This is a genomic window from Cellulomonas sp. ICMP 17802, from assembly GCF_041295535.1.
Lineage (GTDB): Bacteria > Actinomycetota > Actinomycetes > Actinomycetales > Cellulomonadaceae > Cellulomonas.
The window spans coordinates 169,546-214,308 of the sequence record NZ_JBGFQZ010000003.1 but is presented as its reverse complement, the minus strand read 5'-3'; the positions used below and the strand labels follow the sequence as shown (position 1 = coordinate 214,308).

Below are 44,763 nucleotides of genomic sequence, written 5' to 3'. Positions count from 1 at the left end.
GCCCCCCCCCCCCCCCCCCCCCCCCCCCCCCCCCCCCCCCCCCCCCCCCCCCCCCCCCGAGGGGGTTCAGGGCTGTCGGCCTAGAACTCGCCTTCCCACGTCTTCTGGGCGGCGGCGAGCGCCTCCTCCATGGACTGCTGGCCGTCGAGCGCCTTCTGGAACTGCTCGCCGAAGTCGCGCATCAGCTGCTCGGCCACCGGCAGACCGGTGAACTCGTTGGCGGGGTAGCCCGACTTGTAGATGTCGAAGGCCGTGCTGAACAGCTCGTCATCCTTGACGAAGTCCGGGACGGACGCGGTGTTGCCCGGGAACGCGTTGGCCATCGTCGACAGCTCGCTGTTGACGTCCTCGCTCATGAGGAAAGAGACCAGCTTGAAGGCCTCGGCCTTGTGCTCGGAGTTGTCGGCGATGCCGATGCCCCACGAGGCGTACGGGATGCCGCGCTTGCCGGTGTACCCGTCCTCGGCAGGGATCGCCGAGATGCTGAACTTGAGGTCCGGGTTGGACTCGCGCAGGTCCGTCACGTGGGCGAGCGAGTCGATCATCATGCCGACCCGGCCGTTGGTGAACTCCTCGACCTTGTCCTGCTCCTTCATGGTGAACGATCCCGGCGCGATGACGCCGTCGTCCCACAGGCCCTGGATGTAGTCGGTCGCGCTGGTGACGGCGTCGTTGTCCGTGAGGGCGGGCTTGCCGTCCTTGAGCATCGAGCCGCCGGAGGCCCACACCCACGACATGACGTCGTTCTGGATGCCGTTGGGGGCCTCGAGCGAGAGCGGGAGCACCCAACCGTGCACGTTGTCGCCGAGCGCCGTGATCTTCTTGGCCGCGTCCGCGAACTCCGTGCGGTTGGTGGGGGGCGCCGTGACGCCGGCCTGGCTCAGCAGCGCGTCGTTGGTGAACATCGGGTAGACGAAGTTCACCACCGGGATCATGTAGGTCTTGCTGTCGACCTGGACCTGGCTGGCCAGCTGCGAGTCGTCGTAGCCCGCGTCCTTCATGACCGCCGTCAGGTCCGTGATCGCGCCCTGCTTGGCGAAGTCGCTGACCCAGGCACCGTCGAGCCCGACCACGTCCGACATGGTCCCGGACGCGGCGCCCGCCACGACCTGCTCCTTGGTCGAGGCGTACGGCCCCGACAGGAGCTTGACCTTGATGCCGGGGTTCTCGGCCTCGAACTTGTCCATCAGCTCGCGGAAGGCCCCGTCGGGAAGCTCGGGTTCCCACCACTGCGAGAACTCGAGGGTGACGTCACCGCCACCACCCGACGCGCTGTCCGAGCTCGACCCGCTGCCGCCGGAGCACGCCGCGAGCGCGAGCGCTGCGACACCGGTGAGTGCAATGAAGCGTCCTACGTGAGCGCCCTTGCTCATGACTCTCCCATCCTCGGAATCTGCCGCTTCGTGCGACTGTCTGCGCACTTCTGCGTGTTTCCGCCAACGTAGACCCGCACATCTGCATCGTCAACCCGTACTTGCGGTTCGCAACCAGTCCGTGACCTGACGCGCTCAGGCGAGCTCGGGCGACTGGCGGGGGATATTCCGCCCCTGAACAGGGAAGATGACCGCTTCCTCCCCCATCGGGACGCCTACGGCCGAAACTTCCGGTCGTCGCGGTTTCTCGCACAAACCCGCATCGGTGTGCTTCAGTACTCCCATGTCCGCGTCCACCGACGGCATCTCCCGCCGACTGCCCGCCGGCCGCAAGGCCGACCTGGCGGCCTACGTCGCCGAGCAGGGCCAGGTCACGGTCGCGCACCTGGCCGAGCGGTTCGACGTCTCGCCGGACACCATCCGCCGTGACCTCGACGCGCTCGACGCCGACGGCGTGCTCATCCGCACGCACGGCGGCGCGATCAGCCCGCAGGCCGTCCCCCGCCCCGACACCGGGCTGGACGTCCGGCTGCGGTTGCAGACGACGGCGAAGGACCAGATCGGGGCGCTGGCGGCCGGGCTGGTGCGGGACGGGGCCGCGCTCATGATCAACGCGGGCACCACGACGCTCGCGGTCGCACGCCACCTGTCCGAGCACCGCGACCTCACCGTCGCGACGAACTCGCTGCGCATGCCGACCGAGATCAACCCGCTCGCGTTCCGTGACCTCTACGTGTTCGGCGGCGTGGTCCGGCTCAGCGCCCAGGGCACCATCGGTACCGTGGCCTTCCCCACCGAGAGCGGCGCGGACCGCGACATCCGGTGCGACCTCGCCCTCATCGGCGTCGGAGCGGTGAGCGTGGATGCCGGCTACTCCACCAGCAACCTCGGCGAGGCGGTGATGATGAGCGAGATGATGGACCGGTCGGCCCGCGTCGCGGTGCTCGCCGACTCGACCAAGTTCGGGCGGCGGCTGTTCGCGCGGATCGCCGACCTGGGCCGCGCGGACTACCTGGTCACCGACGCCCCGCCACCGCCCGACCTCGCCGCGGCGCTGGACGCCGCGGGCGTGGAGGTGCTGGTACCGCCCGAGGCCGCCTGACCGCCGCTGGGCCCACGCCCTTCCGGCCTCCGGCCACCACCTGCGACGATGGTCGGTCCGGCACCCAGCCGGCCCGGTCGCGGTATCCCGGAGGTGCGCCCGGGCTCCTTGCCTGACGAGCACCCGCTCGTCCGAGCTCCGGAGATGGTCGTGACGTCGAACCCGGCCCCGTCGCCCCCGCCGACTGCCGCGCGCGCCGGTAGCGAGACCATGGACCTCTACAAGCTCGCCGTCGAGATGGCGGACCGGGTCTCGGCCCGGCGCGGCGTCGCCAACAGCTTCTTCGTGGCCCTGCAGAGCGCGATCCTGTCGTCGCTGGGCTTCCTGTCCGCCCGCGCGGCGGATCCGTGGATCCTGGTCGCCGTCTGCCTGTCCGGAGCGGTCACCTCGGCGACGTGGTTCCTGCTGCTGCGCAGCTACCGCACCCTCAACCGGGCGAAGTTCACGGTGATCACGCGCCTCGAGACCGAGCTGGCGCACCAGATCTTCGCCGAGGAGTGGACCGCGCTGCGCAGCGACCCCATCCAGCACTGGCGGGCCCGGTACGCCGAGCTCGGCACCGTCGAGCGCGTCGTCCCGGTCGTGTTCCTGGTGATCAACGTCGTGCTCGCCGTCAACCTGGCGTCGTCATGAGCGTCCGCGTGGTGTTCGACGTGCCGGCCCGGGGGTCCTCCCGCAGCGCGTCGGCGTCCGCGGCGAGCCTGACGGGCGTGCTGCTCATGGGGGTCGGGATCGCCGGGGTGTGCGGCGTCGTCGCGGTGGTGGTCGTGCTGGGCGCCGTCGTCGGGCTGGGGTTCGCGGCGAGCCTGGTGGACGGCCTCGACCCCGACGGCCGGTGGGCGCCGGGCTGGGTCCGGTCGGCGCAGCCCGTGGACCCGCAGACGCTGGTGGAGCCCGCCGTCCGGCTGGGTCTCGGGCTCGCGGCATCGCTCGCCGTGCTGTGGCTCGGGCTCGTGCTGCTGCGTCGCCGGCGGCACGCCGTGCTCTTCCTGCGCCGGTTCGGGTACGACGACGCCACCCGCGTCGTGACCGCCGCGCTCGCCGTCCTCGGTCGGTCGTGGCGCGTGGTCACGCTCGACGACTCGGACGTGCGGGCCGTCGGCGCCCGCCGGTCGGGCGTGACGATGTTCTCGCGGTCGGCCGCGCGGCGCGCCGGGAAGGTCGCCGGCCCGGTCACGGGCGTCGCGGTCGTGGTCTCGGTCATCGTCGTCGGGCACGCGGCCGACACGTCGTCGGACGCGACCGCCCTGCTGCCCGCCGGCCTGCTGGACGCCTCGCCGCTGCGCATCGAGTCGGGCACCCAGCTGGCGACGGCGACGCTGCTGGCGCTCATGGCGGTCTCGCTCCTGGTCGCGGTGCTGCGCCGGGTCCTGTTCCCCGCCGTCCTGTTCTCGCAGCGCGTCGAGCGCAGCGTCCAGGCCGCCGAGGGCGCGGCGCGGCAGTCCGTGCAGGACGCGGGCGACGTCGCGACGGTCGGGACGTTGGTGGAACGCATGACCCGCCGCGTGTTCAGCCCGCAGCTCATGGTGGTGGCCTCGACCAACGCGCTGTGGCGCAGCACCGTGAGCCGCCTCCTCGCGGCCACCGAGGTCACCCTGGTCGACGTCTCCCGCCCCACCGAGAGCCTGCTGTGGGAGATCCAGGAGCTGTCCGCGAACGACGACGGCCGGTGCGTGTACATCGGTCACGTCGACCGCCTCGCGCGCTTCCTGCCGGACGTCAGCCGCACGGCTCCGCCCAGCTGGCAGGTCCCGAGCTATGAGGTGCTCGCGGCGACCCCGGCGTCCGTCATCGGGCGGATCGAGCAGGCGCTCGACGGTCACGACGTGCTGGCGTACAGCAGCGACCCCGCCACGGTGGGCCGGTTCTCCCGGTCCCTCGAGCGGCACCTCTGGCAGTCGCTGACCGGTCCGGCACCGGTGGCCCGCACGCGTCGGCGCGCGGGTGCGACGGCGTCATGACGCGCGGCGAAGCACCTGCTCGGCGTGCTTGAGGATCGGCCCGTCCACCAGCCTGCCCTGCCAGCGGAACGCCCCGTGCTGCCCGACCGCGGCGGCGAGCACCCCGCGCGCCCACGCGATCTCGGCGTCTGCCGGCCGGTAGGCGGCCCGGATCACGGGCACCTGCGACGGGTGGATGCACGCCGTCGCGGCGAACCCGCTGGCCACGGCGTCGGTGGCCTCGGCGGCCAGCCCGTCGACGTCGCCGATGTCCAGGTGCACCGCGTCGATCGCCGCCTTGCCGTGCGCGCCCGCCGCGAGCAGCACGGCGGACCGCGCGTGCGCCGCCACGTCGCGGTACGCGCCCGACGGCCCGCGGCTGGAGGTCCCGCCCAGCGACGCGACCAGGTCCTCGGCGCCCCACATCAGGGCGACGACGTTCGGCTCCGCGGCGATCGACGCCACGTCCACCACACCCGCCGCGGTCTCGACCAGGGCGACGACGTCGTAGCCGGCGAGCAGGCGGACGTCGGCGGCGGACGACGTCTTGGCCAGCATGACCGTCCGGTACGGGGTCTGCGCCAGCGCGCGCAGGTCGTCGTCGAGGTCCGGGGCCGGGTTCAGCCGGACTATCGTCCGGGCGGGGTCCAGCGGGTGCGCCGCGAGCAGTGCCCGCGCGGACGGCTTGGCGTCGGGCGACACCGCGTCCTCGAGGTCGAGGATCACGGCGTCGGCCCGCTCGGCCGCCTTGGCGTAGCGCTCGGGCCGGTCGGCGGGGCAGAAGAGCAGCGTCGGGCCCATCGCGAAGCCCGTCACGGCGCGGCGTCCCGGCACCAGAAGAGGACCGACCGCGTGGCCACGGCGACCACGACGTCGTCCTGGTTGCGCCCGGTGTGCTCGAGCGTCACCACGCCCTGCCCGGGCCGCGACTGCGAGAGCCGCTTGTCCCGCACGACCGTCGACGCGTACAGGGTGTCCCCGTGGAACAGCGGGTGCGGGAACCGCACGTCGGTGAACCCCAGGTTGGCGACGATGGTGCCCTGCGTCAGCTGCGCGACCGAGCTGCCGACGAGCACGGCCAGGGTCATCATCGAGTTCACCAGCCGCTGCCCGAACGGCTGCTCGGCCGACCACGCGGCGTCCAGGTGCAGCGCCTGCGGGTTCATGGTGAGCGTGCTGAACAGGACGTTGTCGGCCTCGGTCATCGTGCGGCCCGGTCGGTGCACGTAGCGGACGTCGAGCTCGAGCTCCTCGTAGTACAGCCCGCGCTGCTCGACGTCCCGGGTCACCGCGACGCCCCCGAGAAGCCCAGCTCCCGCGCGATCACCATGAGCTGCACCTGCGTGGTCCCCTCCCCGATCTCGAGGATCTTCGAGTCGCGGTAGTGCCGGGCCACGGGGTTCTCGTTCATGACGCCGTACCCGCCGAAGATCTGCGTCGCGTCGCGCGCGTTGTCCATGGCCGCCTCGCTGCCGATCAGCTTGGCCAGGCTGGCCTCGAGCTTGAACGGCTGCCCGGCCACCAGGCGGTGCGCGGCGTCGAGCCAGGCCAGCCGGGCGGCGTGCACGCGCGACTCCATGCGGGCGATGGTGAACGCGATGTGCTGGTTCTCGCCGATCGGGTGGCCGAACACGTTGCGGCTCTTGGCGTACCGCATGGCCTCCTCGAGGCACCCCTGCGCGGCCCCGGTGCACAGGGCGGCGAACGCGACGCGGCCCTCGTCGAGGGTCTGGATGAACTGCGCGAACCCGCGGCCGCGCTCCCCGAGCAGGTTCGCCTCCGGCACGCGGACGTCCTCGAACCGCAGCGGGTGGGTGTCGGACGTGTGCCAGCCGACCTTGTCGTAGGCGGGCAGCACCGTCAGGCCCGGCGTCTCGCGCGGGACGAGGATCGCGGTGAGCTCCTTCTTCACCGAGCCGTCCTCGCGCACGCTCTGGCCCGTCACCGCGGTGATCGTGATCAGCCTGGTGATCCTGCTGCCGGAGTTGGTGATGAACTGCTTGGTGCCGTCGATCACCCACTCGCCGTCCTCGAGGCGGGCCGTGGTCTTGGTCCCGGCGGCGTCGGACCCGGCGTCGGCCTCCGTCAGCCCGAAGGCCGCCAGCGCCTTGCCCTGCGCGAGCATCGGGATCCACTCCTGCTTCTGCGCCTCGGTGCCGCTGCGCCACACCGGCATGGCCCCCAGGCCGACCCCGGCCTCGAGCGTCACGGCGATGGACTGGTCCACGCGGGCCAGCTGCTCGACCGCCAGGCACAGGTCGACGTAGTCGCGGCCCTGCCCGCCGTACTCGGTGGGGAACGGCAGCCCGAACAGCCCCATCTCGCCCATCTGCGCGAGGATCTCGTACGGCAGCTCGCGCTTGGTGTCGTACTCGTACGCGGCGGGCCCGACGACGGTGTCGGCGAAGTCGCGCACCTCGTCGCGGAGCTTCTGCTGCTCGGGGGTGAGGTCGTAGGTCATGCCGGGGTCCCTTCGTCGGGGTGGCCGCTGATGGTGGCCACCACGTGGTCGAGTGCCACCCGGTCGGTCGGTCGGACCGTGAGGGTGACGATGCCGTCGCTGGGGGCGACGACCCGGTGCTCCATCTTCATCGCCTCGATGGTGAGGAGGATCTGGCCGGCGACCACGCGGTCCCCGGTCTGGGCGTCGACCGACACGACGATGCCGGGCATGGGCGAGCGCACCACGGGGTCGGCCGGGCCGGTGCCGCGGGTCAGCGCCGCGAGCTCGTCGGCGAGGCGCTCGACCCGGCTGCGGAAGCGCAGCGCGACGCCCGAGCCGCGGTCGCCCACCCAGGTCACGGACCCCTCCGGCACGAGGCGCAGCGGGTGCGCGACGCCGTCCAGCTCGAGCTCGACCGCGGAGGGTCCGCGCCGCACGAGCGACGCCCGGACCGGTGCGTCGTCCCCGACCGTCACCGTGGCGTCGTCGGCCGGGCCGAGCACGCTCACCTCCACGTCGCCGACCTCGTAGCGCACCGGTCGGGGGTCGCCCAGGCGCCAGCCGTCCGAGCCCCAGGGGCCCCGCGGGGTGGCGTGGCGCGACAGCGCCGCGGCGACGACCGCGACCGCGCCCGGTCCGTCGTCGGCGAGCGTCGGGATGAGCCGCCCCAGCAGCCCGGTGTCGAGCCGGCCGGCCCGCACGTCCGGGTCGGCCAGCACCGCGCGCAGGAAGGCGACATTGGTGCGGACGCCGAGCACGGTGGTGCGCGCGAGCGCCCGGTCCAGGCGCGCGAGCGCGGTCGCGCGGTCGGGCCCCCACGCGACGACCTTGGCGAGCATCGGGTCGTACGCGGACCCGATCTCCAGCCCCTCGCGCAGCGAGCTGTCCACCCGCACGCCCTCGCCGGAGGGCTCGTCGAGCAGGAGCACGGTGCCCGAGGATGGCAGGAAGTCGTGCGACGGGTCTTCGGCGTAGACGCGCGCCTCGACCGCGTGGCCGCGCAGCACGACGTCGTCCTGGGCGATCGTCAGCCGCTCGCCGCACGCGATCCGCAGCTGCCACTCGACCAGGTCGAGCCCGGTGACCAGCTCGGTGACCGGGTGCTCCACCTGCAGCCGCGTGTTCATCTCCATGAAGAAGAACTCCGTCGGCGCCTCGTCGGACACCAGGAACTCGACGGTCCCGGCGCCCACGTAGCCGACGCTCCGGGCGACCTCGCAGGCCGCCTCGCCGATCCGGGCCCGGGTGGGCGGGTCGAGCAGCGGCGACGGCGCCTCCTCGACGACCTTCTGGTGCCGGCGCTGCAGGGAGCACTCGCGCTCGCCCAGGTGGATCACCGCGCCGTGCTCGTCGGCCAGCAGCTGGACCTCGATGTGCCGCGGCGCCCGGACCAGGCGCTCGACCAGGAGCGTGTCGTCGCCGAACGCCGCGGCGGCCACCCGGCGGGCGCCGGCCAGCGCGTCGGCCAGGTCGGCGGACCGCTCGACCACCTGCATGCCCTTGCCGCCGCCGCCCGCGGACGGCTTCACCAGCAGCGGGTAGCCCACGCGGTCGGCGGCGTCCTGGTCGGACACCCCGGTCAGGGCCGTCCCCGGGATCACGGGCACGCCGGCGGCCGAGACGTGCTCCTTGGCGCGGATCTTGTCGCCCATGACCTCGAGCGCCTTGACCCCGGGCCCGACGAAGACGACCCCCGCGGCCTCGCACGCCCGGGCCAGGTCGGCGTTCTCCGAGAGGAAGCCGTACCCGGGGTGGATGGCCTCCGCGCCCGTCGCGGTGGCGGCGGCCACCACGGCGTCGATGGCCAGGTAGCTGTCGATGCACACCGCGTCGTCGGCGCGCGCGACGTGCAGCGCGTCGCGGTCGGCCGGGGTGTGGACGGCGACGGCGCGGATGCCGAGCCGGTGCAGGGTCGCGATCACGCGGCAGGCGATCTCGCCGCGGTTGGCCACGAGCACGGTGCGGAACATGGCACTCACATCCGGAAGAGCCCGAAGCGGGGCTCGGGGAGGGGGACGCCGGCGCAGACGTCGAGGGCCATGCCGAGGACCCGCCGGGTGTCGGCGGGGTCGATGATCCCGTCGTCCCACAGCCGCGCCGTCGCGTAGTACGGGCTGCCCTGCGTCTCGTACTGCTCGCGGATCGGGGCCCGGAACGCCTCCTCGTCCTCGGCGCTCCAGTCGTCGCCGAGCTGCTCCCGGCGGATCGTCGCGAGCACCGACGACGCCTGCGGGCCGCCCATCACGGAGATCCGGCTCGCGGGCCACATCCACAGGAAGCGCGGGGAGTACGCGCGCCCGCACATGGAGTAGTTGCCGGCCCCGAACGAGCCGCCGATCACCACGGTCAGCTTGGGCACCCGGGTGGTGGCCACGGCGGTCACCATCTTGGCGCCGTGCTTCGCGATGCCGCCGGCCTCGTAGTCGCGGCCGACCATGAACCCGGAGATGTTCTGCAGGAACACCAGCGGGATGCCGCGCTGGTCGCACAGCTCGACGAAGTGGGCGCCCTTGAGCGCCGACTCGCTGAACAGCACGCCGTTGTTGGCGACGATCCCCACGGGGTGCCCGTGCAGCCGCGCGAACCCGGTGACCAGGGTGGTGCCGTACTCGCGCTTGAACTCGTGCAGCTCGCTGCCGTCGACCAGCCGGGCGATCACCTCGTGCACGTCGTACGCGGTCTGCAGGTCGGTGGGCACGACGCCGTACAGCTGGCCCTCGTCGACCTTGGGCGGCCGGCTCTCGTGCACCTCCCAGGCGGTGGTCCGCGGCGCCGGCAGGGTCGCGACGATGTCCCGCACGATCTGCAGCGCGTGCGCGTCGTTCTCCGCCAGGTGGTCGGTGACCCCCGAGGTCCGCGAGTGCAGCTCACCGCCGCCGAGGTCCTCGGCCGTCACCACCTCGCCGGTCGCCGCCTTCACAAGCGGCGGGCCGCCCAGGAAGATCGTGCCCTGGCCGCGCACGATCACGGTCTCGTCGCTCATCGCGGGCACGTACGCGCCGCCGGCCGTGCAGGAGCCCATGACGCACGCGACCTGCGGGATGCCCTCGGCGGACATCCGGGCCTGGTTGAAGAAGATGCGCCCGAAGTGGTCGCGGTCCGGGAACACCTCGTCCTGCTTGGGCAGGAACGCGCCGCCCGAGTCGACCAGGTAGATGCAGGGCAGCCGGTTCTCGAGCGCGATCTCCTGCGCCCGCAGGTGCTTCTTCACCGTGAGCGGGTAGTAGGTGCCGCCCTTCACGGTCGCGTCGTTGGACAGGACCATGACGTGCCGGCCGTGCACCAGCCCGATGCCCGCGATCACCCCGGCGCCCGGCGCCTCGCCGTCGTAGAGCCCGTGGGCCGCCAGCGGCGCGACCTCGAGGAACGGGCTGCCGTCGTCCAGCAGCACGTCGATCCGTTCGCGCGGCAGCAGCTTGCCGCGCGCCACGTGCCGCTCGCGCGAGCGCACCGGTCCACCCTCGGCCGCCACGCGGAGCCGGTCGCGCAGCTCGGCGACGAGGGCGCGCTGGGCCTGCTCGTTCGCGGTGAACGAGGCCGCGGCGGGGTCGGCCGCCGTGCTGAGCATCTCCATCGACGCTGTCTCCACGGGGGTGGTGGGAGAAACAACTGAGTTAACGATCGCTAACTGAAAGGAGGCTAGTCTGCGATCACGCCGTTGTCCACGAAGGAGCCCGATGGCCCAGCCGCAGGAGACCCTGCCGACCGCTCGCGGGCGCGCCAAGGCCGAGCGCCGTGACGCGCTGCTGTCGTCGGCCGCCCAGCTGTTCGCCAGCCGGGGGTTCGACGGCGTGTCGATCGAGGACCTGGGCTCGTCGGTCGGGGTCAGCGGCCCGGCGGTGTACCGCCACTTCGCCAGCAAGCAGGCCGTGCTCGCGGCGCTGCTGGTCGGGGTGAGCGAGGGTCTGCTGGTCGGCGGCCGGGCCGTCGTCGAGGCCGCGGCCGACGACGCCTCCGCCCTGACGGGGCTCGTCCGGTTCCACGCCGACTTCGCGCTGCGCGACCCCGACGTCATCCGCGTGCAGGACCGCGACCTCGCCGCCCTCTCCCCGCGCGACCGCGAGTCCGTCCGTGACCTGCAGCGTCGCTACGTCGACCTCTGGGTGGACGTGCTGAGCAGGCTCAGCCCGGCCACCGAGCGCGCGGAGCTGCGGCTGCGCGCCCAGGCCACCTTCGGCCTGCTCAACTCGACGCCGCACAGCGCCCGGTCGGTCACCGCGGCGCGCACCCGGGCGCTGCTCGAGGAGATGGCGCTGTCGGCACTCGGGCAGGACGCGCGCCGGTCGTAGGGTCGTGCCGTGAGCGTGCAGAACACCGATCGGCAGCCGCTGCGGCCCGACGAGCTGGACGTCTTCGAGGCCTCCCGCGGGCGGCTCGGGGCCATCGCCTACCGCCTGCTGGGGTCGGCCACGGAGGCCGAGGACGCCGTCCAGGAGACGTTCCTGCGCTGGCAGGCAGCGGACCGCGGGCAGGTCCGCGTACCGGCCGCGTGGCTCACCCGGGCGCTGACCAACCTCTGCCTGACCCAGCTGCAGTCGGCCCGGGCGCGCCGCGAGGTCTACGTCGGCGAGTGGCTGCCCGAGCCGCTGCTGGCCGGCGACCCCCTGCTCGGGCCGGCGGACACGGCCGAGCAGCGGGACTCGGTGTCGACCGCGGTCCTCGTGCTCATGGAGCGCCTGACCCCGAGCGAGCGGGCCGTCTACGTGCTGCGCGAGGCGTTCTCGTACTCGCACGCCGAGATCGCCGAGCTGCTCGACATCACCGAGGCGAGCAGCCAGCAGATCTTCCACCGGGCCAAGGAGCACGTGGCCACGCAGAAGGTCCGCGCCGAGGTCGACCAGGCGGCCGCCCGGGAGGTGGTCGAGCAGTTCCTGGCCGCCGCCACGAGCGGGCGGACCGAGCCGCTCCTGCGGCTGCTCACCGCCGACGCCATGGGCGTCGGCGACGGCGGCGGGCACGTGCCGGCGCGCGCGAAGCCGTTCTTCGGCGCGGCGGCCGTCGCGCAGTTCCTGCGCGGCCTGTTCCGGCCGGCCGACAACAAGCGGGCGCTGCTCGGCGGCAGCCCCGACTTCTACGCCTGGACCGCCAACGGCAGCCCGGCGCTGGTCGCGACCGTCGGCGACCGGCTGGTCGGGGTCATGGTCCTCGACGTGGCCGACGGCGGCGGGATCACCGCGGTGCTGAGCCAGGTCAACCCCGACAAGCTCGGCCGCGCCGCGCGCCGGTGGGCGGAGTCGGACCACGGGGAGCCGCTGCTCAGCGGGTGGTGAGTGACCACCGTCACACCGCGTACCTGTCAGGGATCGGGTCGGCGTCCAGTTCAGGAGGCACCACCGAATACCACAGGGAGCGACTCATGAAGCACCGCATCGTCATCCTCGGCGCCGGGTACGCGGGGGCCTCCGCCGCCGGACGCCTCGCGCGCCGCCTGCACCCCGACGACGTAGAGGTCACCCTGGTCAACGCCGAGCCGGACTTCGTCGAGCGCGTCCGGATGCACCAGCTGGCGACCGGGCAGGAGCTGCGCGACCGCCCCCTGACCGACATGCTCGCCGGCACCGGCGTGGTCCTGCGCGTCGCGCGAGTGACAGCCGTCGACGTCGACAGCAGGACCGTCTCCGTGGCGGGCGGCGACGACCTCGCCTACGACACGCTGGTGTACGCCCTCGGCAGCGCGCGCGACGACCACGGCGTGCCGGGCGTCTTCGAGCACGCCGAGGAGGTGGCGAGCCGGCCGGGCGCGCTCCACCTGCTCACGCGGCTGCGCGGGCTCGCTCCGGGCGGCCGCGTGCTCGTGGTCGGCGGCGGGCTGACCGGCATCGAGAGCGCCAGCGAGATCGCTGGGGCCTTCCCGGGCCTCGACGTCGCGATCGTCGCGCAGGGCGGGTTCGGCGACTGGCTGTCGGCCGTGGGCGAGATGCACCTGCGCGGCACGTTCGGGCGTCTGGGCATCACGGTCCACGAGCACACCGCCGTCGCCAGCGTCGGCCCGACCGCGGTGGTGACCGACGGCGGCGCGACGATCCCGGCCGACGTCACGGTCTGGGCCGCCGGCTTCGCGGTCCACCCGGTCGCCGCCGCCTCCGCGCTGGCCGTCACGGACCGCGGGCAGATCCTGGTCGACGACACCATGCGGTCCGTCTCGCACCCGGACGTCTACGCGGTCGGCGACGCGGCCCTGGCCCACGGCCCGGTGGGCAACCCGCTGCGCATGTCGTGCGCGTCGGGCATACCGATGGCGTGGCAGGCCGCCGACTCGATCGTCGCGCGACTGACCGGCGGGCGACTCCCCCACGTGCCGCTGGCCTACGTGCACCAGTGCATCAGCCTCGGGCGCCGCGACGGGATCATCCAGCTGGTCACCGCCGACGACCGGTCCCGCTCGGTGGCGCCCGGGGGCCGCCTGGCGGCGGCGTACAAGGAGCTCGTCTGCGCGGGCGCCGCGTGGATGGTCGCCCACCCCGTGCCGTACCCGGCGCGGCGGCGGCGCACCGCGAAGGAGGGTTCGCTGGTCGCCGCCGCCGCGCGGTAGGGCTACACCATCCGCAGGACGGTGCCGGGGCGCGCGAGGATCGCGCCCACGTCCGCGAGGAAGCGGGCCGCCTCGGCGCCGTCGACGAGGCGGTGGTCGAACGAGAGGCTGAGCGTCAGCACGCTGCGCAGCGCGATCTGGTCCTGGAACTCCCAGGGCAGCCGGCGGATGGCGCCCATGGCCAGGATCGCCGCCTGGCCCGGCACCAGGATCGGCGTGCCCGTGTCGACCCCGAACACCCCGATGTTGGTGATCGTGATGGTCCCGCCGGCCAGGTCGGCGGGCGTCGTGGTGCCCGCCCGGGCGGCCTCGGTGAGGGCGCCGATGGCGTCGGCCAGCTCGGCGAGCCGGAGCCGGTCCGCGCCCTTGACGTTCGGCACGAGCAGCCCGCGCGGCGTGGCCGCGGCGATGCCGAGGTGCACGTGCCCGTACTGCACGATCTCCCCCGCCGCCTCGTCCCAGCGCGCGTTGAGCGACGGGTTGCCCGCGAGCGCGATGGTCACGGCCTTGGCCACGAGCGTGAGGATCGAGATGCGGTGACCCTCCAGCGCGCGGTCGGCCTTGAGCTGGGCGAGCAGCTCGAGGGTCGGCGTGACGTCGACGGTCAGCGCCGTCGACGCGTGCGGCGCCGTGAACGCGCTGGCCACCATCGCGGCGGCGGTCTGCTTGCGGACGCCCGCCACCGGGATGCGGACCTCGCGGGGGTCGGCCACCGGTTGGCTCGCGGGAGGCGCCGCGACCATCCGGCTGGCCGGCCGGCTCACGGTCGGCGTCCTGGCCTCGGACCGGTCGACCACCGGCGCCGTGCCGACGCCCGACACCACGTGCAGGACGTCCTCGCGCGTGATCATGCCGTCCTTGCCGGTGCCCTCCATGCGGTTGAGGTCGACACCCAGGTCGTGCGCCAGCTTGCGCACCGGCGGCAGCACCTTGGGGCCGATGCGCCGGCCCGCCAGGGCGAGCGCCGCGGTGTCGTCGGCGATCGCGTGGGCCGCCACCCAGTCCGCCGACCGGGACCGGCGCCGCGGCCGGGCCGACGCCTCGACCAGCGGGCCGTACCCCACCAGCACCGAGGTGCGCGCAGGAGCGGCCACCTCCGTGGTGTCCTCGCTCACGTCGGCCTCGGCGGGCCGCTCCGCGTCGGGGCTCGTCGTCGGGGCGTCGCCGACCACCGCCGGCTCGTCGACCGCGATCGTCAGCAGCGCCGTCCCCACGGGCACGGTCGCACCGGGCTCGACCAGCAGCTCGGCGACCACCCCGGCGTACGGCGACGGCAGCTGGACCAGCGCCTTCGCGGTCTCCACCTCGGCCACCACCTGGTTGAGCTCGACCGTGTCGCCCACGGCGACGGTCCACTCGACCAGGTCGGACTCGGTCAGGCCCTCGCCCAGGTCGGGCAGCGTGATCGTCCGGATCATGACGCCCTCCACCCGATCAGGGAGTGCTGTCTGCCCATCACACGGTCGACGGCATCGAGCATCCGGTCGAGGTCGGGCAGGAAGTGCTCCTCCACCTTGGCGGCGGGGTACGGGGTGTCGAAGCCGGTGACCCGGGCCGGGGCCGCCTTGAGCACGTCGAAGCAGCGGTCGGTGATGCTCGCCGCGATCTCCGCGCCGAGCCCGCCGTTCTGCTGCGCCTCGTGCGTGACGACGAGGCGGCCGGTCTTGCGCACCGACACCTCGAGCGTGTCGAGGTCGAGCGGCGACAGCGAGCGCAGGTCCACCACCTCGATCGACAGCCCGTCGTCGAGCGCCGCGAGCGCGGCGTCCCGGGCGGTCACCACGAGCGGGCCGTAGGCGGCGAGCGTGACGTCGGAGCCCTCGACCACGACGCGCGCGCGGTCCAGCGGCGGCGCGTCGTCGAGCGACTCGTCCACCTCGCCCTTGACCCAGTAGCGCCGCTTGGGCTCGAAGAACACCACGGGGTCGTCGCAGGCGATGGCCTGGCGCAGCATCGTGTGCGCGTCCTGCGGGCTCGCGCACGTGACCACCCGCAGGCCGGGCGTGTGGGCGAAGTAGGCCTCGGGCGACTCGGAGTGGTGCTCCACCGCGCCGATGCCGCCGCCGTAGGGGATGCGGACCGTGATCGGCATGCGGATCGCGCCGCGGGTGCGGTAGTGGATCCGGGCCACCTGGGTGACCAGCTGGTCGACGGCCGGGTACACGAACCCGTCGAACTGGATCTCCACCACGGGCCGGTACCCGCGGTAGGCCAGGCCGACGGCCACGCCCATGATCCCGGCCTCGGCCAGCGGGGTGTCCATGACGCGGTCGGCGCCGAAGTCTCGCTGCAGCCCGTCGGTCACGCGGAACACGCCGCCGAGCCGGCCGATGTCCTCGCCGAGCAGGACCACGGTGGGGTCGTCGTCGAGCGCGTGCCGCAGGCCCGAGTTGAGCGCGGCCGCCAGGGTCATCGTGGCCATCAGTGCTCACCCCCCTCGAACATGTCGAGGTAGGCGCCGTACTGGCTGCGCTGGCGTTCCAGCGGGGCCGTGGGCTCGACGAAGACGTGGTCGAACACGCTGAGCGGCTCGGGGTCGGGCAGGCCGTAGCAGCCCTCCCGCATCTGGGTCGCGAACGCATCCGCGGTCTGCGCGATCTCGGCGGCGCGCTCGTCGGAGAGCGCCCCGCGGTCCTTGAGCAGCCGCTCGAGCCGGGCGATCGGGTCCTTGGCCGCCCACTCCGCCTTCACGGCCGGGTCGACGTAGCGCGTGGGGTCGTCCGACGTGGTGTGCGGGCCCATGCGGTAGGTCACGGCCTCGATGAACGTCGGGCCGCCGCCCGTGCGCGCCCGGTCCAGGGCCACCCGCGTGGCCGCCAGCACCGCGAGGACGTCGTTGCCGTCCACCCGGATGCTGGGGATGCCCATGCCGGGCGCGCGGTCCGCGATGGGTCGCTGCGCCTGCAGGCCCACCGGCTCGGAGATGGCCCACTGGTTGTTCTGGCAGAAGAAGATCACCGGCGCCTGGAAGCTCGCGGCGAACACCATCGCCTCGTGCACGTCGCCCTTGCTGGTGGCGCCGTCGCCGAAGTACGCGACGACCGCCGAGTCGACGCCGTCCTTGACGCAGCCGAGCGCGTAGCCGGTGGCGTGCAGCGTCTGCGCGCCGATCATCACCTGCGGCGTCGCCATGCCGATGGTCCGGGGGTCCCAGCCGGCCAGGGCGGTCCCGCGCCAGACGCGCATGAGGTCGGTGGGCGAGGCGCCGCGGCAGTAGGCCACGCCGTTCTCGCGGTAGCTGGTGAACACGAAGTCGTCGGTGCGCAGCGCGCGGGCCGAGCCGATCTGCGCGGCCTCCTGGCCCAGCAGCGGCGGCCACAGTCCCAGCTGCCCCTGCCGTTGGAGCGCCGTGGCCTCGGTGTCGAAGCGGCGCACGACGACCATGTCCGCGTAGAGGCCGACGAGCCGCTCGTCGTCGACGTCGGCGACCACCGGGTCGTACACGGGGTCTTCTCGACGGACGCCCTCGGGCGTGACGAGCTGGAGGAGGTCCTCCGGCGGACTCAGCTGGATGGGCAGGGCAAGGCCGGGTGACACATCTGTACGCAACATGTTTCGCTCCGTCTGGTGGCGGAGCCGTCGCTCTTGTGAAGCTAGGCCCCATTGCCTGATGTCCCGCCAGAGTAAGTCCGCAAGGGACCTTGTGCCCATGGGCTGGCGCGAGTGTCGACCGGACGGCGCACAATGACGTCGTCGACAGGAGGCAAGAATGGACAAGGTCGTCCAGTCCGCCGTCGAGGCGGTAGCCGACATCCCCGACGGGGCGACCCTCGCGGTCGGTGGGTTCGGCTTGTGCGGTATCCCGAGCGTGCTGATCCACGCTCTGCTCGACTCCGGTGTCCAGGACCTGGAGGTGGTCAGCAACAACTGCGGCGTGGACGACTGGGGGCTCGGCCTGCTGCTGCAGGCCGGTCGCATCCGGCGCATCGTCGCCTCGTACGTGGGCGAGAACAAGGAGTTCGCGCGGCAGTACCTGGCCGGCGAGCTCGAGGTCGAGCTCACCCCGCAGGGCACGCTGGCCGAGCGTCTTCGTGCAGGTGGGAGCGGGATCGCCGCCTTCTGGACCCGCACCGGCGTGGGCACCCTCGTGGCCTCCGGGGGCCTTCCGTGGCGGTACTCCCCCGACGGGTCCGTCCTGGTCGAGTCGCCGCCCAAGCCCGTCCAGACGTTCACCGTCCGGGGCGCCGAGCACGAGTTCGTGCTCGAGGAGGCGATCACGGCCGACTACTCGCTGGTGCGCGCCCTGCGCGGCGACCGGCACGGGAACCTGGTGTTCCACGCCTCGGCGCGCAACTTCAACCCGCTGTGCGCGGCGGCCGGCGCGGTGACGATCGCGGAGGTCGAGGAGCTCGTCCCCGTCGGAACCCTGGACCCCGACGCGATCCACCTGCCGGGGATCTTCGTCGACCGCGTGGTGGAACTTTCACCCGCCGAGGTGGCCGACAAGCGGATCGAGAGGAGGACCGTCTCATGAGCCTCACGCGCGAGCAGATGGCGGCGCGGGCCGCCCAGGAGCTGACCGACGGCTCCTACGTGAACCTCGGGATCGGGCTGCCCACGCTGGTGCCCGGGTTCGTCCCGCCCGGGGTCGAGGTGGTGCTGCAGTCGGAGAACGGGGTGCTCGGCGTGGGGCCGTACCCGTCCGACGACGCGGTCGACCCCGACCTCATCAACGCCGGCAAGGAGACCATCACGGTCGCTCCCGGGGCGTCGTACTTCGACTCGGCCCTCTCGTTCGCCATGATCCGCGGCGGGAAGGTCGACGTCGCCATCCTCGGCGCCATGCAGGTGTCGGCCGGCGGGGACATCGCCAACTGGATGATCCCCGGCAAGATGGTCAAGGGCATGGGCGGCGCGATGGACCTGGTCCACGGGGCGCGGCGGATCGTGGTGCTCATGGAGCACGTGGCGCGGGACGGGTCGGCGAAGATCCTGCCGGCGTGCACGCTGCCGCTGACCGGGGTCGGGGTGGTCGACCGGATCATCACGGACCTCGCGGTGCTGGACGTCACCGCGGACGGCCTGGTGCTGCGCGAGTGCGCGCCCGGGGTGTCGGTCGACGAGGTCGTGGCCGCCACGTCCTCGGTCCCCCTGGTGATCGCTTCTGAGGTACGGGAGATGGTGCTGTCATGAGTCCTGATCGCGAGGTCGTGATCCTCTCGTTCGCGCGCACGCCGATGGCGCGCCTGAACGGCTCGCTGTCGTCGCTGTCCGCCGCGTCCCTGGGCGCCGTCGCGATCAGCGGCGCGCTCGCGCGGGCGGGCCTCGACCCGTCCGACGTCGACCAGGTGCTGATGGGCCAGGTCGTCCAGGCCGGCGCCGGCCAGAACCCTGCGCGGCAGGCCGCGGTCAAGGCGGGCATCCCGTGGACCGTGCCGGCGACGACGATCAACAAGGTCTGCCTCAGCGGGCTGACGGCGATCATCGACGCCGCCCGCATGATCCGGCTGGGCGAGGCGTCCGTCGTGGTGGCCGGCGGCCAGGAGTCCATGAGCCAGGCGCCGCACCTGCTGCCCGGCTCGCGACGCGGGTGGACCTACGGGGACATCCAGGCCGTCGACTCCCTGGCCTTCGACGGGCTGACCGACGCGTTCGACCGCGAGTCGATGGGCTCGTCCACCGAGCGCGGCAACAAGACGCTCTCGATCCCGCGGGAGGCGCAGGACCGCGTCGCCGTCGAGAGCCACCGGCGGGCCGCCGAGGCGGTGGCGTCCGGCGTCTTCGCCGAGGAGATCGTGCCGGTCGAGGTGCCGCAGCGGCGGGGTGCGCCGGTGGTCGTCTCCGTCGACGAGGGCATCCGGCCCGAGACGAGTCTCGAGTCGCTGGCGTCGCTGCGGCCCGCGTTCTCCGCCGACGGGACCATCACCGCGGGCAACGCCTCGCCCCTGACGGACGGGGCGGCGGCCGTCGTGGTGACCAGCCGCGAGCTCGCCGAGGCCCGCGGGCTGACGTGGCTCGCGTCGGTCGGGGCCTCGGGGCAGGTGGCCGGGCCGGACAACTCGCTGCACTCGCAGCCGTCGGCCGCGATCTCGGCGGCGCTGGCGCGGGCCGGGTGGGAGCTGTCGAGCGTGGACTTCGCGGAGATCAACGAGGCCTTCGGGTCGGTCGTGGTGCAGTCGCTGGCCGACCTCGGGTACCCGCTCGAGCAGACGAACCTCCACGGCGGAGCCATCGCGCTCGGGCACCCCATCGGGGCGTCGGGCGCACGGCTGGCCGGCCACGCTGCGATGGAGCTCGCGCGTCGCGGGAGCGGGCGCGCGGTCGTGTCCCTGTGCGGCGGAGGGGGTCAGGGCGAGGCGCTGCTGCTCTCGAGCGGTCGCGACTGAGGGCTCACGTTCCGGACTCCTGGGCCGTCTTCCCGGTGGGCCCGCCCGGGCCCCACCGCCTCGACTCCGGGAGCCCTCCGTGCCGACGACCACCGCTCCGCGCCATGTGTCCATCGACCCGTCGATCCTCTACTTCGGCACGCCCGTCGTCCTGATCAGCACCGTCGGCGCGGACGGGCGGCCGAACCTCGCCCCCATCTCCTCGGTCTTCTGGCTCGGGCACACGGCGGTGATCGGCATGGGCACCCGGTCCCGCACGGTCCAGAACCTGCGCGACACCGGCGAGTGCGTGCTCAACCTGCCCTCGGTGGACCAGGTGGCGGCCGTCGACCGACTCGCACTCACCACCGGTCGGGACCCCGTGCCTGTCCGCAAGGCGTCCGTCGGCTACCGCTACGAGCCGGACAAGTTCGCCCGCGCCGGGCTCACACCCCTCCCGTCGGCCACGGTCGCCCCGCTGCGCGCGGCCGAGTGCCCGGTCCACCTCGAGGCCGCGGTCACCGACCTCCACCTGCTCGGCGGCGGCGGCACGGCGGCCATCGAGCTCGAGGTGACCCGCATCCACGTCCACGAGTCGATCCGACTGCCCGACACGGCGAACCGCATCGACCCGGACCGCTGGCGCCCGCTGATCATGAGCTTCCAGCAGTTCTACGGGCTCGGTGACCGCGTGCAGCCGTCCACGCTCGCCTCCATCGACGAGGAGTGGTACCGCTAGTCGGGATCACCCGGCCCGCAGGCTCAGCACGTCGACGTGGCCCGCCGCATCGCCGGCGACCACCACGGCCGTCGTGCCCTCGACGCAGGCGGCCACCACGGTGACGATGGCGCCCAGCCGCAGGCTCGCCACCTCGTGGCCGTCGCGCAGGTCCCACACGCGGACGGTCGCGTCTTCGCCTCCGCTCACCACCAGACCGGCGGGCCACTCGGCGACGCCGGGCACCACCGCCACGGTGCGCACCACTCCCTGGTGCCCCACCAACCGGAACAGCTGCCGGCCGCTGCGGAGGTCGAACACGCGCAGCGACCCGTTGGAGGCGACCACCGCGCGGCGTCCGTCGGCGTCGAGCGCGACGTCGACCAGCCGGGCGCGGATCGCGTCGACGCGTGGCCGCCGGACCCGCACCCACCGCCCCAGGAGTCGTCGGTAGACCGCGAACGGCGCGGTGGGTGGGGCGTGCGGGTCGTCGGGCCCGTCCGGCTGGTCCGACGCCTTGGCGATGAGGAGGTCGTACCGGACCCCGACCGTGCCGGAGTCCGACCCGACCCAGACCGCCGCGCTCACCCGTCGGCGCCGTTCGGCGCGGACGGTGCGCCGACGCCGACGGGGCCCGGCGGGCGTCCCGCGGTCGAACACCTCCTGGGCGGGGGCCGACTCGAGCATCTCCCCCGTGCGCAGATCGACCGTCGCCACCTGACGTCCTTGGTCGCGCGCGTGGACGACGGGAGGATCGACCACGAGGCGCGCGATCGGGTTGTCGAGTCGTCGAGCCGGTGCGGCGCGCTGTCCCTGATCGGCTGCCCGGAGGTCCCACACGCGGACCGAGTGGTCGTCGTAGGCCACGATCGCCGACGCACCGTCCGGCGTCAGGGCGCACGCAGCGACCCGCGCACCCGGCTCCGGCAGGTCGGCTCCGAGGGCCGGCGCGCCCACGTCCCAGGCCGCCAGCATGCGCACCTCGGTCGAGGCGATGACCGCGTCGCGCAGCTCGTCGAGCCGCGGTGAGACCAGTGCGTGGCGGCCGTCGGGTGTGAGCGCCAGGACGGCTCGGACGTCGAACTCGATCGCGGACCCCGCGAGGACCGCCTCGGGGTCGCCCCCGGACACGTCCCATCGCTGCAGCTCCGCGCCGAACAGCACGACCCGGCCGTCGTGCGACACCCCGAGGGGCTCGCGCTCCCAGGGCACGTCCCCCGCCCGCGGGGTCGTCCTCCACGTCCCGTCCCGCAGGTCGAGCAGTCGCACGAGCCCTGTGGTGAGCACCGCGAGGACCGTGCCGTCGTCGGAGAGGGCGGCGGCCGTGACCCGCCCGGCGTCGTCGGCCGGAGGACCGTCGATCGACGTGCAGCCCGCGTCCGTGAGGATCCAGGCGCGGCCGTCGTGATCGACCGCGACGGCCAGGTCCACGTCGCTCGCCGACGCCATCGCGGCGATCACTGCACCCTCGGGGAGCACTGCCCGCGGTTGCGAACGCCCGCTAAGGCGGTCGACCTCGACGATCTCGGCGCCCAGCCCGAGGAGCAGGCGCCCCGACGGTCGGAAGGCCATCGGTACCGCGCCGCCCCCGGGCGGGAGCTGCACGGTCCGGACGTTCCGCCCGGTCTCGACCGACCAGAACCGCACCGTGCGGTCGGGGCTCGACGCGCCGAACGAGGCGCACCACGCGCCGTCGTGGGAAACGGCGATCGAGCGGGCGGTCCCGCTGTGGCCGTCGAGGTCGGCGCGGCTCGTGCCGCGCAGGCTCGACGACCTCGACTCGAGCCAGGGGTGCGGCCAGTCGGCAGCGGTGAGCCGGTCGCGCAGCTCCGAGGGGGCCAGCCGCGCGACCAGCTGCGCCGGGAGCTCCCCGGGTCGGGCCTCCACGTGGGGGGCGGCGGCCCGAGCGGCGCGGTCCAGCTCGACCAGCTCCGGGTCGTCCCCGAGCCCGGTGGCCACGGCGTGCACCTGCGCGGCGAGCTCCCACCCCCCGAGCCCGTGCGCGACCGCGGAGAGCCAGCCGGCATCGGTCACGACGGCCCGCGCGTCCGGGCCCCGCCCCGCCGCGAGGAGCTGGGACATCAGCTCGGTCGCACGCCGCAGGTGCGGGCCCGTCCGCCCGTCGCGGTCGACGATCCAAGCGGGCTGCCGCAGGAAGTGGTCGGCGATCGCGCCGTGGACCGCGCGCCCGGCGGGCCCGGTCACCCATCGCCGCTCGATCGCCTCGCGCACCTCGCGGTGGAACGGCACCAGGGTCACGGCCCCTGGGGTCGCGCGGTCGACCAGGTACCCACCGAGATCGTGACGCAGCCGGGCCCACACCACGGGCGCGAGCCCGTCGATCCGCGGGGAGCTCGGCGCCCGCTCGACCTGGTCCGCCAGCACGCGCGCGTCCGCCGACAGGATCTCGACCACCTCGCGCCCGGACAGGCCCGCGCGGCTCGCGACGAGGGCGGCAAGCGCCGCCCCGACCAGCACCTCCCCGTGCGCCTCCGGCCGCATGAGGTCGTCGAGGAGCTGCCCGACCGCCCCGGCGGCGTCCGTCGCCAGCGGCCCGCCGTCCGCCCAGGACGGCCAGCGCCGAGCCCTCTCGAACAGCAGGCGCAGGTGCAGTGGCAGCCCGGTCGACGCGGCCGCGTCGAGCACGGCGGTCCGCTGCTCGCGGGTCAGCGAGCGCCCGGCCGCCGCGAGCCAGCCTTCGAGGGCCTCGCCGCGGTCGACCGCCGCCAGGGGCGCCAGGGCCAGGCGGCGACCACCCGGCACGACCTCGGAGAGCACGTCGAGCTCGGTCCCGTCGAGCACGGAGACGAGCAGGTGGACTCCCGCAGAGCGCTCGGCGGCGAGCCACGGCGAGAGCGGCGCCACGCCCAGCTGGTCCAGCGCGTCCACGACGACGAGCACGGGATCGTCCGCGGGCCAGGTCGCCAGGGCGTCGGCCAGCTGCAGCTCGACCGAGCCGCCGGGGTCGCCGGCCCCGGGCCGCACCTCGCGCAGCGCGTCCAGGAGGCTGGCGGTCAGCCTCGCGGGCTCGGACGAGTCCTCGGTCACGCCGACGAACCGCGCGACCACGGGCACCGGCCCCGCGGCGGCGCGCAGCACGCAGGCGGCGAGCAGGCTGGACTTCCCCGACCCGGACGGACCGTGCACCACGAGCGCGCCGCCGCCGGGACCAGCGAGCCACGCGTCGAGCTCGGCCCGCTCGCGGTCCCGGCCGACCAGGTCCGCGCCGCGCGCCGCGGCGAACGCCAGGTGCTCGGCCCGCTCCGTGCTCGCCCGCGGCACGGACTCGGCCCGGTCGAGCTCGTCGTCCACGAGGCGCGTCAGCCGGCCGAGCAGCTCCGAGGCCATCGCCCGGACGTCGTCACCCTCCGTCCCGGGATCCCCGCGGACGGTGTACGGGACGACCTGCCCGGTCCGGCGCAGGTCGGCCCGCAACCGCTCGCGACGAGGCCGCGCGGCATCGTCCTGGTCGATCCACCGCCCGGCAGGAGCCGGCACGAGCTCGCGGCGGACCGCCACCAGCGAGCTCTCCTGCACCGGAGCGCACGCCAGCCGGTGCCGGACCTCCTGCTCCGTGACCGATCCGAGCAGCGCGTCCAGGACGTCGGTGCGCGGCACGACCCGTTCGAGCGCGTCGAGCACCTCGACCTCCCGCGCCCGGTGCTCGTCGGTGGAGACCGTCAGCACGCGGCAGCGCGGCACGGCGTTGTCGTCGACCCGCGGGTAGAGCGCCTCGAGGCTGTCTGCCTGGGCCTCGGCACCGGTAGCCCGCAGCCCGCCGACGAGGGACGCGTGGAGCTCGGCGTCGAGGACCGACGGCAGGCCGCGCCACCCGAGCCGGTCGCCGAGCAGGACCAGGAAGTCCGGCCGCATGCCGGACGCGACGCAGCGATCGACCTCGGCCAGGCAGATCTGCACCGCCTGGCGAGCCTCCACCGCCTGCCGGCTCACGCCCCAGCGCAGGTCGACGGCCTCGAACTGCGCGCCGCGGGCCTCGCAGTGCCGCGCCAGGGCCGGGTACACGAGCGTGCGCAGAACGTCGCGCTCGACGACGAAGTCGTCGAAGGTCGAGCTCACGAAGACCGTGAACTGCACCGCCATCGACCCAGGCTCCTCGGACGACCTCGACGCGGCAACGGTCCCCGTGATGGGGGACCCCTAGCGTGAGCGAGTCGCACCACCGGCCCCACATCACGGTTGGTCGGGGAACGGTCGGAGGCAGCTCTGGGACGGCGGCAGGGTCGACGGGCACCGCTCGCGTGCAAGTCGTGCCGCGTCCCGATCCCGGGCCGACCGGGCCGCGACCTCACCGGACGGCGAGCACGGGATTACCGTCCCGCAGGACGTGGCCGGGGGCGAGCTTGGCACCGGCGGCGTCGGGCTCCCGACGAGGTTCGGCGCGCACAGGACGGCGGCCGCCGCGACCGCCAGCGTGACGGCGGCGCCAACCAGGCGAGCGCGGTGCGGTGGGGTCGTCGTCGAGGGCGTCGGCTCCGGATCCGGGGCGAACTCGAAGGTGAGCAGCGTGGTGACATGAGGTCGACGTGATCGGTTCATGGCTCGACCGTCGGGCCCGCCGGTATGAGGCCGTCCCTCCGCCGGTATGCACCCGGTATACGGGTCGTTGACCACCCCGGACGGCGAGAACACACTGCGGAGATGGCCGTCCGTGTGCTGGGGCCGATCGAGCTCGACGGAGACTCCTCGTTGAGCCCGCGGGCGAGGACGGCCCTCTGCGCGCTGGTGCTGCGCCGCCCGATGGCCGTCAGCCTCGACGAGCTCGCGGACGCCAGCTGGGGTCCGGTCCCACCGAGCACCTGGCCGAAGCAGCTGCAAGCCACGATCGGCCACCTCCGCAAGGCCTTGCCGCGGGACGTTGTAGTCACGTGCCCGGGCGGCTACCGCCTCGACCTGCCGTACGGAGACGTCGACGTCGACGCGTTCGACGAGGGGGTCGCCCGCGCCCGGGCGTTCGCCGCGTCCGGGGAGCCGGACCGCGCCGTGAGCGCGTACAGCCGGTCGCTGGCGCTCTGGCGGGGAGACCCGTTCGCGGAGCTGCGCGAGTGGGACGGCGCCGCGAGCGAGGTGGCGCGGCTGACCGAGCTGCGGTCCACCTGCGAGGAGGACCTCCTCGACGCGCGGCTGGCCGCGGGTGAGCACCGCACGGTGGCCAGCGACGCCCGCAAGCTGCTCGAGCAGGATCCGTTGCGCGAGCGGCGGTGGGCGATCCTGGCGCTGGCGCAGTACCGGTGCGGACGACAGGGGGACGCCCTGCTCACCCTGCGGGACGCCCGCCGGCACCTCGTCCGCGAGCTCGGCGTCGACCCGGGCGCTCAGCTGACCGAGCTGGAGCAGCAGATCCTCCACCACGATCCGAGCATCGCGGCGATCGACCCCGCGCCCGCCGGCCGGCAGGACTGCCCCTACCGGGGCCTCGCCGCGTTCGGCGTCGACGACAGCGAGACGTTCCACGGCCGCGCCGCCGAGATCGAGGCGTGCCTCACCCGGCTGCACGCCCATCCGCTGCTCGTGATCGCGGGACCGTCCGGGGTAGGCAAGAGCTCGCTGGCCCGGGCCGGCGTCGCCGCGGCACTCCGTCGTCAGGGTGTCCCTCCGGTGGTCGTCATGCCGGGGCCGGACCCGGTCGGGGGCCTGCGGGCGGCGATCGGCGGTGCGCCGGCGGGGGCGGCCCTGGTGGTCGACCAGCTGGAGGACCTGTTCATCGGGGGGTACCGCGCGGGCGTCGTCCGGGAGTTCTGCCGCGTCCTGGCGGAGGCGACGGACGACCACCTCGTCGTCGTCACGGTGCGGGCCGACCAGATCGCGGGGCTGAGCATCGACCCCCGCCTGGCACAGCTGACGGAGACGGGGCTGCACCTGGTCCGCCCGCTCACCGACGACCAGCTGCGCGAGGTCATCGAGGAACCGGCCCGGCAGGCGGGCCTGCGGCTCGAGCACGGTCTGGTCGAGCTGCTGGTCAACGAGGCCGGCGACGGTGCCGGGTCGCTCCCCCTGCTGTCCCACGCCCTGGTCGAGACCTGGCGCCGCCGGGACGGCTCGGTCCTCACCGTCGACGGCTACGAGGCGTCCGGTGGCATCTCGGCCGCCGTCGCGCAGACCGCCGAGCGCGTCTACGAGGGGTACTCGGAGGCGGACCGGGCGACCTGTCGAGCCCTCCTGCTCCGACTCGTGACGCCGTCGGGCGAGGGGGGCGCGATCCATCGCCGCCAACCCCTGCGCGCCCTGGGCCTCGAGGGCGGCCGGGACCGGGTCATGAGCGACCTGGTGCGCGCGCGCCTGCTGACCGCCGACGACGGCACGATCGAGATCGCGCACGAGTCGCTGGTGCGTGCCTGGCCGCGCCTGCGGGCGTGGCTCGACGACGACGCGGCCGGGGTGCGCATCCTGCGGCACCTGAGCGCCGCCGCGAACGGCTGGGACGCCCTCGGACGCCCTGACGGCGAGCTGTACCGGGGCGCCCGCCTGGACGTGGCCCTGGAGTGGCGGGCGTCGACAACCCCCGAGCTGACGGCGGTCGAGACCGACTTCCTCGACGCGGCGCAGGCACTGCGCGAGGCGGACGCGGACCAGCTGGCCGTGCGCGCGGCACGCGACGCCCGGCAGAACCGTCGGCTGCGCACGGCCCTCGCGAGCGTGGTCGCCGTCCTCGTCCTGGCGGTCGTGGCGGGCTCGCTGGCGGGGGTGAGCCGGGCGGACGCCACCAGGGCCAGGAACGCCGCCGAGCTGCAAGTGTTGGTCAACCAGTCCATCGCGCTGCAGGCCACCAACCGCGACGCCGCCGCGCTGCTGGCCGTCGAGGCCTACCGCCGGGCACCGGACGACGCCCACGCCCGCTCCGCGCTGCTGAGCACCTTCACCGCCTCGCCGGGGTTCGTCGGCTATCACCGGGTCCCCGGTGCGACGCGCATCGCAGGGGCGAGCGTCCCGGGGACCGCGACGTCGGTCGTGGTGGTGGACGCCCGCACGCCCCTGCTGATCGGCACGGACGACGGCGCCGTCATCCGCACCTTCGACCCGGTCGCGACGTCGGACCAAGGGCCGCGCCCGCTTGTGCGGGTCAGCGCCGACGGCACCCGGGTGGCGATCCAGGCCGGCAGGTCCCTGACCGTGGACGACATCGCCACCGGGGCACGGCTCCTCGGTCCGCTGACGACCGGCCCGTCCGGGGAGCTCGCCCTCGACCCGCACGGAAAGGTGGTCGTGACGGTCGCCGGCAACGACGGCTCCGTGACGTCGCGACGGGTCCAGGACGGCGTCGTGCTCGCGACGGCCAAGGGCACGGCAAAGGCGGCCGCAGCGTTCGACGGTTCGGGGCAGCTGGTCGTGGGTTCGTCCGACGGACCCGTCCGGGTGCTCGACCCGACCTCGTTGGCCACGCTGCGGACGATCGACCCCCCCGCGCCGTCCTCCGAGCTCCGTACCGGCGGGCTGGAGGGCGCCCTGAACCAGTCGCCCGTCGACCAGCACCTTCCGGGCAGGCGCGCCATCACGGACGACCATGCCGTCAGCGCCGGGGACGACCTCGTCGTCCTGGTCGGAGGGTCCTCGATGCTGGCCGTCGCGCCGTCCACCGGCGGGGTCGTCTGGACTGCGGATCTCGGTGGGTCCGACACGTGCTCGTGGTCCACGGTGGCACCCGAGGCGGGCCTCGTGCTCTGCGGCGACCGGTTCGGAGTCGTGCGGGAACGCAGCCTCACCACCGGGGCCGAGAACGGCGTCGAGCTCGACATCCAGCGGGGCGACGTCGGGAACCTGTCGGTGTCGCAGGGCGAGCTCGTGGTGTTTGGCGCCGGCGCGCCGGTGATCACGCGCTGGATGGTCGACGGGTCCGGACCGGTGACCCGCCTCCTGGCCCGGGGGTCCGTCGCCGTGGCCGGGTACGACCCCGACGGGAACCTGTTCCTGACGGCGAGCCGGCCCGCGGATGCGCAGAGCACGGCGGACCTCACGTCCTACGCCGTGTGGGACGCGCGCACGGACACGCAGGTGCAGGCGTTGCCCGGCCGGGTTCTCGGTGTGGAGTGGATGTTCCGGGGCATCGTCACGGCCTACGTGCAGGGCTTGGGAGACCTGCGCCCGATCGATGTGGAGACCGGCCGGGAGGTGCCCGGTGGCCTGCGCGTTCCCGAGCGCGCCGGCGAGATCTGGTCCACCCCGTCGGGCGACCGCGTGTACGTGTCCATGCCCGGCTGGCAGCTCTGGGTGGGAAACCGGGCCACCCAGAAGTGGGACGGGCACCCGATCGACGGCCGCAACCAGGGCGTGATCGACATGTCCGCGACCTCGGACGGCTCACGAGTGGCGATCGCTCTCCAGGACGGCGACCCGAATCAGACCAGTTCCCTCTCGGCGGACGTCGGGACGACCACGGTCGTGCAGATGTACGACGGCCGCACCGGCAAGCCCCTCGGAACGCCTCGGCCCGGCGCCGACGCGGTCGCCCTCCGGGACGACGGCCTGCTCGCCGTCGCCCGACGCGGGTCGGTCTCGCTCGTGGACAGCACCACGATGACGACGCTTCGTGACCTGCCGGGGGCGCGAGGAGCCATCTCCAACCTGCAGTTCTCCGACGACGGCACCACGCTCATCGCTGCGACCGACGACCAGAGCGTCAGCGTCTACGACGCGAACGCCGGAATCCGGCTCGGCGAGCCGATCCCGAGCTCCACACCCCGGTATCGGGAGGTCAGCGTCCCCATCGGGCCCGAGCTCCCGTACGGCACCCCGGTCATGTACCCGGGCTACCTGCGCCCCGACGGGCGGGCCGTGCTGGTCACCGTCGCCCAGGGCGTCGCGGAGTGGGACCTCGACCCGGCCCACCTCAGCGCAGCCGCCTGTGCGGCCGCCGGACGGAACCTGACCCAGGTCGAGTGGGCGACCTACGCCTCGGCCCTCGGTCCGTACCGCCAGACGTGCCCCACCGCGTCGTCGTGACCCGACGCCGGTCCTACTCGAGCACCGGAGCCAGCGCGCTGATCAGCGCGTGGCTGTTCGAGTCCTGGCTGATCTCCCACGCCATGGCGCCGCGCAGGTGCAGCGCCTTGATCAGCTTCGCGCGCTCGCCGATCGACCTCGGGCTCGAGTACGCGATCAGCGTCGGCACCGTCGCGGGACCCGTGGTCAGGTTCGGGTGGGCGGCCGCGGGGTTGGTCAGGTACGGCTCGCCGGCCAGCAGGTTCCAGTGCGCGGTGTAGCCGGCGCCGCCGACGGTGCCGGCGTCGTTCACGTAGCCGCCCTCGTCGACGAGCGCGTGGAAGCTCGGCTGCGGCGTGACGTCGACGGTCAGCGAGTTCGCGTCCGTGCCCGTGTTGTCGAACGGCTGGTAGAGGCCGTTGTTGGCCGGCCCGGTGCGCAGGTACTGCTGCGCGTAGAACGGCACGCCCACCACGATCTTGTTCGCCGGCACGCCGTTGAGCAGGTACCAGGCGACGGTGCCGCTCGTGTTCCAGGTCAGGTCCTTGGCGTTGGGGTCGCGCGGGTCCGGGGCGAACAGCGTGTTGGGCGACGCCTTCGGCCCGCTGGGCACGTTGAAGTCGTAGGTCATCACGTTGTCCCAGTCGAAGTACTTCGAGATCTCCTTGAGCTCGTAGTACTTCGTCGAGCTCTTCGCCGCCGGGAGCGCCGCGGTGAGCAGGTAGTGCGTGCCGGTCGTGGCGCCGTACGCGTCGAGCTGCGTGCGGAACTCGGCCGCGAGCAGCGTCGCGTTGTGCCGGTCGGCCGGGGTGGGGTTCACGTTCCCGCCGGCCACCTGGGTGGGGTACTCCCAGTCGAGGTCGATGCCGTCGAACAGGCCGGACGCCGCGCCCGCTCCCCCGGCACCCTCGGGCCAGCCGCCGCCGGGCAGGTTGCCCTTGATGAACGTGTCGATGCAGGACGCCACGAACGACTGCCGCAGCTGCGGGGTGCTGGCGAGCGTCGAGAACCACGTCGACTTGGTCCAGCCACCCAGGGAGATCTCGACCTTGAGGTGCGGGTTCGCGGCCTTGAGCTTGCGCAGCTGGTTGAAGCTGCCGAACAGGTGCTGGTCCGGGTTGCTCGGGTCGTCCGCGACGCCGTCGACCGTGTTGTCGCCCGTCCAGTAGACCTGCTGGTAGTCGGCCCACGGGTCGAGCACGTTGCAGCTGGCCGTGCCGGTGGCCGCGTCGTAGCCCGGGACGCCGAACGCGTACTGGATGACGTTCAGCTTGCTGACCGGGATGTCCTTGACGTAGTACCCGCGGCCGTAGACGTCCCAGTCGGCGAAGTAGGCCGTCACCACCTTGCTCGGCGCGGCGGGCGCCGGCTTCGAGGAGGCCTGCGCGGGCAGGGGCGCGAGGAGCGCGGCGCTCACCCCGAGGGCGAGTGCGGCGGACACGGACAACCGGCGGGAACGGCGCATCGGGCTCTCCATCGAACTGGGGATGTCTGACCGTGGATTAGTAAGTACTCCTACCAAATGGCAGTACCCCCACCCTATGACCCGATGTCCGATCCGCGTCAAGAGTCCGGTTCGCACGACGACGGCCCCGCACCAGGAGATGCGGGGCCGTCGAGCGCTCGTCGGGTCAGGCGCGCATCACCCGTGGTGCCCCTCGGTGAACCGGGACGCGGCCGCGACGAGCAGGTCGGCGTCGGGCACCAGAGCCGGGATGCCGGCGTCGTCGGGCAGCTCGATGCTCGCGTGCAGCCGCAGGTCGCGCGACGAGGCGCCGACGTCGATGCCGAACGTGCCGCCCTCGCGACGCCAGGCGCCGAGCCGGCCGTCGGGGCGGGCGGTCGCCACGTCCCAGTACGCGAAGTCGCGGCTGGACAGCTCGAACACCACCCGCGACGACCCGCCCGGCTCGAGCGCGACCTTCTCGAAGCCCTTGAGCTCGCGGACCGGACGGCGGACCGCCGCGTCGGGGTCGCCGACGTACAGCTGCACCACCTCGCGCCCGGCCCGGTCGCCCGTGTTGGTGACCGTGCAGGAGACGCGCACGTCGCCGGCGGCCGCGTCGACCACCTCGACGTCCAGGTCGGAGTACGCGAACGTCGTGTACGACAGCCCGTGCCCGAACGGGTAGAGCACGTCGCGGAGCAGCGCGTCGTACCAGCGGTACCCGATGAACACGCCCTCGCCGTACTGAACGGTGCCGCGCTCGCCGGTCCAGGTGACGTAGCCGGGCGAGTCCTGGACGGCGAGGGGGAACGTCTCGGCCACCTTGCCGGACGGGTTCACGCGCCCGAACAGGACGTCGACCACCGCGGCGGCGCCGGCCTGGCCGGGCAGCCAGGCCTCGACGATGGCGTCCACCCGGTCGTGCCAGGGGTCCATGGTGACGGCCGCGCCGTTGGACAGGACGACGACCACGGGCTTGCCCAGGCCGGCCAACCGCTGCACGAGCGCGACGTGGTCGGACGGCAGCGCGAGCGTGGTGCGGTCGTCGGCCTCCTGCTCGAAGGCGAGCGGGAGCCCGACGAACGCCACGACGACGTCGGCCTGCTCGGCGACCGCGACCGCCTCGTCGATCAGGCGCTCCGCCCGGGCGGACGGTGCGGCGGCCGCCACGCGCTCGGCGGCGGCCGCCATCCGCAGGGCCCGGGCGAGCGCGGCGGAGCGGCGCGCGGGGCCGGACCCGTCGTCGACGAACGTCGCGTCGTGCGCGGCGAGGTAGGCGTCGAGGTCGTCCTGGTAGTCGTCCTTCGGCGTGTGCACGTAGCCCGGCGCGTACGTCAGGCGGTCCCCCGCGACGGCCCGGAGGGACTCGAGCGCGCTCTCCACCCGCGTCGGGCTCACGCCCGACGAGCCGCCGCCCTGGATGCGGAACCGCTCGGCGAACGCGCCGACCACCGCGATCCGCTCCTCGCCGTTCGCGGCCAGGGGAAGCACGGAGCCCTCGTTGCGCAGCAGCGTGATGCACCCGGCCGCGGCCTCGCGCGCCACGGCGTGGTGCTCGGCCGCACCGAGGAGGTCGAGCTGGGCGTCGGTCAGCGCGTCGCCGGGCTCGACGCCCAGGTCCATGACGGGACCGTTCACCAGGTCAGTCCCGGGATAGGCGCGGGCCACGAGCCCCAGCACCCGCCGCGCCGCGGCGTCCACGACGGCCTCGGGCAGCTCGCCCGCGCGGACGGCGGCGACGATCTCGGCGTCCGTGCGCCCGCCGGTGCCGGGCATCTCCAGGTCGAGCCCCGCGGCCAGGGCGGGCACCCGGTGGTGGACGGCGTTCCAGTCGGACACGATGACGCCGTCGTAGCCCCACTCGTCCCGGAGCACCTCGGTGAGCAGCCAGTGGTTCTCCGAGGCGTGCACGCCGTGCAGCCGGTTGTACGAGCACATCACGGTCCACGGGTCGGCCTTGTCGACGACGCGCTCGAACGCGGCGAGGTAGATCTCCCTCAGCGTGCGCTCGTCGGCCTCGACGGAGATCCGGGTCCGCTCGATCTCCTGGTTGTTCGCCGCGAAGTGCTTGAGCGACGTGCCGACGCCGACCGACTGGACGCCCTCGACGTACGCCGCGCCGAGCTCCCCGGAGTGCACCGGGTCCTCGGAGAAGTACTCGAAGTTGCGCCCGCACAGGGGCGAGCGCTTCATGTTCACGCCGGGGCCCAGCACCACCTGGACGCCCTCGGCGCGCGCCTCCTCGCCGATCGCGACGGCGACCCGGCGGACGAGGTCGCGGTCCCAGGAGGCCCCCATCGCCGACGCCGTCGGGAAGCCGGTGGCCGGCACCCAGACCATGTCGACGCCGGTCTCCTTGCGCAGGCCGTGCGGGCCGTCGCCCACCTCGATCGCCGGCACGCCCAGGCGCTCGATCGTCTCGGTGTACCAGTCGTCGTGGCCCGACAGCAGCGAGGCCTTCTCCTCCAGCGTGAGGGCGGCCAGGACGGCGTCGACGTCGAACGGGGGCGTGCTCATGCGGAAGTCCTCCGGGTGGTGCAGCGAGTGGGGAACGGTCAGGTCATCAGGAAGTCGTCGGGGTGGTCGTCCCGGACGCGGGCGAGCAGCTCGGGGCCCACCGGGATGCCGCCCTCGGCGAGCGCGTCGAGGACGACCCCGCACAGCGGCGACGCCGTCGCGACGCTCACGGACGCGGCCGGGGCGACCCGCGCGAGCTCCGCGACGAGCGCGTCGCGCATCGCCGGGTGCTCGGACGTGGCCACCGACCCGTTGAGGAGCACGGGCAGCTCGCCCGACGCGAGGTCGACGCCGACCCGCTGCGCGCACCACTGCGCGTAGCGGACGAACGACGCGGCCTGGCGCGCGACGATCTGCCGCGCGACCTCGTCGCCGGCGCCCGCGACGGCGAGGACCACCCGGGCCGCCCGCCAGAGCTCGCGCGCGGGGAGCGCGCCGAACCGCTGCGTGAACGCGTGCCGCAGGTGCCAGGCGTCGGGCACGTCGTACATCGCCAGCAGCTCGTCGGTCAGCGCGGTCGGCGGCCCGATCCCCATCCACGCCTGCGTGACGGCCGCGAGCGCGGCGTTGCCCAGGCCGCCGCCCCCGAGGTCGTCGAACATGAACATGCCCGAGCACTCCTCGCGGCCGTCGGCCGACCGGGCGGCCAGCGCCGGGCCCGTGCCGACCGTGATCGACAGCCCGACGCCGGTGCCGTCGATGAGCCGCAGGGACGCGAAGCCGTCGTTGAGGATGCTCCACCGCGGGCCGTCGCCGAGCACCTCTCGGAGCTTGCCGTCCCAGAACTGCGCGTCCTCGGGGTAGTCGACGCCCGCGACGCGGAACGCGGCCGCGACGAGGTTCCCGGCGGCGAGGCCGGACGCGGCGAGCGCGTCACCGATCGCCCCGCGCACCGCGACGAGCGCGGCATCGACGCTGGCGGCGCCGTAGATGTCGCCGTTGCCGCCGCGGCCCCGCCCCAGGACGGTGCCCTCGCCGTCGACGACGAGGGCGACCGTCTTGGAGTTGCCGGCGTCGAGCGCCAGGTAGGCGTGTTCCATGCCTACTTCAGCAGCCTCTCCGGCAGGTAGGCACGGTGCGCGTACGCCATCTCGTCGTACAGCTCCTCGGCCACCGCGATCGTGGGCACCATCGGGTTGGCGGCCAGGGCGCGGATGCCGTCGGCGCGCGTGCCCTTCCACGCCGCCTCGGCCGCGAGGTACTGGTACTCGGCCAGCTGCTGGACCAGGCCGCGCACCGCGTGCGGCAGCGGCTTCTGCGGCAGCGGCCGCACGCCCTGGGCGTCGACCGTGCACCACATCTCGACGACGACGTCCTCGTCGAACCCGGGCAGCGCGCCGCCCACGTTCGGCAGGTTGACGGGCAGGCGCGCGCCGGTGTCGTTGTAGTACGCGCTCATCACGTCGATCGCCAGCTCGAGCTCGTGGATGCCGCCTCGCGAGCGGGCCGGGTCGAGGTCGGGGACCTCGGCGCGCGACTGCTCCTCGTAGTGCTCCCAGTACCCGGGCAGCGCCGCCAGCAGGTCCTCCGCGCGCGTGGTGCGGGCGCCCTGCAGCTCCCGGAGGACCTCCTCGCGGAAGTAGTAGTACTGGAAGTAGTCGGCCGGGACCGAGCGCATGGTCACCGCGAGGTGCAGCATCCGCTTGGCGTGGACGCTCAGCGTCGGGTCGTCCTTGCGGGCCTCCCACGCGGCGTCGAGCAGCGGCATGAGGTCCTGGCCGTCGTAGGTGTGCTCGGTCGACCAGACGTTGTGGTTGACGCCGGCCATGACGATCTCGGCCTTGTCCTCGTCGAGCCCGGCCGCGCGCAGCACGGTCTTCGGGAACACGATCGGGCCCTCGCACATCGACCAGATGGTGCGGTCGGTGAACTTGGTGACCGCCTGGGAGACGATGTTCACGGGGTTCGTGTAGTTGAACAGGATCGCGTTCGGCGCCACGGCGTCGAGGTCGCGGACGATGTCCTCGTAGATGTGGATCGAGCGCAGGGCCATGAAGAACCCGCCGGGGCCCTGGGTCTCCTGGCCGATGACGCCGTGCTTGAGCGGGATGCGCTCGTCGAGCGCGCGGGCCGCGAAGTCGCCGGGGCGGAAGCTCGACAGCACCGCGTCCGCGTCCGTCAGGGCGGCCCGGCGATCGGTGGTCGACGTCACCGTGATGTCGAGGTCCTGCGCGCGGGCGATCTTGGTCGCGATCGTCTCGACCGCGTGCAGGCGGTCAGGGTTGACGTCCTGGATCACCACCTCGGACCCGGCGAAGTCCTTGGCGTGGGCGAGGAACGAGGCCATGGTCCCCGCTCCACGCGAGGACCCTCCCCCGATGTACACGAGCTTGATGGCTGCCATGGTGATGCGCTTCCTTCGGTCGTCCTGCGGGCAGGGTCTGGGGTGGGGGTGTCAGCGGCCCGCCGCGGCGGAGTCCGCGACGAGGGTCGGGTTCTTGCACTCGACCGCCACCGTCGCCGGCCAGTCGGGCTCGTACACGTCGGCCGACGCGAGGCGGTCGAACGCGTGCTGCTTGTGCTCGCCGCAGACGATCATCACGACCTCGTGCGACAGGCCGGCGATCGTGTCGACGCCGACGCTCACGCCGTGCTCGGGCACGAGGTCCAGGCTCGTGAACTCCGGGAACGTCTCCATGTTGTCCCTGCGGGTCGCCAGACCCAAGGGGGTGACGTGCGTCCGCGTCGACCGCGGGGTCCCGGGCTGGTTGAAGGCGATGTGCCCGTCGCTCGCGCCGGACGCCAGGAGGAACAGGTCGATGCCGCCGGCGGCCTCGATCTTCGCGTCGTAGGCGGCCGGGTCCGCGGGGTCGGGGACCCAGACCTCGGTGGGCGGCGTCGTGCCCGCCTCGCGGCACCCCGCGGCGATCGGGTCGAGGATCTCGCGACGGCCGAAGCCGAGGCACGAGTAGGACTCGTCCGGGTCGACGCGGCGCAGGCCGCCGTCGCCGTCGGGCACCACGTACTCGTCCATCATCACGACGACGACGCGGGACAGGTCGGCACCGCCGGCGGAGCGCCGGGCGAGAGCCTGGTACGTCGACGCGGCGGTCCGGCCGCCGGGGCAGCCGAGCAGGAACGGCTTCCCGCTGCCGGCGGTCGCGTCCAGGCGGTCGAGGACCATCTGGGCGACGGTGTCGCCGACGGCGTCCGCGTCCGGCAGGAGCATGGGTTGGATTGACACTTCGGTTCCCCTGAGAGAAGTAGCTGGGTGGGACGGGCAAGGCGGCGCGGCTACTCCTTGATGGCGCCGGCGAGCATCCCGGAGATGAACTTGCGCTGGAACAGGACGTAGAGGATCAGCACGGGCGCGGCGACGATGAGGCCGCCCGCGGCCATGAGGTTGATCTGGGTGACGTACTTGCCCTGGAAGACGCCGAGCGCCACCGTGGCGGTCTGGTTCGACCCGTGCAGGAAGACCAGCGACAGGAAGTAGTCGTTCCAGGTCCACATGAAGCTGAGCAGGACGAGCGTGTAGATGGCCGGCCGGACGATCGGCAGCGCGATCAGGCGCAGCATCCGCAGCGGGCCGGCGCCGTCCAGGGCGGCCGACTCGAAGATCGACCGCGGCAGGGCGCGGAACGCCGCCCGCATCCAGAAGATCCCGAACGGCACGCCCATGCCCAGGTGGATGAGGATGATGCCGGGCAGCGAGTTGGTCAGCCCGACGGTCCGGAACTGGTAGTACAGCGGGACGATGATGGCCTCGGTCGAGATCATCATGCCGAGCAGGATGAGCGGGAAGATGACCTTCTCCCCCGCGACCCCCAGCACCCCGAAGCCGTAGCCGCCGAGCAGCGCCAGGACCACCTGCCCGAGCACCGCGCACCCCGCGACGATCAGCGAGACGGCCATGGCGCGCGAGAAGCCCGCCTGCTGCCACGCCGTCCCGAAGTTCTCCCACGAGAAGCTCCCGGCGCCCACCGGCTTGCCCGAGCGGTCGGGGCTCAGCGCGGCGAGCACGAACGTGCCGACCGGGAAGAGCACGAGGGCGGCCATGACGGTCAGGACGACGTAGTTCACGGCTTTCTCGGTGCGTGAGCTGTTCATGTCAGTCCCTCTCAGACACGCGGGTGATGATCAGCGCGATGACGAGGCACAGGGCCGCCATCGTCACGCCGATCGCCGCGGCGAGCCCGACCTGCGGGTTCTGGAAGGCCGCCTTGTACAGGGCGACGGCGGGGGTGAGCGTCGAGGTGCCGGGACCCCCGTGCGTGGTGACCCACACGAGGTCGAAGGTCCGCAGCGCCGCGGTGATGGTCAGCGTGAGCGCGATGGCGATCTGGCCCCGGAGCCCGGGCAGCGTGACCGCGAAGAACTCGCGGACCGCCCCGGCCCCGTCGATGCGCGCCGCCTCGTACAGCTCGGGGGCGATCGACGAGGTGCCCGAGATGAAGAGCACCATGCAGAAGCCGAACGTCACCCACGTGCCCACCAGGCCCAGCGCGGGCAGCGCCCAGGTGAAGTCCGCCAGCCAGGTGCGCGTGAGGGCGTCGAGCCCCACGGCGCGCAGCACCGTGTTGAGCGGGCCGTCCGGCGCGTAGATCCGCTTGAAGACGAGGGCGACGACGACGGTCGTCATCACCTGCGGCAGGAAGAAGATCCAGCGGTACACCGCCATGCCGGGCTGCTTCGCGCGGGTGAGCAGCGCCGCCGAGAACAGCCCGAGGGCGATCGGCAGCAGCGCGAAGAAGCAGATGAGCACGAGCACGTGGCCGAGCGTCGAGCGCAGGACCGGGTCGGTGACGAAGGTGACGTAGTTCTGGAAGCCCACCCACGTCGCCGCGGAGACGCCGTCCCAGTTGAAGAACGAGTACTGGACGGACTGCGCCAGGGGGACCAGCACGACGAACCCGTAGATCACCAGCGGGAGCGCGACGAACGCGAGCCCGACCCACCGGTTCCGGCTCCGCACGGAGCGGCGCCGGACCCGGTGGCCCTGGGACGTGCGCCCGTCCGACTGCGGCGAGGTGAGCGCCGTGGCTCCCTCGGCCGCGGCGGTGTGCGCTGACGTCGACATGATCAGCCCTGCTGCGCCAGGAACGCGTCACGGTCGGCGTCGACCGCGGCCGTGAAGTCGTCCGGGGTCATCTTGCCGGCGTAGACCAGCTGGATGTTCTGGCTGAGGGTGTCGAGCATGGTCGGGCTGGACCAGTCGAAGTACGGCACGTAGCCGTCGTCGGAGTCGAGCGCCGCGGCACCGGCCGACTCACCCGTGAGGCTGAGCGACGTGGTGGGGACCGTGACGTCCGGGGCGAGCGCGGGGACGAGGCCGAGGTCGGCCGCCTTCTGCGCGGCGGTCGGCGACATGAGGTAGTCGAGGAACGCCGCGGCGACGTCCGGGTGCTTGCTCTTGGCGGAGATCACCAGGGCACCGGGGGCCGCGCCCACGCCGACGGTCGAGCCGCCGGCCTGCGGGAGCTGCAGGTAGCCGAAGTGGCTCTGCTGGTCCGCGTTCAGGCCCAGCGAACCCGTGTACTCCCAGCGGAAGACGCCCTGGCCGCCGACGAAGTTGGCGACCGCCGTCTGGTAGTCGATGCCCTCGAAGGCCTCCGGGTAGTAGCCCTCGTCGGCCCACTTCTTGACGGTCGAGACGGCCTCGGTCATCTTGACGTCGGTCGCCTTCACCGACGGGTCGTCGTACGTGTAGTCGTTGAGCTTGTCCCGGTCGGCCAGGAGCGCCTGCACCCCGAGGAGGGCCGTGGTCGAGCCGTCCATGCTGCCGTACTCGAAGGGCACCTCGCCGGCGGCCTTCGCCTTGGCGGCGGCGGCCTCGAGCTCGTCCAGGTTGGTGGGCGGGTCGATGCCGAGCGCCTTGAGCTTGTCGGCGTTGTAGTACAGGCCGATCAGCGAGGCGCGGGCGACCGGCGTCGAGAACCAGGAGCCCGAGCCCATGGTCGTGAAGTCGGTCGTGAACTTGTTCTGCCGCTGGATGGTGGTCGGCACGTTGCTGTCCCAGCCGTACGACTTCGCGTAGGCGTCGAGGTTGAGGACGAGGCCGCCCTTCGCGAGCGTGCCCAGGGACGCCCAGCCGTTGTTGGCGGTCGCGATGTCCGGGCCCGCGTCGTCCTGGAGCTGCAGGTTCAGCGTCGAGTTCAGCTGGCCCCAGTCCTCCGAGGTGCGGTCGACGGTGACGTTCGGGTACTTCTTCTCGAAGTCCTTGATGACCCCGTCGACCCACTCGCCCTCGGCGGAGCCCCAGAAGTCGGTGAGCTTGATCGTCACGTCGCCGGCGGACGCGACGTCCGTCGACACGTCGGTGGGCTCCGCGGTGGCGGCGGACCCGCCGCCGGGCGCGCACGCCGCCAGCGTCAGCGCGAACCCAGCGGCCACAGCAGCGGTCGCTGCGACCCGTGCACGGTGAAACCTCATCATCACTCCGATGCGTCCTGGTCGTGTCCGGGCGCTGCCCGGCGGAGCATCCTTGCCCCGGTTGACCGATGCGTGGACCGTAACAACGAACGGACCAGTTAGTCCAGTCGTGATCCAGATTCACAGGATTGTGAACCACTTGTGAGAACTGGTACGGTACGGCGCGTGACGACGACACGGGCCTCGGAGCAGGCCTACGAGCAGCTGGTCCACCACCTCCGCGTGGGCCGGTTCGCGGCAGGTTCGCGCCTGCCGGGCGAGCGCGACCTCTCCGACGAGCTCGGCGTCAGCCGCGCGACGCTGCGGGCGGCGCTCGGTCGGCTCGAGGCGGAGGGCCTCGTCCAGCGCTCGGCGCAGCGCGGCTGGTTCGTGCCGCGGCAGGTCATCGGCGAGCCGCCGAGCACCCTGCAGACGTTCACCGAGATGGCGCTGGCCCGCGGGCTGCGCCCGACCACGCGCGTCATGCGCCAGGAGGTGCGGTCGGCCACGATGGACGAGGCCGCCAAGCTGCACATCGCGCCGGCCTCCCCCGTGATCCAGATCGACCGCCTGCGCGGCATGGACGGCACGCCCGTCTGCTTCGACGTCGTCGTGCTCCCCGAGCACCGCGCGGCCGAGCTGCTCGAGGCCGACCTGACCAACACCTCGCTCTACGAGGAGCTGCGGACCCGGTGCGGGATCTCGATCCACCGCTCGGCGTACACGCTCATGGCCGCCCTGGCGGACGCCGAGCTCGCCCGCCTGCTGGGCACCACGGTCGGCGCCGCGGTGCTCGTGGGCGACGAGGTGGCCTACACCAGCGACGGGTCGCCCGTGCTCATCGGGTTCAACCAGTACCGCGGCGACGCCTACCGGTTCGCGGCGGACCTGTACCGCCCCGTCTGACGTCGCGCGGTCGGGACCCGCGTGTGCGATTTTGGTCCCGTGCACCGCTCCGCACCCCGCGCGCTCCGGCCCGCGTCACCCACGTCCGGGGTCCGGCTCGAGGCGATCGCGGGCGGCCGGACCGAGCTCGGGTGGTTCCTCACCGGCGAGCAGCGCGGGAACGACGCCACGCGGATCCGCCCGTGGACCGACGGCAACGCGGTACGGCCGCTGGTGCACGGCTCCACCTACTTCGCGGTGCTCGCCGCGGCGCTGGCGCGGGCGGGCCGGGGCGACCTCGTGCTCTTCACCGACTGGCGCGGCGATCCCGACGAGCGGCTGACGGACGACGGCGACACGGTCGCCGAGGCGCTCTCGGCGGCCGTGCTGCGCGGCGCCCTGGTCAAGGGGCTGATCTGGCGCTCGCACCTCGACCGGTTCCGGTTCTCCAACGAGGAGAACCGCACCCTCGCGGAGAGGGTCAACGACGTCGGCGGCGAGGTGCTGCTGGACCAGCGCGTGCGCACGGTGGGCAGCCACCACCAGAAGTTCGTCGTCATCCGCCACCCGGGGCGTCCGGCGGACGACGTCGCGCTGCTCGGCGGGATCGACCTGGCGCACGGGCGCCGCGACGACGCCGACCACCGCGGCGACCGCCAGAACCAGCGGTTCGCCCACCAGTACGGACCGCGCCCGCCGTGGCACGACGTCCAGGTCGAGATCCACGGCCCGGCCGTCCGCGACCTCGAGGACGTGTTCCGCGAGCGGTGGGAGGATCCTGCGCCCCTGTCCACGCTGCCGTGGCAGGTGGTCCCCGACCTGCTGCACGGCGAGGACCGCCGGCCCGACCCCCTGCCACCCGCCGAGCCCGAGCCGGCGGCGGCCGGCACCTGCTCGGTCCAGCTGCTGCGCACCTACCCGAAGCGCCGTCCCGGCTACCCGTTCGCCCCCGAGGGCGAGCGCAGCGCCGCCCGCGCGTACGCCAAGGCGCTGCGCCGGGCCCGGCGGCTCGTCTACGTGGAGGACCAGTACCTGTGGTCGGCCGACGTGGCGCGGGTCTTCGCCGCCGCGCTGCGCCGCGAGCCCGGGCTGCACCTGGTGGCCGTCGTCCCCCGCTACCCCGACCAGGACGGCCGGCTGGCCCTGCCGCCGGTGCGGCTGGGGCACGCGCGGGCCCTGCAGGTCGTGCGCGCCGCGGGCGGCGACCGGGTCCAGGTCCTCGACGTCGAGAACCGCGAGGGCGGCCCGGTCTACGTGCACGCGAAGGTCTGCGTGGTCGATGACGTGTGGGCGACGGTCGGCAGCGACAACCTCAACCGGCGGTCCTGGACGCACGACTCCGAGCTCACCGCGGCGATCCTCGACCAGCGGCTGGACGGCCGGGAGCCCCGCGATCCCGCCGGCCTGGGCGACGGTGCACGGGGCTTCGCCCGCGAGCTGCGGCTCGAGCTGTGGCGCGAGCACCTCGACCGGGACGGCGACGACGGCCTGCTCGATCCCGCCGAGGCGGTCGAGGCCGTGCGCGCGAGCGCGGCCGCCCTGGACGCCTGGTACGCCGGCGGGCAGTCGGGCCCGCGTCCGCCCGGCCGGCTGCGGACGCACGCGGTGCCGGACCTGCCGCTGTGGCAGCGCGTGCTCGCGGCCCCCGCGTACCACGCCGTCGCGGACCCCGACGGGCGACCGTGGTGGCTGAGGGTGCGCGGGCAGCATTGAACCGGTGGATAGTCTCGCGGTGTGTCGTACACCGTCGATTTCGCCAACGTGTCCACCGTCGGGCTCGAGTCCTCGCCGGTGGTGGAGGCGCTCGCCGGCCTGCGCGCCAACGAGGCGCGCTACTTCAAGAACAAGTACGACCACGACTTCACCGTCGAGCCCGCGGACGAGGCGACCGAGACCGTCGACTGGGTGCACGGCATCCTGCGGGACGAGCGCGACCTCGTCATCGCCTCCCGCCCCCTCGAGGCGACGCAGTTCGAGGTCGAGGGGATCCGGATGGCGTACGTGTTCTACGAGTCCGGCCTGTCGGTCAACGTGATGTACACCCTCGACGACGGCGGCAAGCGCGCGGTCGGGTTCAAGCTGTCCGACGGCATGGACGTCCCCGCGGAGCTGGCCGACACCTTCAAGTTCGCCCGCCAGAAGTCGAAGCTGGCGGGCACCATCCGCGGCTCGTACTTCGTCATCAAGCACGAGCACTAGGAGCCCGCCGCGTGCCCACCGTCATCCTCGTCCGGCACGGTCGGAGCACGGCGAACGTCGCGGGGATCCTCACCGGGCGGGCCGCGGGGGTCGAGCTCGACGACGTCGGCCGCGGCCAGGCCGCGCGCGCGGCGGAGCGGCTGGCCGAGGTGCCGCTGGTCGCCGTGGTCTCCAGCCCGCTCGAGCGGTGCCTCCAGACCGCGAGGGTCGTCGCGGAGAAGCACGGGCTCTTGCCGGTCCAGGAGGAGCCGGGCCTGACCGAGTGCGACTACGGGCAGTGGCAGGGGCGTCCCCTCCAGGAGCTGGCCAAGGAGCCCCTGTGGTCCGTGGTCCAGAGGACGCCGTCGCAGGCCGTGTTCCCGGGTGGGGAGTCGATGGCCGCCATGCAGGCCCGGGCCGTCGAGGCGATCCGCCGGCACGACGCGGCGTTCGGGGCGGAGCACGGCGCCGGCGCGGTGTGGGTGGCGGTGTCGCACGGCGACATCATCAAGTCGGTCCTCGCGGACGCGCTCGGCCTGGACCTCGACCTCTTCCAGCGCCTCACTGTCAACCCCGGCTCGGTCTCGATCGTCCGGTACGGCACCGAGCGGCCCGAGGTGGTGGCCACCAACACCGACTCCGGCGACCTCTCCTGGCTGCGCGGCCTCGGCCCGGTCGCGGACGCACAGGTCGGTGGCGGGGCGGGCCCGGGCGCTGCCTCGTAAAGTGAGCGACATGCCCGCACTTGTCCACCAGTTCGACTGGCCCGACCGCGTGGTCGTCGGCACCGTCGGTCAGCCCGGCTCGCGCAGCTTCTACCTGCAGGTGCGCAACGGCGCCCGGACGGCCAGCGTCGGGCTGGAGAAGGAGCAGTCGGCGGTGCTCGCCGAGAAGATCGACGAGCTCCTCGACGCCCTGATGACCGACGACGGGAACCGGTTCAGCGTCCCGGCCGCGACGCCCGCCGAGCTCGTCGACAACGATCCCCTGGACCAGCCCGTCGAGGAGGAGTTCCGCGCGGGGCTCATGCGCCTGGGCTGGGACCCGTCGACCGCGCAGGTGGTCGTCGAGGCGTTCCCCTACGTCGAGACCGAGGACGAGGCCGACGAGCCCGAGCCGGAGGAGATGCTCCTGCTCCGCATGCCGGTCGGGACGGCGCGGGCGTTCGTCCAGCGCACCCGTCAGGTCGTCTCGTCGGGCCGGCCCCTGTGCCCCCTGTGCGGCCGGCCGATGGACGACGACAGCCACGTGTGCGGCGCGCCTGAGGAGTCGTGACCGACCTCGTCGGCGACGAGCTCGAGCTCGTCGGGCGCATCACCGTCGCCTCGAACGCGACCTTCCTGGCGACGGTCGGCGAGGTCCAGGTGGTCTACAAGCCCGTCGCCGGCGAGCGCCCGCTGTGGGACTTCCCCGACGGCACGCTGGCGAACCGGGAGGCGGCGGCCTACCTGGTCTCGGAGGCGTTCGGGTGGGACGTCGTGCCGGTGACGTTCCTGCGCGACGGTCCGCTGGGCCCGGGCATGGTGCAGCTCTGGCAGGAGCCCGACCGCGAGCAGGACCCGGTCGACGTCGTCCCCGCCCACGCGGTGCCGCCCGAGGGCTGGCGCGAGGTCTTCCACGGGATCGACGACGACGACCAGCCGCTGACCCTGATCCACGAGGACTCCCCCGCGCTGCGCCGGATGGCGGTCTTCGACGCCGTCGTCAACAACGCCGATCGCAAGGGTGGCCACATCCTGCCGACCCCGGCGGGCCACCGCTACGGCGTCGACCACGGCGTCAGCTTCCACGTCGAGCCCAAGCTGCGGACCGTCCTGTGGGGCTGGCAGGGCGAGCCGCTGCGCCCTGACGAGCTGGCGGGGGTCGACCGGGTGCGCACGCTCCTCGACGACGACCTGGGTCAGCGGCTCGCCGCGCTTCTCGACGACGAGGAGCGGGAGGCGCTCGCCGCGCGCTGCGACCGGCTGCTCCGGACGGCCACCTTCCCCGGACCCCGTGGCGACATGCCGGCGTTCCCCTGGCCGTTCTTCTGAGCGGT

Annotated in this window: 35 protein-coding genes; 17 read left to right on the top strand and 18 right to left on the bottom strand. The window is 73.4% G+C overall.

All coding sequences use genetic code 11. The features are described 5' to 3' along the window. Nucleotides 1–80 precede the first annotated feature (80 nt). Complete coding sequence (locus AB5970_RS06100; RefSeq protein WP_370503024.1) at nucleotides 81–1,373, bottom strand: ABC transporter substrate-binding protein; 1,293 nt, start codon at nucleotides 1,371–1,373, stop codon at nucleotides 81–83. A gap of 283 nt (nucleotides 1,374–1,656) precedes the next feature. On the opposite strand from AB5970_RS06100, the gene AB5970_RS06095 reads away from it, so the two are divergent. The 3 genes from AB5970_RS06095 to AB5970_RS06085 all read left to right on the top strand — a co-directional run bounded on the left by AB5970_RS06095 (nucleotide 1,657) and on the right by AB5970_RS06085 (nucleotide 4,436). Continuing rightward, on the top strand, nucleotides 1,657–2,475 hold the full coding sequence (locus tag AB5970_RS06095; RefSeq protein ID WP_370503023.1) for a DeoR/GlpR family DNA-binding transcription regulator: 819 nt from the start codon (nucleotides 1,657–1,659) through the stop codon (nucleotides 2,473–2,475). 210 nt (nucleotides 2,476–2,685) lie between these two features. Beyond that, complete coding sequence (locus tag AB5970_RS06090; RefSeq protein ID WP_370503022.1) at nucleotides 2,686–3,108, top strand: RipA family octameric membrane protein; 423 nt, start codon at nucleotides 2,686–2,688, stop codon at nucleotides 3,106–3,108. Then, nucleotides 3,105–4,436 carry a hypothetical protein gene (locus AB5970_RS06085; protein WP_370503021.1) on the top strand — a complete coding sequence of 444 codons (1,332 nt, stop codon included), beginning with the start codon at nucleotides 3,105–3,107 and terminating at the stop codon, nucleotides 4,434–4,436. Before AB5970_RS06090 ends, AB5970_RS06085 begins: the two co-directional genes overlap by 4 nt. Here the strand turns inward: AB5970_RS06085 and AB5970_RS06080 are convergent. Genes AB5970_RS06080 through AB5970_RS06060 form a run of 5 tightly spaced genes read right to left on the bottom strand, consistent with a single transcriptional unit; the run spans nucleotide 4,431 to nucleotide 10,432 of the window. Then, a complete protein-coding gene (locus AB5970_RS06080; RefSeq protein WP_370503028.1) occupies nucleotides 4,431–5,216 on the bottom strand; it encodes an HpcH/HpaI aldolase/citrate lyase family protein in 786 nt (261 codons plus the stop codon). The two genes, AB5970_RS06085 and AB5970_RS06080, sit on opposite strands and share 6 nt — an antisense overlap. 11 nt (nucleotides 5,217–5,227) lie before the next feature. Beyond that, nucleotides 5,228–5,704, bottom strand: coding sequence for a MaoC family dehydratase (locus AB5970_RS06075; RefSeq protein ID WP_370503020.1), 477 nt, complete (start codon nucleotides 5,702–5,704; stop codon nucleotides 5,228–5,230). After that, the gene (locus AB5970_RS06070; RefSeq protein WP_370503019.1) at nucleotides 5,701–6,876 is read right to left on the bottom strand and encodes an acyl-CoA dehydrogenase family protein; all 1,176 of its coding nucleotides are present in this window, start codon (nucleotides 6,874–6,876) and stop codon (nucleotides 5,701–5,703) included. Before AB5970_RS06070 ends, AB5970_RS06075 begins: the two co-directional genes overlap by 4 nt. Further along, nucleotides 6,873–8,828: a biotin carboxylase N-terminal domain-containing protein gene (locus AB5970_RS06065; protein ID WP_370503018.1), complete on the bottom strand. Its 1,956-nt coding sequence runs from the start codon at nucleotides 8,826–8,828 to the stop codon at nucleotides 6,873–6,875. Before AB5970_RS06065 ends, AB5970_RS06070 begins: the two co-directional genes overlap by 4 nt. A 5-nt stretch (nucleotides 8,829–8,833) precedes the next feature. Further along, nucleotides 8,834–10,432 carry a carboxyl transferase domain-containing protein gene (locus tag AB5970_RS06060; protein WP_370503017.1) on the bottom strand — a complete coding sequence of 533 codons (1,599 nt, stop codon included), beginning with the start codon at nucleotides 10,430–10,432 and terminating at the stop codon, nucleotides 8,834–8,836. 103 nt (nucleotides 10,433–10,535) lie between these two features. On the opposite strand from AB5970_RS06060, the gene AB5970_RS06055 reads away from it, so the two are divergent. From AB5970_RS06055 to AB5970_RS06045, 3 genes are all read left to right on the top strand, one after another. Further along, the gene (locus AB5970_RS06055; RefSeq protein ID WP_370503016.1) at nucleotides 10,536–11,147 is read left to right on the top strand and encodes an SACE_7040 family transcriptional regulator; all 612 of its coding nucleotides are present in this window, start codon (nucleotides 10,536–10,538) and stop codon (nucleotides 11,145–11,147) included. Between the two features lie 9 nt (nucleotides 11,148–11,156). After that, nucleotides 11,157–12,128, top strand: a complete 972-nt coding sequence (gene sigJ, locus AB5970_RS06050) for an RNA polymerase sigma factor SigJ (protein WP_370503015.1) — start codon at nucleotides 11,157–11,159, stop codon at nucleotides 12,126–12,128. A gap of 86 nt (nucleotides 12,129–12,214) precedes the next feature. After that, nucleotides 12,215–13,390, top strand: a complete 1,176-nt coding sequence (locus AB5970_RS06045; RefSeq protein ID WP_370503014.1) for an NAD(P)/FAD-dependent oxidoreductase — start codon at nucleotides 12,215–12,217, stop codon at nucleotides 13,388–13,390. 2 nt (nucleotides 13,391–13,392) lie between these two features. Here the strand turns inward: AB5970_RS06045 and AB5970_RS06040 are convergent, their stop codons facing one another. Genes AB5970_RS06040 through pdhA form a run of 3 tightly spaced genes read right to left on the bottom strand, consistent with a single transcriptional unit; the run spans nucleotide 13,393 to nucleotide 16,942 of the window. Then, nucleotides 13,393–14,808 (bottom strand): dihydrolipoamide acetyltransferase family protein, encoded by a 1,416-nt coding sequence (locus AB5970_RS06040; protein ID WP_370503013.1) that lies wholly within the window; start codon nucleotides 14,806–14,808, stop codon nucleotides 13,393–13,395. Further along, on the bottom strand, nucleotides 14,805–15,812 hold the full coding sequence (locus AB5970_RS06035) for an alpha-ketoacid dehydrogenase subunit beta (protein WP_370503012.1): 1,008 nt from the start codon (nucleotides 15,810–15,812) through the stop codon (nucleotides 14,805–14,807). The genes AB5970_RS06040 and AB5970_RS06035 overlap by 4 nt, the downstream gene beginning before the upstream one ends. Further along, the gene (pdhA, locus tag AB5970_RS06030; protein WP_370503011.1) at nucleotides 15,812–16,942 is read right to left on the bottom strand and encodes a pyruvate dehydrogenase (acetyl-transferring) E1 component subunit alpha; all 1,131 of its coding nucleotides are present in this window, start codon (nucleotides 16,940–16,942) and stop codon (nucleotides 15,812–15,814) included. Before pdhA ends, AB5970_RS06035 begins: the two co-directional genes overlap by 1 nt. Before the next feature lie 157 nt (nucleotides 16,943–17,099). On the opposite strand from pdhA, the gene AB5970_RS06025 reads away from it, so the two are divergent. The 4 genes from AB5970_RS06025 to AB5970_RS06010 all read left to right on the top strand — a co-directional run bounded on the left by AB5970_RS06025 (nucleotide 17,100) and on the right by AB5970_RS06010 (nucleotide 20,434). Beyond that, nucleotides 17,100–17,864, top strand: coding sequence for a CoA transferase subunit A (locus AB5970_RS06025; protein WP_370503010.1), 765 nt, complete (start codon nucleotides 17,100–17,102; stop codon nucleotides 17,862–17,864). Next, nucleotides 17,861–18,523, top strand: a complete 663-nt coding sequence (locus AB5970_RS06020) for a CoA transferase subunit B (RefSeq protein WP_370503009.1) — start codon at nucleotides 17,861–17,863, stop codon at nucleotides 18,521–18,523. Before AB5970_RS06025 ends, AB5970_RS06020 begins: the two co-directional genes overlap by 4 nt. After that, nucleotides 18,520–19,716 (top strand): acetyl-CoA C-acetyltransferase, encoded by a 1,197-nt coding sequence (locus AB5970_RS06015; protein WP_370503008.1) that lies wholly within the window; start codon nucleotides 18,520–18,522, stop codon nucleotides 19,714–19,716. Before AB5970_RS06020 ends, AB5970_RS06015 begins: the two co-directional genes overlap by 4 nt. A gap of 79 nt (nucleotides 19,717–19,795) precedes the next feature. After that, nucleotides 19,796–20,434, top strand: coding sequence for a flavin reductase family protein (locus AB5970_RS06010; protein ID WP_370503007.1), 639 nt, complete (start codon nucleotides 19,796–19,798; stop codon nucleotides 20,432–20,434). A gap of 6 nt (nucleotides 20,435–20,440) precedes the next feature. Here AB5970_RS06010 and AB5970_RS06005 read toward each other — a convergent pair whose 3' ends face one another. Beyond that, entirely contained in the window at nucleotides 20,441–24,514 is a 4,074-nt protein-coding gene (locus AB5970_RS06005; protein WP_370503006.1) for an AAA family ATPase, read from the bottom strand. Between the two features lie 558 nt (nucleotides 24,515–25,072). On the opposite strand from AB5970_RS06005, the gene AB5970_RS06000 reads away from it, so the two are divergent. After that, entirely contained in the window at nucleotides 25,073–29,368 is a 4,296-nt protein-coding gene (locus AB5970_RS06000) for a BTAD domain-containing putative transcriptional regulator (protein ID WP_370503005.1), read from the top strand. Between the two features lie 13 nt (nucleotides 29,369–29,381). Here the strand turns inward: AB5970_RS06000 and AB5970_RS05995 are convergent, their stop codons facing one another. The 8 genes from AB5970_RS05995 to AB5970_RS05960 all read right to left on the bottom strand — a co-directional run bounded on the left by AB5970_RS05995 (nucleotide 29,382) and on the right by AB5970_RS05960 (nucleotide 39,644). Then, nucleotides 29,382–30,812 carry a glycoside hydrolase family 18 protein gene (locus AB5970_RS05995; protein WP_370503004.1) on the bottom strand — a complete coding sequence of 477 codons (1,431 nt, stop codon included), beginning with the start codon at nucleotides 30,810–30,812 and terminating at the stop codon, nucleotides 29,382–29,384. A gap of 177 nt (nucleotides 30,813–30,989) precedes the next feature. After that, nucleotides 30,990–33,311, bottom strand: coding sequence for a beta-glucosidase family protein (locus tag AB5970_RS05990; protein ID WP_370503003.1), 2,322 nt, complete (start codon nucleotides 33,309–33,311; stop codon nucleotides 30,990–30,992). 38 nt (nucleotides 33,312–33,349) lie between these two features. Next, a complete protein-coding gene (locus AB5970_RS05985; protein ID WP_370503002.1) occupies nucleotides 33,350–34,351 on the bottom strand; it encodes a hypothetical protein in 1,002 nt (333 codons plus the stop codon). A gap of 2 nt (nucleotides 34,352–34,353) precedes the next feature. Then, nucleotides 34,354–35,655, bottom strand: a complete 1,302-nt coding sequence (locus tag AB5970_RS05980; protein WP_370503001.1) for a hypothetical protein — start codon at nucleotides 35,653–35,655, stop codon at nucleotides 34,354–34,356. A gap of 51 nt (nucleotides 35,656–35,706) precedes the next feature. Next, complete coding sequence (locus AB5970_RS05975) at nucleotides 35,707–36,480, bottom strand: 6-phosphogluconolactonase (RefSeq protein WP_370503000.1); 774 nt, start codon at nucleotides 36,478–36,480, stop codon at nucleotides 35,707–35,709. A 65-nt stretch (nucleotides 36,481–36,545) separates the two neighbouring features. Beyond that, on the bottom strand, nucleotides 36,546–37,334 hold the full coding sequence (locus AB5970_RS05970; RefSeq protein ID WP_370502999.1) for a carbohydrate ABC transporter permease: 789 nt from the start codon (nucleotides 37,332–37,334) through the stop codon (nucleotides 36,546–36,548). Between the two features lie 28 nt (nucleotides 37,335–37,362). Beyond that, the gene (locus AB5970_RS05965; protein WP_370502998.1) at nucleotides 37,363–38,331 is read right to left on the bottom strand and encodes a carbohydrate ABC transporter permease; all 969 of its coding nucleotides are present in this window, start codon (nucleotides 38,329–38,331) and stop codon (nucleotides 37,363–37,365) included. Between the two features lie 2 nt (nucleotides 38,332–38,333). After that, nucleotides 38,334–39,644, bottom strand: a complete 1,311-nt coding sequence (locus tag AB5970_RS05960; protein WP_370502997.1) for an extracellular solute-binding protein — start codon at nucleotides 39,642–39,644, stop codon at nucleotides 38,334–38,336. Nucleotides 39,645–39,848: 204 nt separating this feature from the next. Between AB5970_RS05960 and AB5970_RS05955 the strand changes: the two genes are divergently transcribed. The 6 genes from AB5970_RS05955 to AB5970_RS05930 are packed head-to-tail and all read left to right on the top strand — an operon-like array spanning nucleotide 39,849 to nucleotide 44,758. After that, on the top strand, nucleotides 39,849–40,568 hold the full coding sequence (locus AB5970_RS05955; protein ID WP_370502996.1) for a GntR family transcriptional regulator: 720 nt from the start codon (nucleotides 39,849–39,851) through the stop codon (nucleotides 40,566–40,568). Between the two features lie 39 nt (nucleotides 40,569–40,607). Further along, nucleotides 40,608–42,260, top strand: a complete 1,653-nt coding sequence (locus tag AB5970_RS05950; protein ID WP_370502995.1) for a phospholipase D family protein — start codon at nucleotides 40,608–40,610, stop codon at nucleotides 42,258–42,260. 21 nt (nucleotides 42,261–42,281) lie between these two features. Next, nucleotides 42,282–42,746: a phage tail protein gene (locus AB5970_RS05945; protein ID WP_370502994.1), complete on the top strand. Its 465-nt coding sequence runs from the start codon at nucleotides 42,282–42,284 to the stop codon at nucleotides 42,744–42,746. Nucleotides 42,747–42,757: 11 nt separating this feature from the next. Beyond that, nucleotides 42,758–43,450, top strand: a complete 693-nt coding sequence (locus AB5970_RS05940; protein WP_370502993.1) for an MSMEG_4193 family putative phosphomutase — start codon at nucleotides 42,758–42,760, stop codon at nucleotides 43,448–43,450. A gap of 10 nt (nucleotides 43,451–43,460) precedes the next feature. Further along, on the top strand, nucleotides 43,461–44,000 hold the full coding sequence (locus tag AB5970_RS05935) for a DUF3090 domain-containing protein (protein ID WP_370502992.1): 540 nt from the start codon (nucleotides 43,461–43,463) through the stop codon (nucleotides 43,998–44,000). After that, nucleotides 43,997–44,758, top strand: a complete 762-nt coding sequence (locus AB5970_RS05930) for an SCO1664 family protein (RefSeq protein WP_370502991.1) — start codon at nucleotides 43,997–43,999, stop codon at nucleotides 44,756–44,758. Before AB5970_RS05935 ends, AB5970_RS05930 begins: the two co-directional genes overlap by 4 nt. Nucleotides 44,759–44,763: the final 5 nt, after the last annotated feature.

Bases quoted from the DNA above. Each gene is read 5' to 3' on its own strand.
- AB5970_RS06100 (WP_370503024.1), bottom strand. From the start codon at position 1,373: ATGAGCAAGGGCGCTCACGTAGGACGCTTCATTGCACTCACCGGTGTC.
- AB5970_RS06095 (WP_370503023.1), top strand. From the start codon at position 1,657: ATGTCCGCGTCCACCGACGGCATCTCCCGCCGACTGCCCGCCGGCCGC.
- AB5970_RS06090 (WP_370503022.1), top strand. From the start codon at position 2,686: ATGGACCTCTACAAGCTCGCCGTCGAGATGGCGGACCGGGTCTCGGCC.
- AB5970_RS06085 (WP_370503021.1), top strand. From the start codon at position 3,105: ATGAGCGTCCGCGTGGTGTTCGACGTGCCGGCCCGGGGGTCCTCCCGC.
- AB5970_RS06080 (WP_370503028.1), bottom strand. From the start codon at position 5,216: ATGGGCCCGACGCTGCTCTTCTGCCCCGCCGACCGGCCCGAGCGCTAC.
- AB5970_RS06070 (WP_370503019.1), bottom strand. From the start codon at position 6,876: ATGACCTACGACCTCACCCCCGAGCAGCAGAAGCTCCGCGACGAGGTG.
- AB5970_RS06065 (WP_370503018.1), bottom strand. From the start codon at position 8,828: ATGTTCCGCACCGTGCTCGTGGCCAACCGCGGCGAGATCGCCTGCCGC.
- AB5970_RS06060 (WP_370503017.1), bottom strand. From the start codon at position 10,432: ATGGAGATGCTCAGCACGGCGGCCGACCCCGCCGCGGCCTCGTTCACC.
- AB5970_RS06055 (WP_370503016.1), top strand. From the start codon at position 10,536: ATGGCCCAGCCGCAGGAGACCCTGCCGACCGCTCGCGGGCGCGCCAAG.
- AB5970_RS06045 (WP_370503014.1), top strand. From the start codon at position 12,215: ATGAAGCACCGCATCGTCATCCTCGGCGCCGGGTACGCGGGGGCCTCC.
- AB5970_RS06040 (WP_370503013.1), bottom strand. From the start codon at position 14,808: ATGATCCGGACGATCACGCTGCCCGACCTGGGCGAGGGCCTGACCGAG.
- AB5970_RS06035 (WP_370503012.1), bottom strand. From the start codon at position 15,812: ATGGCCACGATGACCCTGGCGGCCGCGCTCAACTCGGGCCTGCGGCAC.
- pdhA (WP_370503011.1), bottom strand. From the start codon at position 16,942: ATGTTGCGTACAGATGTGTCACCCGGCCTTGCCCTGCCCATCCAGCTG.
- AB5970_RS06025 (WP_370503010.1), top strand. From the start codon at position 17,100: ATGGACAAGGTCGTCCAGTCCGCCGTCGAGGCGGTAGCCGACATCCCC.
- AB5970_RS06020 (WP_370503009.1), top strand. From the start codon at position 17,861: ATGAGCCTCACGCGCGAGCAGATGGCGGCGCGGGCCGCCCAGGAGCTG.
- AB5970_RS06015 (WP_370503008.1), top strand. From the start codon at position 18,520: ATGAGTCCTGATCGCGAGGTCGTGATCCTCTCGTTCGCGCGCACGCCG.
- AB5970_RS06005 (WP_370503006.1), bottom strand. From the start codon at position 24,514: ATGGCGGTGCAGTTCACGGTCTTCGTGAGCTCGACCTTCGACGACTTC.
- AB5970_RS06000 (WP_370503005.1), top strand. From the start codon at position 25,073: ATGGCCGTCCGTGTGCTGGGGCCGATCGAGCTCGACGGAGACTCCTCG.
- AB5970_RS05995 (WP_370503004.1), bottom strand. From the start codon at position 30,812: ATGCGCCGTTCCCGCCGGTTGTCCGTGTCCGCCGCACTCGCCCTCGGG.
- AB5970_RS05990 (WP_370503003.1), bottom strand. From the start codon at position 33,311: ATGAGCACGCCCCCGTTCGACGTCGACGCCGTCCTGGCCGCCCTCACG.
- AB5970_RS05985 (WP_370503002.1), bottom strand. From the start codon at position 34,351: ATGGAACACGCCTACCTGGCGCTCGACGCCGGCAACTCCAAGACGGTC.
- AB5970_RS05980 (WP_370503001.1), bottom strand. From the start codon at position 35,655: ATGGCAGCCATCAAGCTCGTGTACATCGGGGGAGGGTCCTCGCGTGGA.
- AB5970_RS05975 (WP_370503000.1), bottom strand. From the start codon at position 36,480: ATGCTCCTGCCGGACGCGGACGCCGTCGGCGACACCGTCGCCCAGATG.
- AB5970_RS05965 (WP_370502998.1), bottom strand. From the start codon at position 38,331: ATGTCGACGTCAGCGCACACCGCCGCGGCCGAGGGAGCCACGGCGCTC.
- AB5970_RS05935 (WP_370502992.1), top strand. From the start codon at position 43,461: ATGCCCGCACTTGTCCACCAGTTCGACTGGCCCGACCGCGTGGTCGTC.